This is a genomic window from Rhizobium sp. CNPSo 3670 (genome assembly GCF_057784555.1).
In genome coordinates this window covers 1-56,753 of the sequence record NZ_JBXSOL010000003.1, presented here as the reverse complement: position 1 = coordinate 56,753, position 56,753 = coordinate 1, and the positions used below count along the sequence as shown (strand labels likewise).

Below are 56,753 nucleotides of genomic sequence, written 5' to 3'. Positions count from 1 at the left end.
CCTGCATCTCATCGCCCGCTCGCGCCATGCTTCCACATCCGACCGCTTCATCGACGCCATCCGCCAGATGGAAGGCGGCTATTCGATGCTTGCCATGACCCGCACGAAACTGATTGCCGCGCGCGATCCCACCGGCATCCGCCCGCTTGTCATGGGTGAACTCGACGGCAAGCCGATCTTCTGTTCGGAAACTTGCGCGCTCGACATCATCGGCGCCAAGTTCATCCGCGATGTCGAAAACGGCGAGGTCATCATCTGCGAAATCCAGCCTGACGGCTCGATCAGCATCGATGCCCGCAAGCCGAGCAAGCCACAGCCGGAGCGTCTCTGCCTGTTCGAATATGTCTATTTCGCCCGTCCCGATTCGGTCGTCGGCGGCCGGAACGTCTATACGACGCGTAAGAACATGGGCATGAATCTCGCCAAGGAATCGCCTGTCGATGCCGATGTCGTCGTGCCGGTGCCGGATGGCGGCACGCCCGCAGCTCTCGGCTACGCGCAGGAAAGCGGCATCCCCTTCGAATACGGCATCATCCGCAACCACTATGTCGGCCGTACCTTCATTGAGCCAACGCAGCAGATCCGCGCCTTTGGAGTCAAGCTGAAGCATTCCGCCAACCGGGCGATGATCGAAGGCAAGCGCGTGGTGCTGGTCGACGATTCCATCGTGCGCGGCACGACGTCGCTGAAGATCGTGCAGATGATCCGCGAGGCCGGTGCGCGCGAAGTCCATATCCGCGTCGCAAGCCCGATGATCTTCTTCCCGGATTTCTATGGGATCGATACGCCCGACGCCGACAAGCTGCTCGCCAATCAATATGCCGATGTCGAAGCCATGGCCAAATATATCGGAGCGGATTCGCTTGCCTTCCTGTCGATCAACGGACTTTACCGCGCCGTCGGCGGCGAGGACCGCAATCCGGCCCGCCCGCAGTTCACCGACCACTACTTCACCGGTGACTATCCGACCCGCCTGCTCGACAAGAACGGCGAGTCCATGGGCAACAAGCTTTCGATGCTTGCCAGCAACGGCTGAGCCGCTGCCGCTTTGACTTTCACTTCCGAGGGGCCTTGCGCTCCTCACCTTTGCAAGCAAATCCGGAACCGGACAGATGAACATCAATCTTGAGGGCAGGATCGCACTCGTCACCGGTGCGTCGCGCGGCATCGGCTACTTCACAGCCCTGGAACTTGCCAAGGCCGGCGCCCATGTGATCGCCTGCGCACGCACGGTCGGCGGACTCGAGGATCTCGACGATGCGATCAAAGCCGTCGGCGGCAGTGCGACGCTCGTGCCCTTCGACCTTGCCGATATGAATGCGATCGACGCACTCGGCGGCTCGATCTTCGACCGCTGGGGCAAGCTCGATATCCTCGTTGCCAATGCCGGGGTGCTCGGCGTCATTTCGCCGATCGGCCATATCGAGGCGAAGGTGTTCGAGAAGGTGATGACGATCAACGTGACGGCGACATGGAGGCTGATCCGGTCGGTCGATCCGCTGCTCGCCCGCTCGGATGCCGGCCGCGCCGTAATCCTGTCTTCTGGCGCCGCCCACAAATGCCGTCCCTTCTGGGGCGCCTATTCCGCATCAAAAGCCGCTGTTGAGGCGCTGGCCCGAACCTGGGCCGGCGAGACGCAGTCGACGCCACTGCGTATCACCAGCGTCGATCCGGGCGCGACCCGCACGGCGATGCGGGCGCAGGCTGTGCCCGGCGAAGATCCGCAGACGCTCCCGCATCCCTCCGAGGTCGCCAAGGCGATCCTGCCGCTGCTAGGCCCCGGCGTGACAGAGACGGGCAAACTGTTCATCGTGCGCGAGAATAAGCTCGCCGATTATCGCCTGCCGGAATAAACAGACGCTTCAGTTCGCGGCAACAGCCGGGAACAGATGTGCGAAACCTGTTTCGGCGGGGCATAGGACATTGAGGTCCACTGGTCCTCGGATGCCGTTCACAGCGCCGTTGTCGGCAAATTGCCAGACCGACCAACGACTGCAGCCTACCTGCGTTGGCTCCTTGAACACGCTTCGAAGCCAAAGGTAATGCTCGGGGAAGCGAGCCTCGTTGCCCTTCAGATACTGATCGAAAAATTCCTGCGTGACGTAGAAGATCGGCTTTTCCGGAAAGATGCCTTTCAGCTCGGTGACGAAGGCGTTCACCTCCGTCACCATTTCCTCGAGCGTTGGAACCTTGTCGCAGTTGCCGACAAATTCCAGATCGATCGCAATCGGCAGGGTTCGCGGCGCCTTCGGCACCGTCGCCAGGACATTCTGCGCCTGGTCCTTGCCCGGGCGGCAGAAGGTGAAGAAATGGTAGGCGCCTCTCACCAGCCCTGCATCTCCGGCACGTTGCCAGTTCTCGGCGAACTTGGAATCCTTGTGATCGCCGCCTTCGGTCGCCTTCATGATTGCAAAGCGCACGTTCGGCTGGGCGGCCACCGTGTTCCAATCGATGTCGCCTTGGTGATGGCTGACATCGATGCCTTGGATCGGATAACGCGACAAGGTCGGATTGTTGAAGCGAAGCATGCCGAAATCGTATGCGAAATATGCGCCCGATGCGACCACCAGAATTGCAGCCGTACCGATCGTCCATCGAACAAAGCTTCCCACTCATTCCTCCCGTCTTTTCAGCAGCTTCCGAACCGGCTATACGCGATTTGCGCCACGAAAATGGCAGACGAGCCTCAGGGGATGCAGCGCGCCGGATAGGTCGCTCGAGTTGCCGCCGATCGTCCCCTCCCCCTCTTGACCAAACGCCATTCCCGCGCCATAAAACGCGGCATGAAAACGGTTATCTGCATTATCTGCGGAAAGATTATTCGCTAGCGCACGCGCTGGCCTGGCCGTTTTCGTCTCCCCAATTGTCAAGATGCGAAACGCCCCGGCCTGCCGGTCGCGATTTTTCTGATCGTGCATTTGGGAGAGTGAAATGGGCGGCACGCCGGAACTGAAGCTGTACAACACGCTGACGCGGGAAAAATCGGTCTTCAAGCCGATCGATGCCGAGAACGTCCGCATGTATGTGTGCGGCCCGACGGTCTATGATTTCGCCCATATCGGCAATGCCCGCCCGGTCATCGTCTTCGACGTGCTGTTCCGGCTGCTGCGCCATCTCTATGGCGAGGATCGAGTCACCTATGCCCGCAACATCACCGACGTCGACGACAAGATCAATGCGCGGGCGCTGAGAGATCATCCCGGCCTGCCGCTCAACGATGCGATCCGCGCGGTCACCGAAAAGACCGAGACGCAGTTTCACGCCGATGTCGCCGAACTCGGCTGCCTCGAGCCGAATGTCGAGCCGCGCGCCACCGATAATATCGCAGAGATGATCCTGATCATCGACAAGCTGATCGGCAATGGGCATGCCTATGTGGCGGCAGGCGAAGTTCTGTTCGACACCAAGTCCATGGCGGATTACGGCCAGCTTTCGAAGCGGCCGCTCGACGAGCAGCAGGCCGGCGCCCGCGTCGCCGTCGATGCGCACAAGAAGAATCCGGGCGATTTCGTGCTCTGGAAACTGTCGAGCCACAACGAGCCTGGTTGGGAGAGCCCCTGGGGCCGCGGCCGGCCCGGCTGGCATATCGAGTGCTCCGCGATGAGCAGGCGTTATCTCGGCGATGTCTTCGACATTCACGGTGGCGGACTGGATCTGATCTTCCCGCATCATGAAAACGAGATCGCCCAATCGCGTTGCGCCCACGGGACCGAGGTGATGGCGAATGTCTGGATGCACAACGGCTTCGTTCAGGTCGAAGGCCGCAAGATGTCGAAGTCGGAGGGCAATTTCGTCACCATCCACGATCTGCTCCACGCGGAAACCTTCGGCGGCCGCAAATGGCCGGGCGAGGTGCTGCGCCTTGCCATGCTGATGACGCACTACCGCGAGCCGATCGATTTCTCGATCAAGCGGTTGGAAGAGGCCGAACGCCTGCTCGCCAAATGGCCGACCTCGGAGGCCGGCGATGCCGCAGCCGATGACAGCGTGCTGAACGCGCTGGCCGATGACCTGAATACCGTCGCCGCGGTGCAGGCGCTGCATGCGCTGGCGCAATCCGGCAACGATACCGTCTTCGCCGCAAGTGCGGCGCTCCTCGGGGTGCTGCCGAAGAAAGTCGAAATCGACGAAGCCTTCGCAGCGGCGGTCGATGCGCTGGTCGCCATGCGTCTCGAAATGCTGAAAGCGAAGAACTTCGCCGAGGCCGACAAGGTTCGCGACGAATTGACCGCGAAAGGCATCCAGCTGAAGGACGGAAAGGATCCGGCGACGGGCGAGCGGGTGACGACGTGGGAGGTCAAGCGGTAGGATGAATTGGGTGGCAGAGGGGGGTGTAGCCCAGAGCGAGAGGCTAAATATGTCGCATACACCAGTTCCGCCGCAACGGCGGGCGAATGCCAAGCGTATGCGCAAGGCTATGACTGATGCCGAATTAAAGCTCTGGAACGAACTTCGCGCCCATCGCCTAATGGGTCTTGGCTTTCGCAGGCAGTTGCAGATTGCGGGCTACATCGTCGATTTCGCATGCCCCAGACATCGGCTTATCGTGGAGCTAGACGGCTCGCAGCATGCCATTGCCGAAAATGCCTTCTACGACGACATCAGGACTGAGCGCCTAAAGGCAGATGGCTGGACCGTCCTGCGCTTTTGGAACGACGATATTCTCCGGGATCTGGACAATGTATGCAGCCATATCATCCGCACCATCGGAAAGGACCTTGCCATGACCACCTACACGGGCGGGTGCCAATGCGGCGCGATCCGTTTCCGCGTCATCGGTGAACTCAAGGATTCATCGATCTGTCATTGCCGCATGTGCCAGAAAGCGTTCGGAGCCTATTATGCACCTCTGGTCTCGGTTCGCGGCGCCGATTTCGAATGGACGCGGGGGGAGCGCAAAAGGTTTCACTCGTCGAATTTCGTCGCGCGTGGTTTCTGCGGCGATTGCGGCACGCCACTGACCTATGAAGCCCCGGATGGGATGGCGATTGCGGCGGGCGCGTTCGATGATCCGTCGCAGCTGCCGCCAACCGTTCAGTGGGGTGTGGAAGGCAAGATCGGCTTCGTCGATCATCTGCACGAACTGCCGGGAGAACGGACCGAGGCGGATCTGACGGCGGGCTCCTTCCTGCACGAACTGATTTCCTATCAGCACCCCGACCACGACACGCCGGTCTGGCCGCCGGAGGATCGCACTTGATGGAAACGGCGAGACAGACCGGCGGATGCCAGTGCGGCGCGGTTCGTTATCGCGCGCTGGGCGAACTCGGTTATCCCCATATCTGCCACTGCCGCATGTGCCAGAAGGCGGCCGGCAACTATTTCCTGCCGCTTGCGGCGGCCAAGCGCGAGCATTTCGAACTGACGCGCGGCGATCCCAAGTGGTTCCGCTCCTCCGATCTCGTCCGGCGCGGCTTCTGCGGCGATTGCGGCACACCGCTGTTCTACGATATTCCCGAAGAGGATTTCATCAACATCGCGCTCGGCTCGCTTGATGATCCCGATGCGGTCAGGCCCGTTATGCAATCCAACACTGGCCGCAAGATGTCCTGGTTTCACGCACTCGACGGGTTGCCGGTCGAACCAGAGCCTGAAACCCCCGACCGCGAGGATGCGATTGCGGCAAGCAATCATCAGCACCCGGATCGCGACACGTCTCATTGGCCACTCGGAGAAACACATGACGGATAAGATCAGAACAGGCGGATGCCAATGCGGCGCCGTGCGCTTCCGCATATCGGGCCAGTTGGGACGGCCCTCGATCTGCCATTGCCGCATGTGCCAGAAACAGTTCGGCGGCTTCTTCTCCGCACTCGTCACAACACCGGAGGAAGGGATGGAATGGACGCGCGGCGAACCGAGCTACTTTCAATCCTCGGTCAATATCGACCGCGGCTTCTGCAGCAATTGCGGCACGCCGATGACCTATCGCCATCCAGGCGGGCTGGAGCTTGCGATCGGCACCTTCGACGACCGCAGCGATCTCGCGCCGCAGATCCAGGTGAATTATGACGCCCGGCTGCCATGGGTCGAGACGATCTTCGATGCGCCCGCGCACAAGGACCCGGATTTCTATGCCCGACAGGAGGCGATCATCTCCTTTCAGCATCCCGACCACGACACCCAGGCCTGGCCCGCAAAAGGCGTGAAAATATGACCGAGATCCTGCGCACGCTCTATCCCGAAATCGAAGCCTATGCCTCCGGCCATCTCGATGTCGGCGACGGCCATGTGATCTACTGGGAACGCTCGGGAACGCCCGGCGCCAAACCCGCCGTCTTCCTGCATGGCGGCCCGGGCGGCGGCTTCTCGCCCGCCCACCGCCGGCTTTTCGATCCCGCTCTCTACGATGTCATACTGTTCGACCAACGCGGCTGCGGCAAGTCGACGCCGCATGCCGAACTGAATGCCAACACCACCTGGCATCTCGTCGCCGATATCGAGCGCCTGCGCGAAATGGCCGGCGTCGAGAAATGGCAGGTGTTCGGCGGCTCCTGGGGCTCGACGCTGGCGCTCGCCTATGCCGAGACCCACCCCGAGCGCGTGTCCGAGCTCATCCTGCGCGGGATCTACACGCTGACCAAAGCGGAGCTCGATTGGTACTACCAGTTCGGCGTGTCGGAAATGTTCCCCGACAAGTGGGAGCGTTTCGTCGCTCCCATTCCCTCGGACGAGCGGCATGAGATGATGCATGCCTATCATCGCCGTCTGACTCACGAGGACAGGAACGTGCGCCTTCAGGCCGCGCAGGCCTGGAGCATCTGGGAAGGTGAAACGATCACGCTGCTGCCGGAGCCTTCCACCAGCGGCAAATTCGAAGAGCCGGAATTCGCCTATGCCTTCGCCCGCATTGAGAACCATTTCTTCGTCAATGCCGGCTGGATGGACGAAGGACAACTGATCCGCGATGCCGGCAGGCTCAGGGATATCCCGGGCGTGATCGTGCATGGGCGCTACGACATGCCCTGCCCTGCCAAATATGCCTGGCTGCTGCACAAGGCCTGGCCGAAGGCGGAGTTCCAGCTGATCGAAGGTGCGGGCCATGCCTATTCGGAGCCGGGAATTCTCGATCGGCTGATTCGGGCGACGGATCGGTTTGCAGGCAAGATATGATCTAGTGCCGTGCAGCCCCCTCACCCTAGCCCTCTCCCCGCGGGGAGAGGGGACAAGGCGCGCAAGGCAGCTATCCTTCTCCCCTGGGGGAGAGGGTGCCCGAAGGGCGGATGAGGGGGCTTCCGCACAACAGAAAACAACACCCGCCCGTCGGGAGGAAACGACATGAAAGAACGCATCTATCTCTTCGACACGACGCTCCGGGACGGGCAGCAGACGCCCGGGATCGACTTTTCCGTCGAGGACAAGATTGCGATCGCCGCCATGCTCGATGAGTTCGGCCTCGATTACGTCGAAGGCGGATATCCCGGCGCCAACCCGACGGACACCGCCTTCTTCAGCGAGAAGCGCACCCGTCAGGCAACCTTCGTCGCCTTCGGCATGACGAAGCGGGCAGGCGTTTCGGTCTCGAACGATCCCGGCATCGCCGGGCTGCTGCAGGCCAAAAGCGACGCCATCTGTTTCGTCGCCAAGAGCTGGGACTATCATGTCGCCGTGGCGCTCGGCTGCACCAACGAGGAAAACCTCGAATCCATCGCCGAAAGCGTCAAGGCGGCGGTCGGCGCAGGCAAGGAGGCGATCGTCGACTGCGAACATTTCTTCGACGGCTTCAAGGCCAATCCGGCCTACGCGATCGCCTGCGCGAAAACGGCCTATGAAAGCGGTGCCCGCTGGGTCGTGCTCTGCGACACCAATGGAGGGACGCAGCCGCCGGAGGTGCGCGCCATTGTCGAGGCGGTGATCGCGGCCGGCGTGCCCGGCCGCTGTCTCGGCATTCACGCTCACAACGATACCGGCCAGGCCGTTGCTAATTCGCTTGCTGCCGTTGAAGCCGGCGTCCGGCAGATCCAGGGCACCTTGAACGGCATCGGCGAGCGCTGCGGCAACGCGAATCTGGTGACGCTGATCCCGACCCTGGCGCTGAAGAGCGCCTACAACACCCGTTTCGAAACGGCGATCGACGAGGAGAGGCTGCTCAACCTCACCCGGCTCTCGCACGCCTTCGATGAGCTCCTCAACCGCTCGCCGGATCACCAGATGCCTTATGTCGGCGCCTCTGCCTTCGCCACCAAGGCCGGCATTCATGCTTCCGCTCTGCTGAAAGATCCTCGCACCTACGAACACGTGCCGCCGGAAAGCGTGGGCAATTTCCGCAAGGTCATGGTCTCGGACCAGGGCGGCAAGGCGAACTTCATCAATGCGCTGAAGCGGCGCGGCATTATCGTCGCCAAGGACGATCCGAAGCTCGATCTCCTGATCTCGATCGTCAAGGATCGTGAATCGATCGGCTATGCCTATGAGGGCGCGGATGCGAGCTTCGAACTTTTGGCGCACCGCACGCTCGGCACGATCCCGGAATTTTTCACCATCGAAGGCTTCCGCGTGATGATCGAGCGCCGCTTCGACAGTCTTGGCCGTGTGAAGATCGTCTCGGAGGCGGTGGTCAAGATCACCATCGATGGCCAGACGCTGATGTCGGTCGCCGACGCCGAGGGTCCGGTCAACGCGCTCGACCTGGCGCTACGCAAGGACTTCGGAAAGTACCAGCACGAGATCGACGATCTGGTGCTCGCGGATTTCAAGGTGCGCATCCTCAATGGCGGCACGGCGGCAATCACCCGCGTGCTGATCGAATCCACCGACAGCGACGGTGTGCGCTGGTGGACGGTCGGCGTCTCCGAGAACATCATCGACGCTTCGTTCCAGGCGCTGATGGATTCCGTCATCTACAAGCTGATGAAGAACCGGCAGCTGGCGGGGAAGATCGCGGCGGAATAAGTCTCTGCCGCCGGGCTTCGTCTACCGCTCGGGTTTTCGCTTCAAATCCTCTCAGCCTTCATTCAACGAAATGAATTGGCCTATTCACGGCGCTTAAGCTAGGCCGGATCAGAAGAAGAACAAAGATGGAAACACCCGATGTCGACCGATGCAACCGTTCCACTGGCCAAGAACGAAGATAGTCCGCGCGGTTTCGCTTTCGCACTGACCGCCTATCTGCTCTGGGGCTTCCTGCCCTTCTACATGAAGGCGGTGGCACATATTCCGCCGGCCGAAGTCATTGCCCACCGCATCGTCTGGTCGCTGCCGCTGGCCGGCATCGTGTTGGTCGTGCTCGGACGCACGGCGGACATCCGCGCAGCGTTGCGCTCGCCGCGCATGCTGGCGATGGGGACGCTGACGGCGTCGCTGATCACCGTCAACTGGGGCACCTATGTCTGGGCGATCGGCGCCGGCCATGCGCTTGATGCAGCACTTGGCTATTTCATCAATCCGCTGTTCAGCATTTTTCTCGGCGCGGTGCTGCTCAAGGAGAAGCTGCAGCCGCTGCAGATCGCGGCGATCGCGCTTGCGGCACTTGCCGTCGCCATTCTCGCATTCGACAACGGCGGCATTCCATGGGTGGCGCTGACGCTGGCAGTCAGCTGGGGGTTCTATGCCCTGCTGCGCAAGACGCTGCCGCTCGGGCCTAATCAGGGCTTCTTCCTCGAGGTTCTGATCCTCAGCGGACCGGCCCTCGTCTACTTCCTCTATCTCGAATACGGCAGCGGCCTGGGCCATTTCTACCGCACCGGTCTTGCCGATACGACGCTGCTGCTCGGCTGCGGTGTCGTCACCGCCGTGCCGCTGATGATCTATGCCAACGGCGCCAAGCTCCTGAAGCTCTCGACGATCGGCATCATGCAGTATATCGCGCCGACGATGATCTTCCTGATCGCCGTCTTCGCCTTTCGCGAGCCGCTCGGCACGGCGCGGATGATCGCCTTCCCGCTGATCTGGGCGGGGCTGTTCCTCTATAGCTGGTCGATGCTGAAGGGAAGCCGCGGGCGCTAAACGCGCCCGCCGCCTACATCTTCGAAATTACCTCGTCCTCGCCGTCGCGATCGGCGGCAAGCTGGGCTGCCTGGGCCATGATCGCCGGAATGATGCCGGCGACATCGTCGACAACGAGCGGCTGCACCCGGTGGGCGGTGTGCAGGAAGCCTTCGTCGGTCATATGACGCATCAGCTCCATCATCGGATCCCAAAAGCCGTTGATATTGGCAAAAACCATCGGCTTTTCATGACGGCCGAGCTGCGCCCAGGTCATGATCTCGACGATCTCCTCCAGCGTGCCGATGCCGCCGGGCAGCGCGACGAAGGCATCGGAACGCTCGAACATCGTATGTTTGCGCGCGTGCATGTCAGGGGTTACAATAAGTTCGTTGAGCTGACCGAGCGAATGGCGAGTCGCTTCCATATCGATCAGGAATTCCGGGATGATGCCCGTGACCTGACCGCCGCCTGAAAGCACTCCGCTCGCAACCGCGCCCATGATGCCTTTGGTACCTCCGCCATAGACGAGGCGCAGGCCGTATTCGGCGATCTCTCTTCCGAGAGCCCGCCCGGCCGCCATGTGGGAAGGATCGCGTCCCGGCCTTGAGCCGCAGTAAACGCAGATGGATCGAATCGATACAGATTGTTCGGTCATAGGGCAAAACAACTATTCCATTTCAATGCAGTCAAGAAAATTGACTGAAAAGCAGCCTGCCGAGCTTGCGAAATTGCGTTGAATGCTTGTGAAAAGCATCGGAAATCGCTAGCAATTTCGGTTACTACGGCAAATTGCCGCCTTGGGAGACATAATGATGAAGAACCGTGCCGGCTTGCTGGCCCTTGCAGTGCTCGTAATCGCAATCCTACTGATGGTATTCTTCGTCATGCCGCGCATCGGCAGCGATGCATCCAAAGTCGGCGACGCCATCAACCAGGCGGGCACGGAGCTCAAGAACACGGTTAACGAAGCGGCAAAGACATCACGCTCTGCCGTGGCCGACTCGACTGGGGTCGCCGATCAGGTCAGACGCCTCTCGGCCGATGCCGGCGTGGCGCTCGGCGAGCTGAAGGCGCTGTTTGCCGACGGCAAAGGCCCGGCCATTGATGTCTTCACCGCCGCCAAGACCAAGGCCGTCAATGCGCTCACCGCACTTGTCGGCTTCACCGTTCCCGAGGGCATCGATCCCGCAACACAAGCCATTGCCGCCAAGGCCAAGGAAGGCGGCGCCAAGGCGCTCGCCATCGTGCAGTCGCTGCCGGAAAATATGGCGGATGCGCCTGCCGCGATTTCCAGGGCCGAAGCTGCGCTGACCGGTGCGCCCGAACCAGCCTCTGCCGCGACCCCGGCGGCCGCAAATACCGGCCCGAAACTTCCGGCCTTCGACGTCCTGCGTGTCGAGCCTGATGGATCGACCGTCATCGCCGGCTCCGCCGAGCCGAACGGCAAGCTCGAAGTGCTCGACGGCGAAAAGGTGGTGACGACGGCCAACGTCGGTCCGAGCGGCGATTTCGCGGCCGTCCTCGACGATCCGCTTCCGGCCGGCGACCACCAGCTCGTGCTCAAGGTAACGGACAAGGATGGCAAGACCGCGCTTTCCGAAGAAGTCGCCACCGTTTCCGTGCCGAAGGACGGCAATGCCGCCAATCTGCTCGCCATGGTCTCCAAGCCCGGCGCGGCGAGCCGCATCATCACTGCGCCGACAGGGGACACCGAAGTCGCCGACGCCTCCAATCCGTTGGCGCCGGCTGCGGACAAGCCGGCAACTGGCGGGACCGCTGCAGCCGACGCGCCTGCCGCAACAGTAGCGCCAACCGGTGAGCTGGCGCTGCAGACGCCTGGTCTGCCCGACGCCTCCGCCACCGGCACAGATGCGACACCGGCCGTTCCAGGTGCTGGCGAAACCCACGAGGCCACCGCGCCCGATGTGATGGTCAACGCCGTCGAGATCGAGGGCAACAAGATCTTCATTGCCGGCACGGCGCGCGCCAACGCCAAGGTCCTCGGCTATGCCGACGACAGCCTTGTCGGCCAGGACACGGCCGGTCCTGACGGCCATTTCGTCATCGATGGCGTCGCGGCGCTTTCGGTCGGCGATCATAAGATTCGCGTCGACGTCGTCGATCCCGCGGGCAAGGTGATCGTGCGGGCCGCAGTGAACTTCAATCGCCCGGCGGGCGACCAGGTGCGGGTTGCCGCTCAAGCCGGCCCCGCCGATGCAAATGGTGCTGCCTCGATGGTGCCGCTCCACGAGGGTGAACTCGGCAAGCTCAAGGCCGAAGCCGGCAAGGCGTTCGGGCTCTTGAAGGGGCTGTTTGCCGATGGCCAGCTGCCCGGCGCCGAACAGCTGGCGGCGGCGCGCTCAGCAACGGAATTCGCGCTGCGCTCTGTCGCAGACTTCCGCCCGGCGGCGGATGCGTCCGACAGCTTCAAGCAAGCCTCAGGCGCCTCCTCGCAGACCGCCGCCAAGGCGCTGAAACTGCTGCAGGATCTGCCGAAGGACGCAAAATCGGTCGGCGCCGGGCTGGACGGGCTGGGTGCAATCATCGGTGAATTGACCGACACGCCCGCACCGGCCGCGCCCGCCGCAAACGATGTTGTGAGCAATCAGCCGAAGACGATCGAGCAGGCACCGCTGACGGCAAACAATGCGGCGGTCATCATCCGCCGCGGCGATACGTTGTGGCAGATCTCCCGCCGGACCTATGGGCTCGGCGTGCGTTATACGACGATCTACATCGCCAACGAGGACAAGATCATCGACCCGGATCGTATCCGTCCCGGGCAGATTTTCGGCCTGCCGAAGGACGCGCTGCCGAACGCCGAGGAGCTGCACCGCAAGCGGCTCTCCAAGCAGCACCTCTGAAAGGCCGCTCCTTAAGCGCAACGCGAGTTGATGAAGCCGGGCAGGAGAAACGCCCGGCCTCACTTTTCCCGGCCGCCGCACGTGTTGTATTCCTCGGCCCGACGCCCTATCTGCCGGTGGCGGTTTGGGATTCAGGTAAGCGCTTCAGGTGCGCCCCTGCCCCCGCCTTGCCGGACATCGAAGAAAATCATCCGGACTGGAGACACGGCATGGCAAACGGCAAGACAGTCTCGGAATCCCACCTGCTGCGGACGCTTTTCAACCTCTGGCCCTATATGTGGCCGGCCGGGCGAACCGACCTCAAGATGCGGGTCGTCTGGGCGTCGGTCTATCTGCTGATTTCCAAGTTCGTCCTGCTGCTCGTCCCCTATTTCTTCAAATGGTCCACCGATGCGCTGAACGGCAGGATGGACCTTGCCGGCACGGTACCGCCGCTGCTTGCCGGCGCCGTAGCCCTTGTCATTGCCTATAACGTCACCCGGTTGATCCAGCTCGGCCTCAACCAGTTGCGCGACGCGCTCTTTGCCAGCGTCGGGCAACATGCGGTGCGCCAGCTCGCCTACAAGACCTTCGTGCACATGCACGAGCTGTCGCTGCGCTTCCATCTGGAGCGAAAGACCGGCGGCCTGTCACGCATCATCGAGCGCGGCACCAAGGGCATCGAGACGATCGTGCGCTTCACGATCCTCAATTCCGTTCCAACCGTGATCGAATTCCTGCTGACGGCGGTTATCTTCTGGTGGGGCTACGGCTTTTCCTATCTTGCGGTCACCGCCTTCACCGTCTGGGCCTATATCTGGTTCACGATCCGTGCATCTGACTGGCGCATCGCCATCCGCCGCTCGATGAACGACAGCGACACCGACGCCAACACCAAGGCGATCGACTCTCTCCTCAATTTCGAAACCGTCAAATATTTTGGCAATGAGGAAATGGAGGCCAAACGCTTCGACAAGTCGATGGAGCGCTACGAGAAAGCGGCGACCGATGTCTGGACCTCGCTCGGCTGGCTGAACTTCGGCCAGGGCGTCATTTTCGGCATCGGCACGACCATCATGCTGGTGCTGTCGGCGCTGGCGGTGCAACGCGGCGATCAGACGGTCGGCGATTTCGTCTTCGTCAATTCGATGCTGCTGCAGCTTTCCGTGCCGCTCAATTTCATCGGTTTCGTCTACCGGGAAATCCGGCAGGGTCTGACCGATATCGAGCAGATGTTCGATTTGCTCGAGGTGAAGGCCGAGGTCAAGGACGCCCCCGACGCTGCCGAGCTTCGAATCCGCCAGGGCGCGATCTCCTTCAAGGATGTGCACTTCGCTTACGATCCGGCCCGTCCGATCCTGAAAGGCATTTCTTTCGATGTGCCGGCCGGCAAGACAGTCGCCGTCGTCGGGCCGTCGGGCGCCGGCAAATCGACGCTGTCGCGCCTGCTCTATCGTTTCTACGATATCCAGAGCGGCGCGATCACCATCGACGGCGAGGATATCCGCACGGTGACGCAGAAAAGCCTGCGATCGGCGATCGGCATGGTGCCGCAGGATACCGTGCTGTTCAACGACACGGTCGCCTACAATATCCGCTACGGCCGCACATCGGCGAGCGATGGCGAGGTGTTTGCAGCGGCCGAGGTGGCGCAGATCGCCCATTTCATCGAGGCGCTGCCCGAAGGCTTCGAGACCAAGGTCGGCGAGCGCGGGCTCAAGCTTTCCGGCGGCGAGAAACAGCGTGTGGCGATCGCCCGCACCATCCTCAAGGCGCCGCCGATCCTGATCCTCGACGAGGCAACTTCGGCGCTCGACACCACCACGGAACGAGAAATCCAGACAGCCCTCGACGTGGTTTCGAAGAATAGGACGACCTTGGTCATCGCCCATCGGCTTTCGACCGTCATCGGCGCCGACGAGATCATCGTGCTCAAAAGCGGTGAGATCGCCGAGCGCGGCACGCACGCCGCCCTCCTCGAAAGGAACGGCCTCTATGCCTCGATGTGGAACCGCCAGCGCGAGGCGACACAGGCGGAGGAGCATCTGAAGCAGGTGCGCGAAAGCGACGAAATGGGCGTCATCGCGCGGCTTGCCCCGGCAAGCTGAAGCGAACACCGATAGCGGCGCCGGCTTTTATTGTTCAGAACTGCGGCGGCGGAACCGAGGCCAGGGCCGGAGCATTGCTCAGGAGCTGGTTTTTCGCTAACCAGCAAAAAATGACAACGCAAGGAGACCGGCAGCCATGAGCCTGTTCAACACGGTTCGCAATACGATCGTGCCTGTGCACAAGGAGGGTTACCCCTTCGTCGCCGCCTTCTTCGTCGCATCTCTGGTGCTGGGCTGGATCTTCAAGCCGCTCTTCTGGATCGGCATGATCTTTACGCTCTGGTGCGCCTATTTCTTCCGTGATCCCGAGCGGGTGACCCCGCAGGACGACGATCTCGTGATCTCTCCCGCCGACGGCAAGGTCTCGGCGATCCAGATGGTTACCCCGCCTGCAGAGCTCGACCTCGGCTCCGAGCCGATGCTGCGCATCTCGGTCTTCATGAACGTCTTCAACTGCCATGTGAACCGGGCGCCGATGCGCGGGCGTATCGTCAGCATCAACTACCGCTCCGGCAGCTTCGTCAATGCCGAGCTCGACAAGGCGAGCGAGGACAACGAGCGCAACGGGCTGGTGATCGAAACCCGGCACGGCCAGATCGGCGTCGTGCAGATCGCCGGCCTCGTGGCGCGGCGTATCCTTTGCTGGGCAAACACCAACGAGCCGCTGGACGCCGGCGAACGTTTCGGGCTGATCCGTTTCGGCTCGCGGCTCGACGTGTTCCTGCCCGCCGGTGCGGCGCCACGCGTCTCGCTCGGCCAGACGGCGATTGCCGGGGAAACCGTGATTGCCGAATTCGCCGCGGCCAAGGGTCCGGTGATCAGCCGCCGAAGCTAAAGCGCTGCCGCGCCTTTGCCGGAATTGCTCAAGGAACGATTGGAACGCGACATGGAAACACCCTTTCCGCCTTTCGAGCCAAACGGGCCGGATGATTCCGCCCGCGGTCCGCGCCTGCGAGAGATTCCGCTTCGCCTCGTCTTTCCGAACCTCATCACCATTCTGGCGATCTGCGCCGGGTTGACGGGCATCCGGCTCGCTTTCGAGAACCGTTACGAGCTCGCCGTCGCGATGGTGCTCCTCGCCGCCTTCCTCGACGGCATCGACGGGCGCGTGGCGCGGCTGATGAAGGCGACCTCGAAATTCGGCGCGCAGATGGATTCGCTTGCCGATATCGTCAATTTCGGCGTCGCGCCCGCGCTCGTCGTTTACGTTTTTGCTCTTGATCAGGCTCGTTCGCTCGGCTGGATTGCCGCCTTGATCTATGCGATTGCCGCCGGGCTTCGCCTTGCCCGCTTCAATGTCATGGCCGAGCGCGAAAACAAGGCGAGCTGGCAATCGGAATATTTCGTCGGAGTGCCCGCGCCGGCCGGCGCCATGCTGGTGCTGCTGCCAGTCTATCTTGGCTTCCTCGGTTTGGCGACGGACCGCACCTTCGCCTATCTCTCGTCGATCTATACCGTCGCCATCGCCTTCCTGCTGATCAGCCGGCTGCCGGTCTGGTCGGGCAAATCGGAAGGCAACCGCTTGCGGCGCGATCTGGTGCTGCCGATGATGCTCGGCGTCGTGCTCTATGTGGCTCTGCTGATGAGCTACACTTGGGAGGTGATGGTCTTTACCGTTGCCGCCTATCTCATATCGCTCCCCTTCGGCGCACGCAGATGGCGGCGGAAATATGGGACCCTGACGATCGAGGAACCCGGCGTCGGCGACGACGATATTGGCCGGCACATCTGACCTCCGCGCGCTTCCGAATTCTCCCGCATCACCGAAATGCTTCTCTCCCATGTTGTGGCCCCGGATATACGCTGCGCGTTGCCCGGGGAAAACCGCTTTGCGGTTTTTTGGAACCGCTCCCTTCAGTAAGTATTAACCAACGTAGGCTTCAGTTAAGCCTCGCGAATTATGGTGGCCGTTCACAAATCCTGATAGGCGACGCCGCCGTTTTGTCGCTATTTCTGACCAAATAGCAAAATACAAAATACTCAGGGAAGCAACACGCAAGGAGAGTATCGTGACTTCGAAGAAGAGCAGTGCCGGCGAACAACAGGCGGCCAAGCCAGACCTCGCCGCCAACTATCGCCCGGTCGGCTTGAAGGCCGTTGCCGCGGCATCATTGATGACAAAGAACAAGCCGGACGGCGTCAAGAAATCCGCTTGAGGTGCCGAGCTTCGAACGGCACATCCGCGCTTCACGTTTTGCGGCATGCCGTCATCCCAAGACTGCGGCATGCTTGGTGATGTGCCCCCTGCATTGCGGGTAAGCCGAGCAGGCCGCGATGCCGGAAGCGCTACGCCGTTTTAGAAAAAACTCAGCTGGCCGTGATCCGGCCTTTGTTTCGCAGGCGCCTCAGGCGGTCTTTCGACGACAACCTGCTCCTGCAGGTCCGCCCCATATTGGCAACCTTGTTGACCTTGTCGGAAACCGGGATAGCCTCGAAGAAATCGCCCTGAGCAGGCTGCATCAGGTCGACCACCTCGCGCGGTTCCTGCGCCTTGCAATCGAGCCAGCGCGAGAAGTCCTCCGGTTTGATGACGACTGGCATGCGATCGTGGATCGCGGAGATGCCCGCATTGGCTGACGTTGTCAGGATCGCACCGGTATCGACCTCCGAGCCATCGGCCGAGGACCATGTCTCCATCAGCCCGGCAAAGGCGACGACCCCGCCCCGGCGCGGCCTGATCCAATAGGCCTGCGGCTTGCCGCCGCTCTCCTTGGAGGGGCGATGCCATTCGTAAAAACCTGAGGCCGGAATAAGCACGCGGCGATGACGCATCGCCGCTCGAAACGAGGCCTTGCCGATCGCGGTCTCGGCGCGCGCGTTGATCAGCAGCGGGAAATCCCTCGGGTCCTTGACCCAACCCGGCGTGAAGCCCCATCGCACGAGGACGGCGCGACGATCGGGCAGATTGCTGCCCCGCTCCCGGCCCTCGCCTGCCATGACCACGAGGATCGGCTGCGTCGGGGCGATGTTGTAACGCGCCGGGAAGTCCTCGAGATCGAGACCGGAGAAGAAGTCGCGCAGGTCGGCGCTGGAACTTGTCAGGGCGAAACGTCCACACATCGTCCTGTCTTTGCAGCCGGCCCGAGTCCGGTCAAGGCGCGTTGCATGCTTTTGCGTGACGGTTTCAGGCGCGCGGCGCAAAGAGGATGACGCTCGCCCCGACAAGGCAGATTAGTCCGCCACCGATATCATAACGATCGGGCACCCGGCCTTCGATCAGCCACAGCCAGGAGAGCGAAGCAAGAATGTAGATGCCGCCATAGGCTGCGAAGGTTCGACCGGCGGCATCGCTCGGCACCAGCGTCAGAAGCCAGGCGAAAAGCGCAAGCGAGATCATGCCCGGCGCCAGCCACCAGATCGGCTTCTCAAGCTTGAGCCATGCCCAGAAGGCGAAGCAGCCGGCGATCTCGAAAACGGCGGCAAACGCGTAAATGATATAGGTCACGCAAAGACCTTTCGAATATTTTTTGCCTCCTTGTTGCACAGATGTCGTTATTTCGCGAACCGCTGCGCAATTTTTGGGGCTTGTCTTGGGAGCTATCCCACAGGAAAATCGGGTCGTCCCGCAGCCGCGATCCGCAATCATCAGCCCGTCAGATCGAATAGGCCGTCACAGCAAGAGCAGCCATGACCTCCACCGCTAAAGCCGCCTCCTCCGCCATTCTCGAACGCGACGGGCGATTCCTTCTGGTATTGCGACGCAACCCGCCCTCTGCCGACATGTATGCCTTTCCCGGCGGCGGCGCCGAGCCGGGCGAAACGCCGGAGCAGACCGCGCTGCGCGAGTTCCGCGAGGAAACCGGCATCTCGGCGCACAATCCGCGGCTGTTCTCTACCTATGACCTCAAGACGCATGGGCCGGATGGCAGCATCAGGAGCCATTTCTTCCTGTCAGTCTTTTGCGTCGACGCCGACCGGGAAATGGTGGCGGAAGCCGCCGACGATGCGGCGGCGCTCGGCTGGTATACGGTAGAGGAGATCCGGCGACTGCCTGTGCCGCAAAGCGTGCTCGAATGCGCGGAACGGCTGGCGGGCGGTGAATAGAAGTGGAAACTTTCAGACGCGCCTTGTTGCCGTCACGCTCAACGTATCAAGTGGAAGCATGATTCCCGTTCGACGCGTTGTCCTGTCCCTGCTCGTGCTTGCCGGGCCCACCATGGCTCAGGGTAAGAATACGGCGCCTGCGCAGGAGGAGATTGCGCCGCCGGTCGCGGGCGTGCCCGTACCCTATGACGACAAGCTGGCGCGGCTCGCCGAAGTGCTGGGTTCGGTGCATTATCTGAGAACGCTCTGCAAGGCGGCGGGCGGCGATGAGTGGCGGGAAGGCATGAAGCAGCTGCTCGATTCGGAAACGGGTAACGAGCCGCAGCGCAAGGAAAGGTTGACCGCGGCCTTCAATCGCGGGTATCGCGCCTTCGCCTCCGTCTATACGGATTGCACCCCGGCGGCCATCGTGGCAGAAGAGCGCTACCGTAACGAAGGTGCAACACTCGCCACAGAAATTACCTCGCGCTTTGGAAATTGACATTTAATTAACCTGTTTTCGCATGCGGACGTGTCGTTTTGGGAAAAGGCTGTTAGTGTTATTAACGGTGCAGTAAGACATGAGAAGTTCTGAGGAAAAGACAATGGAAGCAAGCCTCAACGACATCGACGACATGATCGTCCACGAAAAGATGCAGGCGGCTCTGGAGTACCAGAACGAGGCTTGGGCCGACGGCATGGCCGACGGGATCGAGCCGGAGATCATAGCTGATGCCGCCATCGCGCATGCCCTGCGCGAGACCATCCGATTGCACGGGGAAAACAGCGCCGAAGCTCTGCTCGATTCGCTGCGCGACCGTATGCTTGCCGGCGAATTCTCCGCCAACCGCACCCTGCAATAATTATTCAGAGAGTTCGATGCCCATCGGTAAAGAGAAAGTTTCGCGAATTCGGCTCGCGCCGGTGTTGCTTGCGTTCAGCCTTGCCGCCGGCAACGCCCTCCTCGCGCCCTCGGCCTATGCGCTTTCCGAACTCCATAAGATCCCCGGCCAAGCCCCCAGCGAGGCGCCGCCCGCACAGGGAAGTGCTGAGGGGGAGAACCAGCCCCAGGGCACCACCCCCGGCGTTCCCATGGCCGAGCCGCTGGTCAACAGCCAGAACAGTGAGGGCGTCGACAAGACGCCGGGCGCCCAGGACGCATCCAAGCCGGTCGAGGTAATTTACGACATCAACAAGGCGCCCGAGCCGGTTCGCAAAATGCGCCAACAGATTGTCGAGGCCGCCGCCTCCGGCGATCTCGAACGGTTGCGACCGCTGATGGGCACTGGCAAAGACCAGACGCAGGTGACGGTGGGTGAAGCAACCGACGACCCGATCGGCACCCTGAAAGATCTCTCCGGCGATCCCGACGGAGATGAAATTCTAGCCATCATGCTCGATATCGTCTCAACCGGTTTCGTTCATGTCGGCCAAGGCACAGCCGACGATATGTATGTCTGGCCCTATTTCGCCGAGAAGGATCTGAAGTCGCTGACACCGCCGGAGCGAGTCGAGCTGTTGCGCATCGTGACCGCCGGCGACCTTTCCGACATGCAGGAATTCGGTGGCTATAATTTCTACCGCCTTGGCATTACGCCTGACGGCAAGTGGAAGTTCTTCACAGCGGGCGACTGAAGCCGCCTCGCACGCGCCTTCCGCATGTCGCATGACCTTGCGATCCACTCCACGAAGTCATACCTCTGAGCGACGACCAACGCGACAGGTTCCGCCATGCCAGCCGTATTCCTGAAAGACCGCTCACTGTTCTCCGTCGGCGGCGCGGACGCCCAATCTTTCCTGCAGAACCTGATCACCACCGATATTGTTTCGCTTGCGCCCGATGAGGCGCGGCCTGGAGCACTGCTGACGCCGCAGGGGAAGATCCTCTTCGACTTCATGGTCTGGCGGGACTGCAACGGCTACCTGGTTGAAACGGATGCGGCCCAGCTCGAAGGGCTGGCGAAGCGGCTGACGATGTACAGGCTGCGGGCCGCCATTACGTTTACGCCTCAGCCTGAGAATGGCATTACCGTTTGCTGGGGCGAGGATGCCGATCGCATCGGAGGTGCCCGAGACAGCCGCTTCGCCAAGGCGGGTGTCCCGCTGCGCCGCCGGGCAGGAAAGCATGGCGATGATGCGCCGTCACTCTATGAGAGCTTGCGCATCCGCCACGGTATCGTCACCTCTGGATCCGACTTTGCCCTGCAGGACGCCTTCCCGCATGACGTGCTGATGGATCTGAACGGCGGCCTCTCCTTCAAGAAAGGCTGCTATGTCGGCCAGGAGGTCGTCTCGCGCATGCAGCACCGCGGCACTGCGCGCCGGCGCGTTGTCACCGTGTCCGCCGCTACGGCCTTGCCTCTAGCGGGCACGGAGATCACCGCCGCCGGCAAGCCGGTGGGGACACTCGGTTCGGTCGAGGGCGGCAGCGGGCTTGCGATCGTGCGAATCGACCGCGCCGGTGCTGCAATGGCGGAAGGCACGCCGCTGCTGGCCGGCCAAACGCCGGTTTCTCTCGCCCTGCCGCAATGGTCCGGCCTTGTCTTTCCCACCAGCGCAGACGAGGCCAGCGCGTGACGGCCAAAGCTCCGCGTGCCTGGCAACGCATGCTGTCCGGGCGCAGGCTCGACCTGCTCGACCCCTCGCCGCTCGATGTCGAACTCGCCGATATCGCCCATGGTCTCGCACGCGTAGCACGCTGGAACGGCCAGACGTCGGGCGATCATGCCTTTTCGGTGGCGCAGCACAGCCTCGTCGTCGAAGATATTTTCCGCCGTTTCAACAATGCGCGGCCGGAGGAATGTCTGATGGCGCTGCTCCATGACGCGCCTGAATATGTGATCGGCGACATGATCTCGCCGTTCAAATCCGTGGTCGGTGGCGGCTATAAGGCGGTGGAAATGCGGCTGGAGGCCGCCGTGCACCTGCGCTTCGGCCTGCCGCCTCACCCATCGCGCGATCTCAAGGACAGGATCAAGAAGGCGGACACGATCGCGGCCTATTTCGAGGCTACGGTACTTGCCGGCTTCACGCCCGCCGAGGCGCAGAAATTCTTCGGCCAGCCTCGCGGCATCAGCAAGGAGATGTTGCTGATCGAACCTTTGCCGGCGCTGGAAGCCCAGCGGCTGTTCTGCGAGCGCTTTGCGGCGATCGAGGCCGAGCGGGGGATGGTATCGTGAGCTTGATCGTCGTCGCGCCGCTCTCGCGCATCGCCGAAATGGCGGTGCGCCACAAGGCGCGTGACATGATCAGCCTGATCGCCAAAGAACAGGCCTTTCATCGGCCGGGTGTGATCGCGCCCGATCGTCACCTGACGCTTTCGATGAACGACATCACCTTCAAGGGCACGGGCGGTCTCGTGGCGCCTGACGAAACGCATGTACAGGCGATCATCGAGTTTGCCGCATCGTGGCGGCAGGAGACCCCGCTGCTCATCCATTGCTGGATGGGCGTGTCGCGATCACCGGCCGCGGCACTCATCGCCGCTCTGTCGATCGCGCCGGATCAGGACGAGGAAGAGCTTGTCCGTCGGCTGCGCGCCGCTTCACCTTTCGCAACTCCGAACACCCGGCTGATCGAGATCGGTGACACCTTGCTTAGCCGCGGCGGCCGGCTGGTTGCGGCGGTAAGGGCGATCGGGCGTGGCGCCGATGCGGACGGCAATGCGCCCTTCCTGCTGGCGATCCGGAACCCTGCCTGCGGTTGACGCTGCTGGCGTCTGCTCCATCTTGGCCTCGACCTCGCAATCTCCATAGGGCCAGATCATGGAACAACAAGCAGCCGATGTCCTTCTCGCCACCCGCACGGCACTCAGCCAGGCAAGCGCACTTGCAGTCCAATATTCCTTCTCCATTCTCGGGGCGTTGATCCTGCTCGTCATCGGCTGGACGCTGGCCGGCTTTGTCAGCCGCTGGGCCTATGAGGGCCTGTCACGCATCCATGGCATCGACGAGACACTGGCGCGATTCTTCACCAATGTGGTGCGTTATGCGCTTCTGATTCTGGTGTTCATCACCGTGCTCGGCCAATTCGGCGTCCAGACCGCCTCGATCATCGCCGCCCTCGGCGCAGCCGGCCTGGCGATCGGGCTGGCGCTGCAAGGGACGCTGCAGAATATCGCGGCCGGCATCATGCTCCTGATCCTCAGGCCGTTCCGGGTCGGCGAATATATCGAAACCAGCAGCGTGGCCGGCACGGTGCGCGAGGTCGGATTGTTTGCGACAGAACTCAGAACCGGCGACGGGCTCTATCGGCTGGCGCCGAATTCAACGCTGTGGAACACGCCGATAACCAACTTCAGCCGTGAGCCTACGCGGCAGAACGACTTGAAAATCAACATTTCTCGTGAAGACGACCTCGATCAGGCGATGGAGACGTTGATGGGCATAGCCAAAGGAAACCCAAGGGTGCTGCCGTCACCGGCACCCAGCGTTTTCATCGACGCGCTCGGTGAGAGCACGATTTCGCTAACGCTACGTTACTGGGCAAAGACCGGTGACTGGTGGCAGGTCAGCCGCGATATGGTGAAGCGGGTAAAACTTGCCTTGGACGAAAGGGGCGATCCAGCCGCTGTGCGGGACGGTGGAAATTCCGCGCTGGGAAAAAGGTCCAACGGCACGGCGGCGGAAGAGCCAACACGGCAGTGAACCATTGCAGCGCGGGGCGATCGTCGGCCTATTCGACCACTCCGCAAGCAAGTCTTTCACCGGCGCCGCCGGAAGGCTGACTGCGATAATCATCGGAATTGGCGTGCACCATCAATGCGCGGCCGCGAATGCCATCTTTCTTGCCATCGAGCGTGACCATGCCATCGAAGATCTGAGCTCTGAGCACGCCATCCTGTCCAACATACTGGTTGGGCATGTCGCCGGCATGCGGCCCCTTAGCGGCGAGAATGCCGTGTTCGGCAGAGCCCGGGTTGAAATGACCGCCTGCCGATTCGTAATGGCTCGCCGCGTCGCAGCGGCCGGTTTCGTGAACATGAAAGGCCACCCATTTATTCGCCGGCAGCCCCGATATCTCCACTTCGATCAGAACGCCGCCATTGGCGGCGGCCGTCAGTTGGGCCCGACCATTTTCCTTGCCGTCCTCGCCGACGAAATTGGCGACCGCCGTCTGCTTGTCCTGGGCACTTGCCGGCAAGGCAAGGGCCAGCAGGCTCAGGGCGGCGATGATGCGCATGGTTTTCATGGTGATCTCCTTCCGTCCGGATATCCTTCTGAACGTCTCAGCCCGGAAGGTGTTCCTCTGCGGAGCATCCAACGAGAAAAGCCGACCAACGGGCCGGCTTCAGATCACGTGAACGATGCTATCGTCAGGCGACGGCGTCGAAATCGAACTGGCCGTAGGTGTTGCGGTAGAGATCGTCGGATTGGCTGCCAGTCGCAGACGCGCTCTGCTGCAGCGGATAGGGCACGGCGATGCTGCTTGTCGTGCCGCTGTCGTGGGTATCCATCATCAGCGCAATCAGGCTGCCGGAAAATTTGGGCTGAGTCTCGCTGCCCATGTCTTCCTCCAGGAGTTCCTTGATGATGCCTGGCTTCTCATCGGCGGCACGTTCGCCGCGGCTCAATACGCCGTCGCCGTTTAGATCTAGCCGTGAAAGTGTCGCAAGATACGCATATGACGTGTCTGAAACGGATGTGGTGCGGGTCATACAAACCTCCATTCACCGCCTTTTGCCGGTGGTGTTTGTACGCAATACGAAGGGGAAATCACTGTTGACTCGGTGGTTAAACTGATTTGCGCAGTGCGTCAATAAGTTGTTAACTACTCGTTAACAATGGTTGACAGAAATTAACGGAGCGCGCTCGAACCGGGTTTCCGCCGCTGCCCGCCCCGGTATTCCAGTAATTTCCAATATGGAGAGCAACCTGTCTGACGACGTGCACCTCTGCTGCACTGCAACCGAATATTAATCCGCCCGCTCCAAAATAGTCATCAGGCATTACCCGTACGTCACTCATAAAAATTGATTTCAATGGTTTCTCTTAGAAAGGTTTTCATGTCCGATATTTTGAGGCACGTCCATCAGACGCGGACGGCTCTTGCCGTCAGCCAAGATGCTTTCCCATGAAGGCTGAAGCGCTCTTCTGGCGGCAATGCACAGAGGCTGTCATGGCCGACGGATCAATTGACGCGCAGCGTCTGATGGAGCTGGTGATCGCAACCTACCGCGGCCATGAAAGCGACTATGATGCAATCGAGAGAAGTGCGGAAACCCTTCAAAAGGAAAACCAGACGCTGAGAGGGAATCTATCGGCGCTCAGTCAAGCGTTCGACGGACAGAAAAAACTCTTCGAGATCGTCCTGAACAACCTGCCGCTCGGCCTCAGCGTTTTCGACGCCGGCCAGCGGCTGACGCTTTACAATATCCGCTTCCCTCAGCTCTTCGGCCTGACGCCGGAAGATATCGCCGCGGGCGCGACGATTGCCGAACTCATCGGCAAAATGCGCGGCAACGAAAGCACCGCCTCCAAAAGCGTCCGGCAGACAGCACGACCTTCCATCGCCAAGGCAGAAAGCAGCAGCATCCGCCGACGCGAATGGCAGATGCATGATGGCCGCATCATTCAAAGCGTGGTGACCATCCTCTCCGACGGCAGCAGCATCGCCATTCATGCCGATATCACCGAGGATCGAAAGGCCGCCCAGCGCATCACCTATCTCGCCCATCACGATCCCCTGACGGGTCTTCCCAATCGGATGTATTTCCGCGAGCAGGTCGATGCGACGCTCGCCGAGCGCAAGCCGCACGAGCAGATCGCCCTCGTCTATCTCAATCTCGACCGCTTCAAATCGATCAACAACACGATCGGCGTATCGGTCGGCGACAAGATCCTGCAGCAGGTTGCGGAGCGCATCCGAGCTTCGGCTGGATCGGAAAACACGCTGGCGCGCCTCGGTTCGGACGAATTCGCCATCCTGCAGACGGGTAAGCAGCAGCCTAAAAACGTGACGGCGCTGGCCGACCAAATCCGCCGCGCGCTTTCCGAGCCGTTCCTGAACGGCGAGAAGCAGGTGACGCTCAGCGTCTCCATGGGTATTGCAATCGCTCCTGAGAACGGCGGGGAAACCGATATCCTGCTGAAAAATGCCGGCGTGGCGCTGTCGCATGCCAAGGCGGACGGACGCAAGCGCGAGCGCTTCTTCACCGGCGAAATGGAAGCGCAGATGCAGTTGCGCCATGCGCTGGAGGCAGATCTTCGAGCCGCCGTCGAGAACGGGGAATTCGAGCTGCATTACCAGCCGCTTTACGATCTTGCCGAGCGGCGGATCTGCGGTTTCGAAGCGTTGATCCGCTGGAACCATCCGTTCCGAGGCCGAGTGCCGCCGATGGATTTCATTCCGCTTGCCGAGGAGGTCGGCCTCGTCGTCGATATCGGCCGCTGGGTTTTACGCCAGGCCTGCAGGGATGCGGCCCAATGGCCGGAAAACATCAAGGTCGCAGTCAATGTTTCGGCGATCCAGTTCCGCAGCGGCAACCTGACGCAGGACGTCAGCGAAGCGCTTGCCGCCGCCGGGCTGTCGCCATCGCGGCTCGAACTGGAAATCACCGAGAGCGTGCTGATGGAAAACCTCAGCGAGGTGCTGCCGATCCTGCATGCCCTGAAGGACCGCGACATCCGCATCTCGATGGACGATTTCGGCACCGGATATTCCTCGCTGAGCTATCTCTCCAGCTTTCCCTTCGACAAGATCAAGATCGACAAATCCTTCGTCAACGACATCGTCGACAGCAAGGAAGCGCATGCGATCATGCGCGCGATCATCCTGCTCGGCGATGCGCTCGGCATGCGCGTCACCGTCGAAGGCGTCGAGACGGCGGCCCAGCTGACGCTGCTCGAAAGCGAGGAATGCGACGAGATCCAGGGCTATCACATCAGTCCGCCGCGCCCGGTCCGTGACGTGCCCCATCTTCTCTCCCCGCCGCCGAAGAGCAGCGGCGCGACAGCTTTTCAGACGCTCGAGCGCTGACCTCCCTCGATTGCGACTCGCACGTTGAGCCGCTACAAACCGGCTTCGAGATCTCCGTTTTTCGTAGCGGCGTCTTCCTGTGAAGCTCCCTTTGCTTTCGGCCGGCGCTCTTCGACGTCTTTCTTCCGACAAGAGGTGGCACAATGTTCGAGGCCGAAGCCTTCTCCCCTCATGAAACGCTCGCAGCGGCGCTGATCGCACACGCCGCCGAAGGCGACGACGGCTCACACGATCTTGCCCATATCTTGCGCGTCTTCAGGAACGCCATGCGCATCCATGCGGGAGAAGGCGGAGATGGGCGCATCCTTGCCGCCTCCGTGCTGCTGCACGACTGCGTCGCCGTCGAGAAGAACTCACCCTTGCGGGCAAAAGCATCGGCCTTGGCGGCGGAAAAGGCTTCAGTGATCCTTTCCGAACTCGGCTGGAGCGAAGCGGATATCGAAGCCGCGGCCCACGCCATCACCGCTCATAGTTTTTCCGCCGGGGTGGCGCCGCAGACGCTCGAGGCGATGATCCTGCAGGATGCCGACCGGCTGGACGCGATCGGCATGGTCGGCGTCGCACGCTGCTTCTATATCGGCGGACGAATGGGATCGGGACTCTACGATCCCTTCGACCCCGCGGCAACGAACCGGCCCTTCGACGACAAGCGTTATGCCATTGACCACTTCCAGACGAAGCTGTTCAAACTGGCGGAGGGATTCCAGACCGAGACCGGCCGCCGGATTGCGGCCGCCCGCGACAAGAGCCTGCGCGATTTTCTCGCGGCGTTCATGGATGAAATCTAGAGAACTATATCCAGGGAGAACGGCATGCGCATCAGCGACCTCTTCATATACCCGCTCAAGAGCGCTCGCGCCATTGCGCTGCCCGCCGCCGATATTGGCGCCGAGGGGCTTGCCGGCGACCGGCGGGCGATGATTACCGATTTGAACGGTCACTTCATCACCCAGCGCGAACTGCCGGACCTCGCGCGCATCGATATCCGTCCGGAACCCGGCGCCTTTCGGCTGCTGATGCAGGGAAAGTCTGAGCTAGCGGTGCCTCCGCCTCGGCCTGAAGTCCGCATGGATGTGACCGTATGGAAATCGACCGTCAGCGCCGCGGTCGCCGATCCCGACAGCAACAGGCAGCTTTCCGAATGGCTCGGCCGCGAGGTGCGGCTGGTCTTCTTCGACGGGCAGGCACGGCGGACGGCGAACGCCGAATGGGCCGGCGAAGGCTCGCCCGTCACCTTTACCGACGGATACCAGATCCTGGTGACGACGACGGGCTCACTGAAGGCGCTGAATGCCGATCTCGCCGCGCATGGCGAAGGCAGCGTCGGAATGGAACGTTTCCGTCCGAACATCGTCATAGACATCGATGAGGCATGGCCGGAGGATCGCTGGGCGGCGATCGAAATATCAGGCGTTCGTTTCGATCTCGTCAAACCTTGCTCCCGCTGCATCATGACGACGCAGGACCAGTTGACCGGTTCACGCGAGGGGCCGAACCCGATGCCGGCCATGGGTCGCATCCGCATGTCTGCCGACCGGCGTGTGCCAGGGCCGCTCTTTGGCTGGAACGTCACGCCTCGCGGCAGCGGACGGATCGCCATCGGCGACGAGGTGAAGATCATCGAGGCGCGGCCGGAGGGCTGGGCGATGAAGGTTCGCGCACGAGAGTAGGTTGAATTGCGGAAGGGCTGAGGGCGCTTTGTCCCTTATACATCGCAACATTCTCCCTCATTGCTGTGACAGGCACAGGAATGAGGGAGCGTGGGGAGAGTTTCACCGTCTCTCACCCATGCCGAGTGCGGCATCGATAGCCGCCATGACGTCAGCCGACAGCGGTCCCTTTTCCAGTGCGCCGGCATTTTCCTCCACCTGGCTGATGGTGCGGAAGCCCGGAATGGGGAAAGTGCGCGGCGACCTCGCCAGGAGCCAGGCGAGAGCCCCCTGTGTCAGCGTGCGGCCGCCTGACGTCAGGAGATCGCGGACGGCATCGAGCCTTGCGGAAAATTCCGGAGCCATGCGCCCGTCCTTGAAATAGACCATCCAGGGGAGTGCCGCGCCGCGGACATCCTTGGCGCCTACCGCCTTGTCGGCGGTGAACTTGCCGGTGAGCAGCCCCATGGCCAGCGGACCGCGATTGATGGAAATCAGACCCTTCCCTTCGATCACAGCGATCATCTCCGGCACCGGATCGAAGACGTTCATCGTATGCTGGACCGAGACAAAGCCGGCGCGGTCGGCATGGCGGGCGGCGCGATCGGGAAAATCGGTGCTCCAGCCGAATGCGTCGATCTTGCCTTCGGCTCGCAGCGCCTCCAGCGTATCGAAGACAGCATCCGACTGTTCCAGCGGAAAATCATTGATGTGAAACTGCAGCAGATCAAGGCGATCGCGCTTGAGTCGGCGCAGCGATGTCTCGACCGAGCTGCGAATGAACGCCTCATCGGCGAAGGCCCCAATTGCCTGCTTCGTCTCCGGATCGGTCGCGAAGCCGAATTTGGTGGCGACGATGATGCCGTCACGATTGCCGACCGCCCGGCCGAGCACCTCTTCCGAGTGGCCGGCGCCGTAGTTCGAGGCGGTATCGAAGAAGCGGATGCCGAGCGCGATGGCGCGATCGATCGCTTCGACGGATTCATTGTCGTCGACTTCGCCCCAACCAAGCGGCGTGTCACCAGCGAAGAAAGGGCCGCCGATTGCCCAGCACCCCATGCCGAGGCGCGGGATTTCGCGACCGTTCCAGAGCGTGATCGTCGTCGGTGATGCGGTCTTGGTCAGCATGGAATCCTCCTTGATTGGCAATCAAGAGATAGGAGCCACCGATCAGCGGGTAAACCGCCAAATCCGGAGGATATTTTGCAGCAGTAAAAAATCAGGTCAGGCGGGGACGCCGTTCGGATCGGAAAGCGTCCGCGAGGCTGGATCAAGCGCCCTGAGCGCGGCCCGCACGAAACCGTCACGGGCTGCCGCAGCCTCGATGCCGCGCGGCTCGTAAACATGGCGATGCAGGAAGAACCCGGTCAGACGGAACGCGGCAGCAAGGCTGTCGAAGTCCGCCGCGTGATTGCCTTCGACACCGAGGAAGGGCGGCAGGACCAGCATCTTGTCGGCCCACGGCGCCCCGGCGCTACGGCTCACGGCGCGGCCGGACTTCGGCGAGACATAGACGAGATCAGAGCGGGCGCCGGTCGCCGCGCATTCGGCAAGATCGAGCCCGAAGCCGAGATCGTTCAGCACCGCCAGCTCGAAACGCACGAAAAGCTCACCGGCATCGGCGGGGTTGTGCAGATGATCGAGGATCACCTCCAGCGCGTCGAAGAGATGCGGATGCGGGTCTCGCTCCGGCAGCAGCCGCAGCAGAGCGCCCATCGCCTGGACCCCGTAGACGGCGGTCGCCGTTTCAATCAGACGGGCGGCGCGCAGCGTCACAGGCTCGACGCGGAATTCGCCGAGATGTTCGTCGAGCCGGGCGCGCCAGACGACCTCGACGGCATTGCCCGGCTGCAGCACCGGCTGCATGGCGCGCGAACGGCCGGAACGCACCAGGCCGAGGTGACGGCCGCGACCACGCGTCATAACCTCGGCGATGACGCTCGTCTCGCCGTGGCGTTTGACACCCAGAATGATTGCCTGGTCCTGCCACTGCATAAGAAGTTCCTGCGGCCGATTACCTTATCGTAGCGCATAAATCGGGAAACCGGAATCGATTTCCCGAAGGATTGCCCGCAGTTTCAAAGCGATAGCATCAGGCGCTCTCAAGCAGATCCCGTGTCCATGACGGACTACGTTAGGCCGCAGCCGGCAGAAGCCTCTGCAGGAATTCGCGCATCGCCTTTTCGTCGAACGGCTTCACCAGCAGCGGTATGTGCTGAAGGTCGCACGGGAAGTCACGTATATCGGAATAGCCACTGACAAAACCGAAGGGGATGCCGGCATCGAGAAGATGGCGGGCAAATCCGAAACTCATGCCCTCGCCGAGGTTGACATCGAGAAGAGCGAAATCATACGTCTCCGCAGCGATGGCGGCTCTTGCCTGATCGAGACTGCCGACAATATCGATGCTCTCGACACCGGCCATGCGCAGGATATCCTCCGCCTCCATCGCGATGATCAGACTGTCCTCGAGAACCAAAACACGGAGTGCGTTCATGCTTCCGCGCCACTCGTCGGGCGCTTTTCGCAGCGCCTTGGCCCTTTCGCCAACATCATTGCCCTCCGGTGCCCCGCATGGCACGCTATCGGTGAATTGCGCCACCAGTTCTGAATAAACCATTTTTCTGCCCGGTCGATAAGAATCAAAATCGGAGGAAAGATGACGACCGACCTTATTTTCCGAAAAGCTTAACTGCATTTAAAAAAGACATAGGCCATCGGGCTAAATGAAGGGACGCTTGCCCTCCCCAAGTCCTTCCCAACCGGCGATCGCCATTAACTCCTCACCGTTTTGAACTTCGCAGCCGCGTTCCTGCCAGCGGATCAAACCGCGTTCTCCAAGCTTTCTCAGCGTCTTGTTGGTGTGAACGATGGAAAGACCGAGAGTGTCGGCGATGTGCTGTTGAGTGATGGGGATGAATTTGCGGCCGTTGAAGAGATCGAGCTTCCTGCCGCGCTCATACAAGAAAGCGATCAGATAGGCCGCTCTTTCCAATGCAGTGCGACGGCCGATGGAGAGGAGATGCTCATCCAATATTCGTTCTTCGCGCGCGGCAATCCACGTGATGTCGAAGGCGAGCGAAGGATGTTTGTTGTAGAGCGTCATCAGCCGGTCGCGCTCGAAGACGCAAAGGGAAACGGGCGACAGCGCTTCGATGGAATGCTGCATTTCGCCGGCGATCGTTCCCTGAAGACCGATCAGGTCGCCCGGCATGATGTAATTCAGAATCTGGCGGCGCCCGTCCTCCAGCATCTTGTAGCGGAAGCCCCAACCGGACAGCACGGTGAAAAGATGAGCGCTGTGGGCGCCTTCGACAAGAATGGTGGAGCCGGCATCGACGGCAAGCTCGCCGCGTTTGAAACGTGAAACAAATTCCAGCTCGTCTCGGCTGAACTCCCTGAAATGCGGCAGAGGCCGCAATGGACATAATTCGCAAGGGGTCTTGAATGAATGGATGCGTCTCGACGTCGCCATGCCTGCCCCGCGGTCGCGCAAACGACGGCCCGTCTGGCCGCCGTTGACCGAGGAATGCGCAAAGCTCGGATTCGTTCCGCAACGAGACGGATTTTTTCCTAAGAAACAAGGGGCTGGAGGCTGCTCGATAAAATCGTTGCCGTCCTTATTTAGGGAATTCGAGGCCCATTTCGCGGAACCGCTCGGGGTCATCACCCCAGTTCTCGCGGACCTTGACGAAGAGGAAGAGATGGACCGGCTGCTCTAATATTTCCGACAATTCCTTGCGGGAGGCGGTCGAGATCGCCTTGATGGTTTCGCCACCTTTGCCGAGGGCGATCTTCTTCTGGCTATCACGCTCGACATAGATCACCTGCTCGATCCGAACCGAGCCATCCTTACGCTCTTCCCACTTTTCCGTTTCGACATGCGAGGAATAGGGAAGCTCCTGGTGCAGACGCAGGAACAGCTTTTCGCGGGTAATCTCCGCGGCGAGCTGACGCATGGGGAGATCGGAGATCTGGTCTTCCGGATAGTACCACGGCCCCTCCGGCAAGGTGGTGGCCAGATAGTCCATGACATCGTCGCAACCAGAACCGGTTTCGGCCGAGATCATGAAAGTGCGATCGAAAGCAATCTTCTCATTGGCGGCGGCGGCCAGCGCCAGCAGATCCTCGCGGTTGACGCGGTCGATCTTGTTCAGCACCAGGATCTTCGGCTGCTGGACTTCCTTCAGGCCCTCGAGGATGGCTTCGGCGTCGCCGCGCAAACCGCGCTCGCTGTCGATCAGCAGCATGATCAGATCGGCATCCTTGGCGCCGCCCCAGGCAGAAGTCACCATGGCTCGGTCGAGCCGACGGCGCGGCTTGAAGATGCCGGGCGTATCCATGAAGACGATCTGGGCATTGTCATGAATGGCAATGCCGCGGACGATCGCGCGCGTCGTCTGCACCTTGTGACTGACGATCGACACCTTGGCGCCGACGAGGCGGTTCACCAGCGTCGACTTGCCGGCATTAGTCGGCCCGATCAGCGCAACGAAACCCGAATGTGTCGGACCATTGGCTTCTACGGCAGCTTCGGCCGCGATATCTTCTTCTTGTGTCATTGTCCCGTCAGTTTCCGGCAGACGATTGCTGCCAAATGCCTTCACGCTCGAGCATCTTGGTCGCCGCAACCTGTTCGGCGGCACGCTTCGACCGCTCTACGCCGGTTTCCGGCTTTATGCCAGCAACTTCTACCGTCACCTTGAAGCGCGGATCATGATCCGGTCCGCTGCGTTCATCAACCCGATAGATCGGTGTGACGCCGAATTTCGCGTGTGACCATTCCTGCAGCTCGGTCTTGGCATCGCGCTTGGCGCCGTCGGCCCTGACCGCCCTGCCCTGCCAATAGCGCAGGATGAACCGGCGGGCGACTTCGAGACCGCCATCGAGATAGATCGCGGCGATCAGGCTCTCGACGACATCGGCGCGCACATTCATCATGCGCTTGCCGGTCAATTTCTTCACATCGGCGCCGGTGCGGATATAAAGGTGGAGATTGAGTTCGTCGGCGACTGCTGCACAGGTTTCGGCGCTGACGAGCTGGTTGAGGCGAACCGAGAGCTCGCCTTCCCCGGCCGTGCCGAAGGTGCGGAACAGAAGCTCGGCGATGCAGAGCCCGAGGACCCTGTCGCCGAGAAACTCCAGCCGTTCGTAGTTGCCGCCCTTTTCGGTACGGGCGCTGGCATGGGTCAGTGCCCGGTCCAGGCGTGCCTTTTCGGCGAAGTCATGGCCGATCAGGCTTTCGAGCTTTGCGCGATCCGCCGCAGAAAGCGTCTGCGCCTTACTCATTCAACGACCTTGAAAAGGCGGTCCCAGCGCATGTTGGTCGGCCACTTCCAGATTTCGCGGAAAGACGTGTCGTTGCCGAGCGAGAAGAAGATGACGCTGGCGCGACCGACAAGATTTTCAGCCGGCACGAAGCCGACGTCGAAGCGGCTGTCGAGCGAGTTGTCGCGGTTGTCGCCCATCATGAAATAATGGCCTTCCGGCACGATGAACTCGCGGGTGTTGTCGCCGCGCGAGACCGGCGACTGGTCGAGCGTGTCGTAAGTCTTGCCGTTATCAAGGGTTTCGCGGAATACTGGTACGTCCTCGCCCGGATCGAGCTTGTAGTCCGAGGTGAAACTGCCATCCGCCGCCTTCGGAACCGGCTTGCCGTTGACGTAGAGGACGCCGTCGGTGACCTGGATATGGTCGCCAGGCAGGCCGATGCAGCGCTTGATATAATCGACATCGGGATTCGGCGGGAAGCGGAAGACGACGATATCGCCGCGCTTCGGATCGGAGCCGAAGATGCGGCCGCTGAAGAGATCAGGCGAGAAGGGCAGCGAATACTTCGAATAGCCGTAAGCGAACTTATTGACGAAGATATAATCGCCGACGAGCAGCGTCGGCATCATTGAACCGGACGGAATGGTAAAGGGCTGGAACAGCACGGTTCTGATCACCATCGCCAAAATCAGCGCCTGAATGATGACCTTGATGTTTTCCCAGAGGGCGTTCGGCTTGGTATCGACTTTTTCGGACACGCAGTCTTATTCCTTCAAGACGCCGTAAAGGCGCAATTCTTTCTGCCGTTCTCTCTAGCGGCTTCGGCCGGTTGCGGCAATGGCGACAACATGAAAAGCGACGAGAGGTCGCGTTGAAACGCTTCCGTGGTCGCGTTGAAACGCTTCCGTGGTCGCGATCAAACACTCCCGGGGTCGCGTTGAAACGCTTCTGCGGTCGCTACCAAACGCTCCCGGGGTCCCGTTGAAACGCTCCCCGGGGTCGCCATCATGGCCTTTCGGGCAACGCCTCGATGATAACGAAGGCCTGCGCCAAGGGATAATCATCGGTTATTGTCAAATGAATGGCGGGTCTATGGCCCCCGGGCAGCATCGCTTCCAGGAGCGCGGCGGCGGTACCGGTCAGTTGCATGGTCGGCTTGCCGCTCGGCAGGTTGACGACGCCCATGTCCTTCCAGAAGACGCCCTGGGCTATGCCGGTGCCGAGCGCCTTCGAGCAGGCCTCCTTGGCGGCGAAACGCTTGGCATAGGATGCGGCGCGGTTTGCCCGGCGGTCGGAACGGGCGCGCTCGATCTCGGTGAAGCAGCGATGAGTGAAGCGCTCGCCGAAGCGCTCGATCGATTTCTCGACACGACGAATGTCGATCAGATCGCTGCCAATGCCGATGATCATGCCGGAACCTTCCGTCGCTCAAGAATTCTGTACCGGTTCATACGCTCGGCATGTCGCTGGCCGCACCCGCCAGGCGCAGACGTGCCCGCTCCAGCAGTCGCGTGCGGCGGCGGGCCTGAAAACCTTTGACGGTGTAGAACGTCAGCGCATCGAGCGCAACGGCGGTTACGATTCCCGGTGGGATGGCGCCGATCAACATCGGCTCCAGCACGGGCTTCCACAATTCGGTGAAGTTCAGCTTGTGAAAGAGCGCGGCGAGATCCACCGCCTGACCGGCCAGATGATCCTCACGGCTGAGCAGCAGATGGCCGATTTCCCAGGTGATACCCCAGATGAAAGGATAGGTCAGCGGATTGCCGAAGGCCGCGCAGCCGAGAGCCGCGGCCACCATATTGCCGGAGAGGAAATAGGTGATGACGAAAGCCATGACGAAATGCACGCCAATGAACGGCGTCCACGAGACAAAGACGCCGGCGGCAACACCGGCCGCAACCGCATGCGGCGAAGCGCTCAGGCGCAGAATGCGCATTGTCAGGTAACGGATCGGGCGAAGGAAACCTTTTCGGGGCCATAGAAGCTCCCGCATCTTTTCCTTGAAACCCGCAGGCTTGCGACGGCGAAACAACATGGCCGCTATTTAGTGCAGTGCACCGGACCATGACAAGAGCGGCAAATGGTACCGCCCGAAACCGCCCCCTTATCTTTCTTGCAAAGGAGCATCTTCATGCCGAGGGGCGCTCATTACCGTAACGTCCCTCACTCGACAAAGTATAAAGGCGGTGTCAGCGATTGCGGAACAGACCGCGATCGACCTGACGCTGACGAAACTCGAGATCGATACGATCCAGCGAGCCGTTCAGATAGGCCATTTCACGTTCCTGCGTGGTCGGCGCGCGAAAGGCGCGAGCGATTTTCCTGATAGGATCAAACATTACCTTGTCTCATCTTCTGTTTACGTTTTCGATGACGAGAAGATAGTCCCGGCAAAGGTTAATTACCACCGCCGCAACATGGACACAGCTATGCGCTCAACGCATTCCTTGCCTTATTGCTGCGCCGTCGCGAGTACAGACCGATCATAAAATGTGCATTTTGGTCGATCAGCTCCATGGCAGGCCTAACAAAAGCCTACTCATAGAGCCGCCGGACCGTAGCGATGCAATCCAGGTCCTTCATCTGGGCGAGCAATTGGTTGAGCTGCCGCAGGTCCCACACCTCGACTTCGAGCATCATCTCGGTGAAATCGGCAGCCACGCGCACCGTGTTCAGCATGCGAATATTGACGTCGAGCCCGGCCACGGTCTGGGCGACCTTGGCAAGCGTGCCGGGCTCATTCAATGCATTCACCATGATACGCGCCATGAAACGCGACTTGTTGGCCTCGTCGAGATCCCAGCGCACGTCGATCCAGCGATCGGGTTGATCGTCGAAACGCTGCAGGCTCGGCGACTGGATCGGATAGATGGTAATGCCCTTGCTCTGATCCATGATGCCGACGATGCGGTCGCCGGGCACGGCGCCGGTCGAGGCGAACTTGACGTCGACATTGCCGGACAGGCCGCGGATCGGGCCGACATCGACATCGGCATCGAGTTCCGAATGGCCGCCTTCGGCCCCTGTTTTAGCCTTTCCGGGAATCTTGAAGATCATGCCCGCAGCGCTGCGGACGTTGAACCAGCCGTCATCGCCGGAAGGCTTGACGGTGACGCGCTCGTCCTGGTGATCAGGATAGACGGCGCGCAGCACGTCGAGCGAGGACATCTCGCCGCGACCGACGGCGGCGATTGCATCCTCGACATCTTTCTGGCCCAGACGGTGCAGTGCCGGCTTCATCGCCTCGCGCGAGAAAATCTTGCCGGCCCGGTTGAAGGTGCGCTCGAGAATGCGGTGGCCGAGGCCTGCATATTGCTTGCGGATCGCCATGCGGGTGGCGCGGCGGATGGCAGCCCGCGCCTTGCCGGTGACGACGATTTCTTCCCACGCCGCCGGCGGAACCTGCACGCCGGAGCGGATAATCTCGACTTCGTCGCCATTCGCCAGCCGCGTCACCAGCGGCATGATGCGGCCGTTGATCTTGGCGCCCACCGTCGTGTCGCCGATATTGGTGTGCACCGCATAGGCGAAATCGATCGGGGTGGCACCACGCGGCAGGGCAATCAGCTTGCCCTTCGGCGTGAAGCAGAAGACCTGATCCTGAAAGAGTTCGAGCTTGGTGTGCTCAAGGAATTCCTCCGGGCTGTCACCTTCGGCGAGCGCCTCGATCGTATGGCGCAGCCAGGAATAGGCATTGGATTCGCGCGAAAGAATGTCGCCATCGGCATTGGTGGCGCCATCCTTGTAGAGCGTGTGGGCGGCGATGCCGAACTCGGCGATTTCGTGCATGCGCTTCGTGCGGATCTGCAACTCGATGCGCTGGCTGGAGGGGCCGACGATGGTGGTGTGGAGCGAACGGTAATCGTTCTGCTTCGGCGTCGAGATATAATCCTTGAACCGGCCGGGCACGACGCGCCAGCGCGTATGGACGATGCCGAGCGCCCGGTAACAGGATGGAATGTCCTCGACGATCAGACGGAAGCCGTAGACATCGGAAAGCTGTTCGAAGGAGAGCGACTTCGACTGCATTTTGCGAAAGACCGAATAGGGCTTCTTCTGCCGGCCCTTGACATAGGCGCTCGTCAGGCCGCTTGCGACCAGCAGGTCGCGCAATTCGGCCTCGATCTTCTTGACGATGCCTTCGTTGCGCTTGGAGAGCTCTTCCAGCCTTTTCGTGACGGTTTCGTAGGCCTCCGGGTTCATGTGCCGGAAGGAAAGCTCCTCGAGTTCCTCGCGCATATCCTGCATGCCCATGCGGCCGGCGAGCGGCGCATAGATTTCCATCGTCTCCTCGGAGATGCGGGCACGCTTGTCGGCCGACATGTGATCGAGGGTACGCATATTGTGCAGGCGGTCGGCGAGCTTGACGAGCAGCACCCGCACGTCATCTGATATGGCGAGCAGCAGCTTGCGCAGGTTCTCCGCCTGCTTGGCCTTCTTGGTGACGAGATCGAGCTTCTTGATCTTCGTCAGCCCCTCGACCAGGCGGCCGATGTCCTCACCGAAGAGTTCGTCGATTTCGGCGCGCGTCGCCGTCGTATCCTCGATCGTGTCGTGCAGAAGGGCGACCGCGATCGTCGATTCATCGAGATGCATATCGGTCAGGATGGCAGCGACCTCGAGCGGATGGGAAATATACGGGTCGCCGCTCGCGCGTTTCTGCTGGCCATGTTTCTGCATGGCGTAAACATAGGCCTTGTTCAGCAGTGCTTCATTGGCATCGGGCTTGTATTGCTGAACCCGCTCCACGAGCTCGTACTGCCGCATCATTCCAAAGCCACTCCGACAAAAATAAAAGCGCGCCAATCAACGATTGGCGCACACATGGGCAATAATATGCCTAAGCAATAAAGGCGCAAGATTGACGATTGGTAATCGTCGCTCTTTTCCGGTTCAGATCCGGTCGAGACGCTTAATAATCGTCGCTCTTTTCCGGCGGCACGAGGCCCTCGATACCGGCAAGCAGCTCTTCTTCCGACATCTGGTCGAAAGTGATCGTCTCCGGCAGGTCATCCTGCTCCTCGCTATCGGCGGCAGCAGCGCCGCCGGCGGCGATCATGCTGGCCGGATCGGGCTCGGGCTCGTCGACTTCGACATGCTTCTGCAGCGAATGGATCAGATCTTCCTTGAGATCATCGGGGGAAAGCGTCTCGTCGGCGATTTCGCGCAGCGCCACGACAGGATTCTTGTCGTTGTCGCGATCGATGGTGATCGAGGCACCCTGGGAAATCAGCCGGGCGCGGTGGCTGGCGAGCAGAACCAGCTCGAAGCGGTTCTCCACCTTGTCGATGCAATCTTCAACTGTGACACGGGCCATTGCCTGTCCTTTACGGTCGTCATTTCGGGATTAGCACGCCCGATACAATTAAAACCGGGCAAATACAAGTTTTTCGTTCCGGCTCCCCTCGTCTTTATCCGGTGCCGAGCTAAATTTCCATGGAAATGTGACAATTCTACCGAAGGTTGCTTGGAATATGCGGAATCGTGCCCTAAATCTCTCTTATATGAATAGATGGTAAAGTAAGCATCAGATCAAGGATCACAATAAGCCCTTGTATTTATTGCAATTTGATGCCCTGCGAATTTCGATTTCTCTCATTGGAATTGGTAAGCGATGTTTGACCCACGCGAAAAAATTGCACTCTTCATTGACGGCGCCAACCTCTACGCTGCATCCAAGAGCCTCGGTTTCGACATAGATTACCGCAAGCTCTTGAAGGCATTCCAGAAACGCGGCTATCTCCTGCGCGCCTACTATTATACGGCGTTGATCGAGGACCAGGAATATTCATCGATCCGTCCTCTGATCGACTGGCTCGACTATAACGGCTACAAAGTCGTCACCAAGCCCGCCAAGGAATTCACCGACTCCATGGGCCGGCGGAAGATCAAGGGCAACATGGACATCGAGCTGGCGATCGACGCCATGGAGCAATCGGAAACCGTCGACCATCTCGTCATCTTCTCCGGCGACGGCGACTTCACGAATCTCGTCGAAGCGCTGCAACGCAGAGGTCGCAAAGTCTCGGTAATCTCGACCATGGCGACGCAGCCGCCGATGATCGCCGACGACCTGCGCCGGCAGGCCGACCATTTCATTGATCTCTTGTCGCTGAAGGCTGAGATCGGTCGCGATCCCGCGGAACGGGCGCCGCGCCCGGTCGAAGTCGCCCCAGCTAGCGATTTCGGGGACTAATCGAAGCGTCGCGAGCCGATCGGCTGCGGCGTGATGGGTTAGCCGTTATCCTTCAATAAGCGGCTCTTCTGCCGGTTCCAGTCGCGCTCCTTCTCGGATTCGCGCTTATCGTGCAATTTTTTGCCCTTGGCGAGCGCCAGCTCCATCTTCGCCCGACCCCGATCATTGAAATAGATCTTCAGCGGGACCAGCGTCATGCCTTCGCGGTTGACGGCGGAGCGCAGGCGATGGATTTCACGGCCCGACAGCAGCAGCTTGCGGCGCCGGCGCGGCTCGTGATTGAAACGGTTCGCCTGCAGATATTCCGGCAGGTAGGAATTGATTAGCCAGATCTCGCCGTCCTCATCCGATGCGTAGGATTCGGCGATATTGGCCTTGCCTTCGCGCAACGACTTGACCTCCGTGCCCTTCAGCACCAGACCAGCCTCATAAGTATCGATGATCTCGTAGTTGAAACGGGCCTTGCGGTTTTCGGCCACGACCTTGTTCACCACGCGCTGGCTGCCTTTGGGGGCCATGACGATATTCCCTTCGGGGCGCGAAAAACCGCGCCCTCATTGCTTACCCTTATGTAAGGGAACGAGCCGGCCTTGTGAAGGCGGCCAGTCTCCTCAGTTCAGCAATCCTGCATGACGCATGGCGGCATCGATCGCTGCTTCGGTTGCCGGCTCCAGCGTCGAAAGCAGCGGCGAGCGGACGTTACGGCTCATGCGGCCGAGCTTGGAGAGACCGTATTTGGCGCCGCAGAGACCCGGCTCAAGGAAAATTGCCTTGTGCAGCGGCATCAGGCGGTCCTGATATTCGAGCGCGCGGGCGTATTCACCGGCCAACGTCGCGGCCTGAAAATCGGCGCAGAGGCGCGGGGCGACATTGGCCGTCACCGAGATGCAGCCGACGCCGCCATGGGCGTTGAAACCGAGGGCTGTCGCGTCCTCGCCGGACAATTGCCTGAAATCCTTGCCGCAGGTGATGCGCTGCTCGGAAACACGCTCGATCTTGCCCGTCGCGTCCTTGACGCCGACGATATTGCTATGTGCCTTGACAAGAGCACCCATCGTTTCGGGCGTCATATCGATCACCGAACGGCCCGGAATATTGTAGATATAGATCGGCAGGGCAACGGCCTCGGCAATCGCAGAAAAATGCGCAATCAGCCCCTTCTGCGTCGGCTTATTGTAATAGGGCGTGACGACGAGCACGGCGTCGGCGCCGACCTTCTCGGCGTGCTGGGCGAGTTCGACCGCCTCACGCGTATTGTTCGAACCGGCGCCGGCCATGACCGGAACGCGTTTTGCCGCCACTTCGATGCAGAGTTCCACGACCTGCTTGTGCTCGGCATGCGACAGCGTCGGCGATTCGCCGGTCGTTCCCACCGGAACGAGACCGCTGCTGCCTTCCTTGATCTGCCAGTCGACATGGGCAGCGAAGCTCGCTTCGTCGATCAGTCCGGCATCGGTGAAGGGGGTGACGAGGGCGGGAATGGACCCATTGAACATGCAAAGCTCCTCACGACCAAATCCTTGCTTCGGCCGCATTCCATGAATATTTTGCGCACCATAAAGCGCTGAAATCATCGCGACAAGCGCGGAGAGTTCGGTTTAGGGCAAATTCCGATAGCAGATGTGAATGAATTTTACCTGGTACGGTAAGGTTTCGTTAAGAAGCCTCCAGCCAAATGAACAGGGCGTGTTTTCCGTTGCGAGATCCCGGATGAAGAAAGCTGTCCTGATTCTGACCGCCTTCGGCTTCGTTGCCGCCGCGTGGGGCAGCGTTGCGTCCCCGCTTCCCGGCGAAAGCATTCCGACGCCTGAAGTCAAGCCGATCGGCTTCGTCCCAGAGACCTCCATACCGGAAGCGCTGACAACCGGCGCCATCCCGCGCAATCAGGCCGTCGCGCCGGTCGCCAATGATCTGAAAGCCGGACTCGACGCGCTTTCTGCCAGGAACCCGCAACTGGCTCTGTCAATCCGCGACAGCATGCGCGAGGATACGCTCGATCGCCATATCCTCACCTGGGCGATCGCCGTCTCCGGCTTGAAGGGTGTTCCCTCCTATCAAATCGCCAGTGCTGCGCAGGAGCTCAAGGGATGGCCTGGCCTTTCCAGGCTGCGCGCCTATTCCGAACGGGCGCTCTACGACGAAAACCCCGCCCCGTCAGCCGTGCTCGCCGCCTTCGGCGATACCGCGCCGGAGACGATGCAGGGCGCCATCATTCTCGGGCGGGCGCTGATTGCGACAGGCAAGCAGGCGCAGGCAGCAAAATATATCCGCAAGGTCTGGCGCACCGAGGCGCTCGACAAGGCGAGCGAAGACAAGATCCTCCTCGAGTTTTCCGCCCTGCTGACGCCAGCCGACCACAAGGCGCGGATGGACTATCTGATGTATCGTGGCCGGGTGGCGCAGGCCAAGCGCTTCGGCGACATGGGCGAGGCGCAGTCCCTCTACAAGGCCTGGGCCGCCGTCGACGCCAAAGCTGCCAATGCCGACGCGCTGCTCAATAGCGTCGAGGCGAAATGGCGTGGCGATGCCGGCCTGCTGTTCGCGCGCATCGAATATCTGCGCAGGCAGGACAAATATGCCGAAGCGGCGGCGCTTCTGGAAAAGATGCCGCGCGAGCCGGGCGAACTCGTCAATTCCGGAGAATGGTGGAACGAGCAGCGGATCGTCAGCCGCGGCCTCGTCGACCAGGGACAATTCAGACCGGCCTATCGCATCGTCGCAAGCTCCGCGGCAACCAGCCCGACTGATATGGTCGAGGCCGAATTCCATGCCGGATGGTATGCGCTGCGCGGGCTGCAGGACCCGACAACGGCGGAAAAGCATTTCCGCAAGATTCTGGCGACTTCGAACGGTCCCATCTCGGTGTCGCGCGCCTGGTACTGGCTCGGGCGAGCAGCCGAGGCCGGCGGCCCTGGCAGTTCCGGCGAATTCTACGGCAAGGCCGCGAATTTTCCCGGCACCTTCTATGGACAGCTCGCTGCCGAAAGGCTTGGACGCAAGACGCTCAACGTCAGCTATCCCACGCCGAGCGCAGCCGACCGCCAGCGTTTCCAGGCGCGCGAGGCCGTGCAGGCAATCGCCCGGCTTGAGGCAGCCGGCCACGGTTGGCGGGCCGACATCCTCTATCTCGCACTCGCCGATCAGCTGCAAAGTCCCGGTGAACTGGCGATCCTTGCGGCGCAGGCCGAGCAATCAGGCAATCATCATCTGTCACTGCAGGTCGGCAAAATCGCCTATGGCCGAGGCATCGATGTCGCCGCGCTCGCCTTTCCCGTCGGCGTAATCCCGCCGAATGCCAATATCTCCGGCTCCGGCAAGGCGCTCGCCTATGCCATTGCCCGGCAGGAAAGCGCTTTCAATCCGGCTGCCGTTTCGGCAGCGAATGCACGCGGCCTGCTGCAGCTTCTGCCCGGCACAGCTCAGGCGGTGGCCAAACGCCACAACATCACCTTTTCGAAGGACAAGCTGACGGCCGATGCGGGCTACAATGCGACCCTCGGTGCGCATTATCTCGGCGAGCAGATCGAAGCCTTCGGTGGCTCCTATATCCTCACCTTCGTCGCCTATAATGCCGGGCCGAAGCGCGTGCCGGAATGGATCGGACGCTACGGCGACCCACGCGGCAGGCCGATCGACGAAATCATCGACTGGATCGAACGCATCCCCTTCCCCGAGACGCGCAATTACGTACAGCGGGTGATGGAGAATTATGAAGTCTACAAGGCCCGCCTCGGCCAGCCGACGGATATCGAGCGCGACCTGATCGGCGGACGCGGCGCCTCCTGAAGTCGTTTGGCGCGGCTTGAAAAGCAGGCTGGTCTTTGTTTTTCCGCATGTCTTTATCGCAAAACCGCTGCACACTTTTGCGAGACATGCTCTACACCTTCCAGATCAGACAGGTCTCGAGGAATGCGATGCCGGACGTGGATGCAGGCGGTTTCCAGGAACGATTTTACCATTCTTCCGATGGGCTGACGCTTTATGCCCGCGACTACCGGCCCGACGGGGCCGCAGCCGCCGAAAGGCTGCCGGTGGTCTGCCTGCCCGGCCTGAGCCGCAATGCCCGGGACTTTCATCCGCTTGCGCTGCTTCTCAGCCGCGACAGAACTGGCCCGCGTAGAGTGATCGCCCTCGATTCGCGCGGGCGCGGAAATTCCGCATGGGATGAGAACAAGGCCAATTACAATCTCGCTGTCGAGACCGGCGACATCATTGCCGCCTGCACGGCATTCGGCATCGAGCGGGCGGTTTTCATCGGCACGTCGCGCGGCGGCCTGATCCTGCACTTGATCGCGGCGGCACGGCCGGATCTTCTCGAAGCCGTGGTCCTGAACGATATCGGACCGGCGATCGAGGCAGGAGGGCTGGCGCTCATTCGCGACTACCTCAACGGCAGGAAGCCGGCCGACTGGAAAGAGGCGGCCGATATATTGCAGGTGAATCATGGCGCCTCGTTTCCTGCGCTTACGGGCGAGGACTGGCGCGAAATGGCGCTTGCGCTATATCGCGACGTCGGCGGAAGGCCGGTCGCCGACTTCGATCCGGCGATCGCCGAGGCACTGAGATCGATCGATTTCAGCCAGCCGCTGCCCGATCTCTGGGCACAATTCGAAAGCCTGAGCCGCTTTCCGCTGATGTTGATCCGCGGTGAAAATTCACCGCTGCTGTCGCAGGAAACAGTGAACGAAATGGCTCGACTGCATCCCGGATTGGTCCTTCATACCGCCGGAGGGCAAGGACATGCGCCCCTCCTCCATCTCGGCAATATCTCTGCAGCAATTCGCGCTTTTCTGGCCACTTGCCGGTAGGCTGATTATCTGCAAACGGATGCGGCTTCCGCTGATACACAGACGCTTTTGGGGGCGGCTGCCTAGAGGCCTGGCGCCACCTCCATCCCCGGCGTGTGTAGGACGCCCCTCGCCCACACTTCGTCTGCGGCCCCCTCAGTTCGGTTCCCGGATGGCATCATCCAGGCCGCGCAGCAGCGGATAGAGGAAATAGGAGATCACCGTTCTGTTGCCCACCTTGATCTCTGTGGAGACGGTCATGCCCGGCAGCAGCCTGACCGGCACGTCCGAGACGTTCAGCCTCGTATCGGCGAGCAGGATGCGAGCCTTGAAGAACGGCGCGGCCGGCTGGCCCGGGGTGGCGGTCTGTTCCTGCTGCTGGCCGGTCATGAACGTGTCCTGGCTGATGGTGCGAACCTCGCCCGACGCGGTGCCGTATTTCTGGAATGGATAGGCGTCCAGCTTGATGCGGGCCTCCTTACCCACCGCGATGCGGCCGATGTCGCGGGTGTTGATCGAGACTTCGGCTTCGAGCGGCACGTTGATCGGCACCAGTGTGACGATCGGTTCGGCTTCGCGTACCACGGAGCCGATGGAGCGCTGGGCGAGGTCGAGCACGACGGCGTCGGCAGGTGCTGTCAGCGACACCATGTTGCGACGCAGCTCCATCTTCTTCAGCTCTTCATCCGCCATGTCGCGCTGGCCGCGCAGCTCGACCAGTTGTTCCATCGCGGCGCGGCGGAAATCCTCGATAAAGGCCTGCCGGTCGGCTTTCAGCTTGGCAAAGGTATGCGCGGCTTCGTCGGCCTTGCCGCGCACGGCCGTCAGATCGGACTCGACGTCGAGGCGGGCGTCGCGCGAGCCGAGCATGGTGATCAGCGAGCCGCTCTGCGTGTTAAAGAGCCGCTCGCGCGCGCCTTCGATCTGCGAGAGCGTGTCGCGTCGGTCGATGAGCACGGCTTCCTGGTTCTTGGCCGCGGCAAGCGCTGCCGACTGGCCGGCGATCTGCTGCTCGAAATTCTGCAGCTGCGCCGTGTAGAAGGCCCGCCGCTGGCCGAAGAGCTGCAACTGCAGCATCTCGTCGGGCGTCGATCCGGCCATCATTGTGTAGTCATCGCCGGCAAGTTCCGCCTCGATGCGCTTCACTTGGGCGTCGAGTGCCGAGAACTTCGCCTGCTGCTGGTCGACATCGGCCTGGCTGAAAGTGGCGTCGAGCGTTGCGAGCGTTTGTCCGGCACGCACCACCTCGCCGGCCTTCACATCGATCGTGCGGATGATCGAGGTTTCCAGCGGCTGGACGACGATGGTCGGTTGCGTGGTGACGAGTTTGCCGGGCGCGATCACCACCTCGTCGATCTCAGAGACGGACGCCCAGATGATGGTCGCAGCGATCAGCGCCGTCACGCAATAGAGCGTCATGCGCGCAATGCGCGGCGGAGCACGTTCCTCGAGCTCGACGGCATCGGACTGAAATTCCGCGATAACAGGCGGGAGCGGCGGGCGGGCGACGAGCAGCCCGGTCCTTCCGTCTGGCCCCTTATTCGAGGAGCCATGGTCCGAGGCGCGCTTGTCTGATGAAATTGGCAGGTTCTCGCTGGATTTTGTGACACGCGCGTTCATGCGACCTGCCTCATTTGCTGGGCCCACAGGTGGCGATAAGTCATGCAGCGCGACACCAGCTGGTCGTGCCGGCCGATATCGGCGACCTTGCCCCGATCGATGACGAGAATGGCATCGGCATCCACAAGCGTCGAAAGCCGGTGCGACACGATGACGACGGTGCGCCCGGCGGCGATCCGGCTCAGATTTTCGCGGATGATCGCCTCGCTGTCTGGGTCAAGCGCGCTCGTCGCCTCGTCGAAGATCAGGAGCTTCGGATCGGTGATCAGCGCGCGCGCAATGGCAAGCCGCTGTCTTTGGCCGCCGGAGAGGTTGGCGGCGTTTTCTTCCAGCATCGTGTCGAAGCCGCGCGGCAGGCGCTCGATGAATTCCTCCGCGCCGGCGACGCGGGCGACCTCCATGATTTCCTCGATGCTGGCATCGGGTTTGGCGGCAGCGATATTGTCGCGCACCGTGCCGCGGAAGAGGAAATTATCCTGCAGCACGACGCCGATGCTGGTTCTCAGATGCACGAGATCGATTTCGCGGCTGTCGTAGCCATCCATGCGCACCAGCCCCTCCTGGCTCTGATAGAGGCCCTGGATGAGTCGGGTGATCGTCGTCTTGCCCGAGCCGCTCTTGCCGACGACGCCGAAGACGCAGCCCGCCGGAATGGCGAAGGACACATTGTCGAGCGCAGGCGCCGCATCGGGAGCATAGCGGAAGGTGACCCTGTCGAATTCGATGCGGCCATGCAGATGCGGCCGCACACCTCGGCCGCGTCCGGCCTGTTCCGGCCGCTGGTTCATGATCTCGCCGAGCATGCGCACGGAAAGCGCCACTTCCTGATATTCATGCACCATGGTGACGATCTGCACCAGCGGCCCCGAGACGCGGCCGGCCAGCATGTTGAAGGCGACCAGCGCGCCGATCGTCATGGAACCGCTGAAGACATCGAGCGCGCCGAGCCCGATGATCGCCACGCTCATCAGCTTTTCCAGAAGCCCGGTCAGCGACTGGGCGATGGTGGAGATTTTTTCGACCCGGAAACGCACCGAGATCGACTGCGCCGAATAATCGTCCCAGACCTTGCGCTGTCGCGGCTCCAGCGCCAGTGACTTGACGGTACGCATGCCATGCACGGTTTCGACAAGCAGGGCCTGCCGGTCGCCTTCGGCCTGATAGAGGGCCTGTAGGCGACGCTGGAACGGCCCGACGAGCAGCATCACCACGAGCCCGACGAGCGCTGCGAAGCCGAGCACCACGAGCGTCAGCTTGACGCTGTAGAGAAGCAGGATCGGCACGAAGACCAAGAGCGATACGCCGTCGAGCAGCGTCAAGAACAACCTGCCGGTCAGGAATTCGCGGATGCGCCCCGTCTGCTGCATATGTTTGACGAGAACGCCGGCCGATGCCTGCTCGAAAAGCGCGATCGGCAGGTTGAGCAGATGGCCGAAGGTGCGCGTCGCCACCCGGATGTCGATCCTGTTGGTGGCGTAGAGCAACAGATAGCGGCGCAGGAAGCTGAAGGTCGCGTCGAAGACGAGCGCCACCGCGATGCCGACCGTCAGAACCGTCAGCGTCGCATAGCTCTGGTGCACGAGCACCTTGTCGATGACGAGCTGGAAGAACATCGGCGTCGTCAGACCCAGCCCGTAGAGCACGAAGGCTGCGAGCGCCACATCGCGGAAGAAGCTGCGCTGCCGGATGATTTCTGGGACAAACCAGCGGAAGCCGAAGGGCCGGTCCTCATCCGACATGCGGTAGTTGCGCTTCAGCAGAACCACCGATCCGAGCCAGGCCTTGGCGAATTGCTCCTCGCTCAGCAGCATGACTTCGGGGCGCTTGGCGAGCGGGTCGAGAACCCGGATCCGCTCATCCTCGCCCTCCCCGAGAGCGCCAGCGATGACCACCCAGTTGCCGTTCGAAAGTTCGGCAAGCACCGGGAAAGCGTCGCCGAGTTGGAACAGGCTTCGCCAGTCGAGGGCCAGATGCCTGGCCCTCATTCCGGCATCCTTGGCCATTCTGAGCATTTGCCGCACCGCCACCGGATCGTTGCCGACGCAATAATCGTGCTGCAATCGCTCAGGAGAAAGGTCGACGCCGTGGTGACGCGCGACGAGCGCAAGACAATGCAGGTTGGTATGCAGAAAACCACTCATGGCCCACCCGAAACACTACGAGACCGAGGCTGTCCCTGTTGTCAGTTGAAATTCGGCGAGGCGTTTGAAGCGCCCTGCACCGACTGGATATCGGTGGCGGCTGCAGCCGACATGTCACCGATGCGACGGACCGCGCCCGCCTCGACCAAGCCGCCAAGCGCCTTCTGCATGAGATCAACCGCATTGGCGAAGGCGTCGACAGGCATGATGATGCGCTGGCGGAAAACCGGCTTGGGATTGTTGTTGGCGTCCCGATCCGTGGCCGAGAGCGACATCAGGTCGATGCGCACGATCGTTCCTGTGACGGTGATTTCGCCGATACCGTCTGCATAAAGTTCGCTGCTCATTGTTCTCTCCTCTGGTTGATAATCAAAACCTGTTCACCTTTGAGTCGGCGCATCGGATTATCCGAAAACCGCTTCACATTTTTCCGTTCGATGCGTGCGTATCGTGCCGCCATGGCGGAAACGGATCGCGAAGACCGACGGCGGTCTGAGGATCGAAACCCGTCTCCTCGCCGGTCAAGCAATCGTCGAGCGCTGCGCGAATGACGCCCTCATCGAAGCCGGAGCCGATGAAGACCAGCTCCTGGCGGCGGTCGCCCCAGACATCGTCCCAATGCCGGTCGAGTAACTGGCGGAATTGCGGATGGCGCGGCCAGTGCGCCCGCGGCACCGAGGCCCACCAGAACCCTCTGGTATCGATGCGGCATTGCGTACCGGCAATCGACAGCAGACCGATCTCGTCCGGCCGGGTCGCCAGCCAGAAATGGCCTTTCGCCCTGATGACGCCGGGCAATGGCTGCTTGAGCATGCGGCACAGCCGCGCCGGATCGAAGGGCCGGCGGCTGCGATAGACGAAGCTTGTTATGCCGTATTCCTCGGTCTCCGGCACATGATCGCCCCAGCCGTAAAGCTCCTTGTGCCAGAGTGGATGGCGGGCGGCCTTCGCCTCGCTGAAAAGGCCGGTATCCAGGATCGCGCCGAGCGGCACCTGGCCGAACACCGTCTCGATGACGCGGGCATCCGGATTGAGTGCCGCGACGACCCGGCGAACTTCGGCGAGGTCGGCGCTGGGCACGTCGCCCGCCTTGTTGATGATGACGACATCAGAAAATTCGATCTGCTCGACGAGCAGTTCCACGAGCTTGCGCTTATCGTCCCCGTCACGCCTTTCGCCGCGATCGGCCAGGAACTCGTCGCTGCGGTAATCGGCAAGCAGATTGACCGCGTCGACGACGCAGACCATGGTATCGAGCCTTGCCACGTCGCAAAGGGCAGCTCCACTCTCGTCGCGGAAGGAGAATGTCGCTGCTACCGGCAGAGGCTCGGCGATCCCCGTGCCCTCGATCAGCAGATAGTCGAAACGGCCGGCGGCCGCCAGCCGCCGCACCTCGCTGAGGAGATCTTCGCGGAGCGTGCAGCAGATGCATCCATTGGTGAGCTCTACCAGCGTCTCATCGGTGCGCAGAAGGTCTGCACCTCCCTCGCGCACGAGATCCGCATCAATGTTAACCTCGCTCATATCGTTGACAATGACCGCAACCCGACGGCCCTCCCGATTACTCAGGACATGATTGAGGACAGTCGTCTTCCCTGCGCCGAGAAACCCGGCGAGAACCGTAACCGGCAATCTGTTGTCTGCACGCATCATCGATACTCTCACTCTTTACTCGATGGTCGGCTTGCATCCTTGTGGGCTTTACGCCGCGAGCTGCGGTTTGAACGCCACGTCCACATAGTAGTTTGTGCTGTTGTAACTGCTGGTCGGGAACAACCCGCTCGATCCATAGGCATAGAGGCCATTGTCGCCGCTGAACGCCCTGAGGTCGCCGCTGGTCTTCTCAGTGCTGAAATAATTGCCCGTCGCCGAGTAATTGCCGTTTGTGCTGCAGGAAACGACGTAGGTCGTATCCGCTGCGACCGCGACCTGCTGGGTGAGCGTGGCAGTCTGCCAGCCGCTTGCCGTTTCGTTGCTGAAGGTGACGGTTGCAAGCAGCGTGCCCGAGGCGGTCCAGAGATAACCGTCATGCGGGCCGGTATTGTCGGCGCCCTTATAGAAGCGGATCCCTGTGACCCAGCCGGCCGTGTCCGCCTGAAATTTCATGCCGAGATTGACCGGGTGATTGTCGTTCACCGAGACGACTGCAGGCGTTTCATTGGCGCTGAAGAGGTTCTGCTCGCTCCCCTGGGCGTTGACGGCAAGCCCAACCTGGGCGGATGCCGTGCCGCCCTGACCGTCGGCGATGGAATAGCTGAAGCTCGCCGGCCCGGTATATCCTGCCGTCGGCGTGAAGGTGACGGTCTGCGTCTGGTTGTCGTAGGACACCGAACCGTTGACCGCTCCGCTGACGCCGGTGATGACAAGCGGGTTGCCATCCGCATCGCTGTCATTTGCGAGCAGATTTGCAGCGGCGATCGACAGAGCCGTATTGGTATAAGCCGTATAGCCGTTGTCATTGGCGGCGACCGGCACCGTGTTGCCCGTCGATTGATTGAAGACGACGTCAACCCAGTAATTCGTTGACTGATAGCTTGACGTCGGGAAGATCGAGCTTGATCCGACCGAGTAGACGCCATTGCTGCCTGCAAGCGCCGTCAGCGAGCCATTGGTATGTGCCGTGTTGAAATAATTCGACGTCGCCACATAGGTGCCGGTCGTGTGGTAGGAGGCGACATAGGTCGCACCCGCGGTGATCTGCAGCGGCGTGGCGAAGTTCGCGGTCTGCCAGCCGGAGAGCGACTCGTTGGTGAAGGTGACCGTTGCGACGAGCGTGCCGTCGGCTCTCCAAATGGAGCCGGTATGCACGCTGGTATCGCCGGCAGCCTTGTAATAGCGGATGCCCGAGATCGTGCCGGTCGAGGAAGCGACGAACTTCATGCCGAGTTCCAACGCCGTATTATCGTTGAAGCTGCCGCCGGTCGGTCCCTCACTTGCCATAAACAGTGTCTCGCCAGCCGAACCCGTCTGGACGGTCAGGCTGACATTGCCTTGATCCGTGCCGCCGCGCCCGTCCGACAGCGTATAGCTGAAGCTCGCCGGTCCTGAATAATCGTTGGCCGGCGTGAAGGTGATGGCGCCGGCCTGCTTGTTGAGAGCGACCGTGCCTTTGACGGCATTGCCGACGGCCGTGATGGTCATCGCATCGCCATTGGGATCGGTATCGTTTGCCAGGAGCGAGGCAATGGAGATAACAAGCGTTGCGTTGTGGCCGGTGATCAGCCCGCTGTCGTCGGTCGCGACCGGCTGGCTGTTGGGGCCGGCATCGAAGACCACGTCCACCCAGTAATTGCTGCCGCCGGGGTTCTGGCCGGGGAATGTGCTGGGCGTAGTGCCGTAGGCGAAGACGCCGCCGCCATCGACGGCCTTCAGCTGGCCGCTGGCATAGGGCTCGTTGAAATAGTTCTGCGTGAGCGAGTAGTAGCCATTGCTGTGATAGGAGGCCACATAGGTCGTGCCGGCCTCGATCTGGATCGGGCTGGAGAACATCACCGTCTGCCACCCTGAGAGCGATTCCCCTGTCGCTACGCCGGTCGCCAGCAGCGTTCCGGTGCTGCTCCAGAGGCTGACGACGTGTTCGCCGATGTTATAGAAGCCCTTGTAGAAGCGGATGCCCTCCACCGAGCCTGCCGTCGTCGCTTGGAAGCGCAGGCCGAGCTCGACTGAATCGCGATCGACCGCTACTTCGGTCGCGGGCTTTTCCGCCAGCGTCCACAGGCCCTGCGTGCCCGGCAGCGTGACGGTGACCTGCTTGCCGGCCGATGGCGCCTCCAGATTGACGCTGTCGTCGACGGCGCGTGACAGGATCGTATAGGTGCCGCTCGCCTGGACGACCCAGTTATAGCTCCAGTTCTCGCGGCCCGTGGCCTTGAACCAGTGCCGACCGCCATCGGTGGAGACCTCGACGCCGGCAATGATGCCGCCGCCGAAATCCTGCGCCGTTCCTGATATCGTCACATGCTGCCCTTCGAGGAAGCTTGCGCCGACGATGGGCGAGGTAATCGACGAGGTGGGCTTCAGCGTGTCGGTCGATTGGGTCGCGAGGATCAGGCTCGCATCGAGCGTCGTCGGCTGGATGCCCATGTCCGCGAACATGTTGACCATCGCCTGCTGCACGTTGCGATCGGTTGACGTTGCCGGCCCCTGATGCTGATCGTTCAGCCCCCAGGACCAGAAGACAGTGCCGGCGCCGAAGACGAGTGCGCCGCTTGCCGCCCGGTACATGGTCAGGCTGTGGGTCGCCACCGCGTCGCCGATCGTCGAGCCGTAATCGCGCAGATAAGTGTTGACCGCGACCGAGGAGAGCGACAGGTTGATCAGTCCAGCCGGACGGAATCCATTCTCGACATCCGAGTCCCATTCATAGCCGAGCAGGTTCTGCACCAGATTGTAGGTCTCGCCCGGCTGCAGCTCTGCCACATCGGTATTGCGCCAGAAACGAAGGTTCGAATAGTCGTAGGGGATGGAGATCGTATCCTGGCGGTAGCCGTCCACCTGAAACATCGTCCCCGTCAGCGAATTTTCCGGCTCCTGCCCCGGATCGGCGTAACGCGGATCGCGCCAGGTTCCGGTGCCTATATTGCTCGGGTCCGTGCTCGTGCCGTAGGTCTCCTTGTAGCAGACCATGGTGCGGTAGGCTTGGCCGCTGCCATCGATGCTGCTTTCCCAGCGAACCTTCCAATAGACTTCGTTGCCGCTCCAGAAGGCGAGGTTCACGCCGGCATCGCGCGCGGCCTCCACATTGGTGCGCTGCTCGGCCGACCAGTATTCGTCATGGCCGACCGACAGGAAGGCATCATGGTTCAGCAGCAGGCTACCGCTACGCGTCGCATCGACACCGGAAATATAGGAGACGTCGTAACCGTTCTGCTCCAGCCACTGGATGGCTGAATGCTCGACGCCAAAAATGAAGTCGTGCGAGCCGCCGACCGGGCTCGTATTGGTGATGATCGGCCTGTTGTAGCTGATCGCCGAGGCGCGACCGATTGCGGTCAGGCCGCAGCTGCAGTTCGGCGGCAAGTAGCCGATCATGTCAGCGGGATCGACGGGGACATCGCCGTAATAGAGGCTGGCGCCGCCCCAGGCATTATAGGCCTGCCACGTCGTGTCCGAGGTCTGGAAAACGATATTGCTGTGCGAGGAGTCGTCGCGCACGACGAAGGGGATGATGCTGGCATCCTCGGTGCCGTCCTCACGCACCAGCTTGGCGAAATAGACCCCGGAGACGGCATCGGTCGGAATCTGCCAGCTCGCCGAGACCGACCAGTTGCCGCAGTCGATGAGACCGAGCGACATGTCGACGATCGGATGCGGCTGGATCTGCGCCGTGGTCAGCTGCTGCTCGATCGAGTCGACCTTGCGCGCACCGGCCCCGCCGTAATAACCCATCCGGTAGATATCGATGCGGTAATGCGTGGAATCGGTGGCGATCTTGAAATCGACCGTCTGGCCGATATTCGTGCTGATTTCGGTGGCGTAGCCCTGGATGGTGCCCTTGCCATCGCCCTCCAGGCCCCACTCGCTGATCGGGTTGCCCTGTTTCAGGTTTTCCAGTGCGATCTTGTTGAGCGTGACCGCAGCCGGAGCCGCCGCCGGTGCGGCCAGCGCTGAGACCGCGGTCGTATCGGCGGAAGCGTCCTGGCTCGACTCCACCGTCAGGGATGCTATCGAGGCCTGAAGGCGCAACGAAGCCGTGTCGAGAGTGCTTGAAGAAGTGACCGGCGCCGTCGCCGTGGCGCTTCCGGTGCCGGCATCGCTGGCAATACCCGTCAGCACGGGGGCGGCAGGCAGTGTAGCAGCCTCTTCGTAGGGATCTGGGGCAAGTACGGTGTCTTGCGATGCCGAGGAGGTCGTGTCGAAGATCGTCGCAGCCGACGCCGTCTTCGTGGACGTGTCCTGCGCGCCGCCATCGGCGGCAGGCGCCGACATCGGCGTCGACGATGCAGGCGACGCCTGCATGTCGCCTGATGATATCAAGGAAGATGTAACCGTGCCGGTGAGGGAGGATTGAACGGTTGCGCTGCCTTGATTGGCAAAGTCGGAAGAACCCTGAGTGCTCGAAGACACGACGGTCGGAGTTCCAAGCAGCGCGGCCCAGGCCGAGGTTGCGTGACTGATGCACGGCGTGCCGCCGGTAGCAGTCAAGTATTTGCGATTCCTCACATGAAATCTCAGCAAGAGCGGCGTCCCCATTCCCGTCGACCAGCATTGAATAGCTTCATCCTGCCAGCTTTCGGAGCGGAACGTACGACAGCAATCTTGGGTATGGTGGTGGTACTCCATACGCCGATATGATGATCCTCACCGCATATCCGGTTCTGGAGCCGTCTGGTGCTTCCGCTAAGCGGCGGACGCTGTGTAAGAGGAAGCTGGTCGGTCTTGTGTTGCCGGTCCGGCTGGTCGAGCCGGCAAACTCCGGCGCTACCAGGCCGGAAAGGGATCTTCGAGAGCCGACCAGTCCCGCGGATCCGAGCTGGCCAGGCAGTCGTCCAACGCGCTGCGGACGCCTGTCTCGTCCATGTCAACACCAATGAACACGAGTTCCTGCCGACGATCGCCCCAAGCGCTGTCCCATCGGCGCTCGATATGCTGGCGAAACTGGTGGTGGCTCGGCCAGTCCTGCCGGGGAACGGCCGCCCACCAGAGCCCCATGGGTTCACAGCGTCGTTGCGCTCCGGCCGCCGACATCAGACCCACGTGACGCGGGCGCGTGGCCAGCCAGAAATGACCTTTGGCGCGGATGACCCCTGGCCAGGGCTCGTCCAGGAATGCCCGAAACCGTGTCGGGTCGAAGGGACGCCTCGTGCGATAGACAAAGCTCGATACCCCATATTCCTCCGTCTCCGGAACATGAGCACCCGGGCTGTACAGTTCCTTGTGCCATAACGGGTGAGCGGCGGCCTTTGCTTCGTCGAAGAGGCCCGTACTGAGAATGGTTGCAAGAGAAACCTTGCCGAAGTCCGTCTCCACCTGGTGCGCATCCGGGTTGAGCGCAGCCACCGTCTTGCGAACTTCTGCGCGGATTTCCTCGGTCGCGTCCGAGATCTTGTTGATCACGACGACGTCGGCAAACTCGATCTGGTCCACCAAGAGGTCGATGAGCGTCCGCCGGTCCTCGCCGTCCCGCTGCATGCCGCGATCGCGAAGCAGATCAGCGCTGCTGTAATCAGCCAAGAGGCTGGCGGCGTCGACGACAGTCACCATCGTGTCAAGTTTGGCAAAATCGGAGAGCGAAACACCATTCTCGTCGCGGAAGGAAAAGGTGGCAGCGATGGGGCGCGGCTCGGCAATGCCGGTTCCCTCTATCAGCAGATAGTCGTATCGCCCCTCTTCGGCCAGTCGCCGCACTTCCGTCAGGAGATCATCGCGCAGGGTACAGCAAATGCAGCCATTGCTGAGTTCAACCAATGCCTCCGTCGTATGCGACAGGTTGCAGCCGCCGTCTCGAATGAGACTGGCGTCTATATTCACTTCACTCATATCGTTGACGATGACGGCGACCCTGAGGCCCTGACGATTGGTCAGCAAGTGGCTGAGAAGCGTCGTCTTGCCGGCCCCGAGAAAGCCGGCGAGCACTGTCACCGGGAGCCGGCCCTTGTTCATCGCAGTCGCTTGAATGGGAGCGGAGGCCGCGTCCCTCTCTGCGATCCGCATTTGCGTCGTGTCAGCCTCATTCGAAACCGATCCTACCCTTATCCTTTGCATCACGCGACCAGTTGCGGCCGGAAGACGACGTCGGCGTAGTAATTGGTTGAATTGTAGCTGTTGGTCGGGAAAAGACCTGCGGTGGCGGAACCGCCATAGGCATAGACGCCATTGCCGCTGGCCGGCGCCGTCAACGGACCGTTGCTGACAGCGGCCGTAAAGAAATTGCTGGTCGCCACGTAAGCGCCTGTCGTGTGATAGGAGGCGACATAGGTGGTATTGGCGGCGATGGTGACTGGGTTTGTGAAGTTCACCGACTGCCAGCCGCTCGCGGTGGTGGTGGTGAAGGTGGCGGTGGCAAGCTTCGTGCCTGTCGCGGTCCAAAGGTCGACGACATTCTGGCCGTTGTCATTGGCGCTGCGATAGAACCTGATGCCGGTGACATCTCCGGCAACGTTCGACGTGAACTTGACGCCAAGTTCGAGCTGCTGACCATCGTTGAAGGTGCGGCTCGGCGTGCTGGAGGCAGAGAACAGGCTGTAGCTCGTCGGTGCCGTCGACACG

The 56,753-nt window shown here is 61.4% G+C and carries 54 protein-coding genes and 2 pseudogenes (1 of these 56 running past the window's edge); 29 read left to right on the top strand and 27 right to left on the bottom strand.

What is annotated here, in order from left to right:
* Together purF and AC13QO_RS03475 are read left to right on the top strand one after the other, a co-directional pair.
* Positions 1–1,036, top strand: the 3' portion of a protein-coding gene (gene purF / locus AC13QO_RS03480) for an amidophosphoribosyltransferase (RefSeq protein WP_064801591.1). The gene continues 455 nt to the left of window position 1, outside the view; 1,036 of the gene's 1,491 nt are visible here — the last part of the coding sequence; its start codon lies off the left edge, out of view; its stop codon occupies positions 1,034–1,036.
* Between the two features lie 76 nt (positions 1,037–1,112).
* Positions 1,113–1,853, top strand: coding sequence for an SDR family NAD(P)-dependent oxidoreductase (locus AC13QO_RS03475; protein ID WP_488539927.1), 741 nt, complete (start codon positions 1,113–1,115; stop codon positions 1,851–1,853).
* Between the two features lie 9 nt (positions 1,854–1,862).
* On the opposite strand, the gene AC13QO_RS03470 is transcribed toward AC13QO_RS03475, so the two are convergent.
* Entirely contained in the window at positions 1,863–2,612 is a 750-nt protein-coding gene (locus AC13QO_RS03470) for a glycoside hydrolase family 25 protein (RefSeq protein WP_488539926.1), read from the bottom strand.
* 319 nt (positions 2,613–2,931) lie between these two features.
* On the opposite strand from AC13QO_RS03470, the gene cysS reads away from it, so the two are divergent.
* The 8 genes and pseudogenes from cysS to rarD all read left to right on the top strand — a co-directional run bounded on the left by cysS (position 2,932) and on the right by rarD (position 9,945).
* Positions 2,932–4,308 (top strand): cysteine--tRNA ligase, encoded by a 1,377-nt coding sequence (cysS, locus tag AC13QO_RS03465; RefSeq protein ID WP_488539925.1) that lies wholly within the window; start codon positions 2,932–2,934, stop codon positions 4,306–4,308.
* A 1-nt stretch (position 4,309) separates the two neighbouring features.
* Positions 4,310–4,693 (top strand): annotated as a pseudogene (locus AC13QO_RS03460) (endonuclease domain-containing protein); the annotation flags it as partial.
* A gap of 30 nt (positions 4,694–4,723) precedes the next feature.
* Complete coding sequence (locus AC13QO_RS03455) at positions 4,724–5,200, top strand: GFA family protein (RefSeq protein ID WP_488540007.1); 477 nt, start codon at positions 4,724–4,726, stop codon at positions 5,198–5,200.
* Positions 5,200–5,691: a GFA family protein gene (locus AC13QO_RS03450; protein WP_285192744.1), complete on the top strand. Its 492-nt coding sequence runs from the start codon at positions 5,200–5,202 to the stop codon at positions 5,689–5,691. Before AC13QO_RS03455 ends, AC13QO_RS03450 begins: the two co-directional genes overlap by 1 nt.
* Entirely contained in the window at positions 5,681–6,157 is a 477-nt protein-coding gene (locus AC13QO_RS03445) for a GFA family protein (protein ID WP_285192743.1), read from the top strand. The genes AC13QO_RS03450 and AC13QO_RS03445 overlap by 11 nt, the downstream gene beginning before the upstream one ends.
* Entirely contained in the window at positions 6,154–7,113 is a 960-nt protein-coding gene (gene pip / locus AC13QO_RS03440) for a prolyl aminopeptidase (RefSeq protein WP_285192742.1), read from the top strand. Before AC13QO_RS03445 ends, pip begins: the two co-directional genes overlap by 4 nt.
* Before the next feature lie 165 nt (positions 7,114–7,278).
* Positions 7,279–8,892 carry a citramalate synthase gene (gene cimA / locus AC13QO_RS03435; protein ID WP_183699614.1) on the top strand — a complete coding sequence of 538 codons (1,614 nt, stop codon included), beginning with the start codon at positions 7,279–7,281 and terminating at the stop codon, positions 8,890–8,892.
* Positions 8,893–9,030: 138 nt separating this feature from the next.
* Positions 9,031–9,945, top strand: a complete 915-nt coding sequence (gene rarD, locus AC13QO_RS03430) for an EamA family transporter RarD (RefSeq protein WP_488539924.1) — start codon at positions 9,031–9,033, stop codon at positions 9,943–9,945.
* A 13-nt stretch (positions 9,946–9,958) separates the two neighbouring features.
* Here rarD and AC13QO_RS03425 read toward each other — a convergent pair whose 3' ends face one another.
* Positions 9,959–10,582: an LOG family protein gene (locus AC13QO_RS03425; protein ID WP_097598502.1), complete on the bottom strand. Its 624-nt coding sequence runs from the start codon at positions 10,580–10,582 to the stop codon at positions 9,959–9,961.
* Positions 10,583–10,736: 154 nt separating this feature from the next.
* Between AC13QO_RS03425 and AC13QO_RS03420 the strand changes: the two genes are divergently transcribed.
* From AC13QO_RS03420 to AC13QO_RS03400, 5 genes are all read left to right on the top strand, one after another.
* Complete coding sequence (locus AC13QO_RS03420; RefSeq protein WP_488539923.1) at positions 10,737–12,791, top strand: LysM peptidoglycan-binding domain-containing protein; 2,055 nt, start codon at positions 10,737–10,739, stop codon at positions 12,789–12,791.
* 209 nt (positions 12,792–13,000) lie between these two features.
* Positions 13,001–14,878, top strand: coding sequence for an ABCB family ABC transporter ATP-binding protein/permease (locus AC13QO_RS03415; protein ID WP_488539922.1), 1,878 nt, complete (start codon positions 13,001–13,003; stop codon positions 14,876–14,878).
* Between the two features lie 136 nt (positions 14,879–15,014).
* On the top strand, positions 15,015–15,713 hold the full coding sequence (locus AC13QO_RS03410) for a phosphatidylserine decarboxylase (RefSeq protein WP_285192736.1): 699 nt from the start codon (positions 15,015–15,017) through the stop codon (positions 15,711–15,713).
* A 51-nt stretch (positions 15,714–15,764) separates the two neighbouring features.
* Positions 15,765–16,610: a CDP-diacylglycerol--serine O-phosphatidyltransferase gene (gene pssA, locus AC13QO_RS03405; protein ID WP_085777610.1), complete on the top strand. Its 846-nt coding sequence runs from the start codon at positions 15,765–15,767 to the stop codon at positions 16,608–16,610.
* A 277-nt stretch (positions 16,611–16,887) separates the two neighbouring features.
* Complete coding sequence (locus AC13QO_RS03400) at positions 16,888–17,034, top strand: hypothetical protein (protein WP_176536258.1); 147 nt, start codon at positions 16,888–16,890, stop codon at positions 17,032–17,034.
* Between the two features lie 140 nt (positions 17,035–17,174).
* Here the strand turns inward: AC13QO_RS03400 and AC13QO_RS03395 are convergent.
* Positions 17,175–17,938, bottom strand: a pseudogene (locus AC13QO_RS03395) (SOS response-associated peptidase).
* 64 nt (positions 17,939–18,002) lie between these two features.
* Positions 18,003–18,323, bottom strand: a complete 321-nt coding sequence (locus tag AC13QO_RS03390; RefSeq protein ID WP_285192734.1) for a YnfA family protein — start codon at positions 18,321–18,323, stop codon at positions 18,003–18,005.
* Between the two features lie 182 nt (positions 18,324–18,505).
* On the opposite strand from AC13QO_RS03390, the gene AC13QO_RS03385 reads away from it, so the two are divergent.
* The 8 genes from AC13QO_RS03385 to AC13QO_RS03350 all read left to right on the top strand — a co-directional run bounded on the left by AC13QO_RS03385 (position 18,506) and on the right by AC13QO_RS03350 (position 23,547).
* Complete coding sequence (locus AC13QO_RS03385) at positions 18,506–18,922, top strand: NUDIX hydrolase (RefSeq protein ID WP_488539921.1); 417 nt, start codon at positions 18,506–18,508, stop codon at positions 18,920–18,922.
* 58 nt (positions 18,923–18,980) lie between these two features.
* Entirely contained in the window at positions 18,981–19,403 is a 423-nt protein-coding gene (locus AC13QO_RS03380) for a TIGR02301 family protein (RefSeq protein ID WP_488539920.1), read from the top strand.
* Between the two features lie 103 nt (positions 19,404–19,506).
* Positions 19,507–19,764 carry a hypothetical protein gene (locus AC13QO_RS03375; RefSeq protein ID WP_020920882.1) on the top strand — a complete coding sequence of 86 codons (258 nt, stop codon included), beginning with the start codon at positions 19,507–19,509 and terminating at the stop codon, positions 19,762–19,764.
* 16 nt (positions 19,765–19,780) lie between these two features.
* Positions 19,781–20,536 carry a hypothetical protein gene (locus AC13QO_RS03370; RefSeq protein ID WP_488539919.1) on the top strand — a complete coding sequence of 252 codons (756 nt, stop codon included), beginning with the start codon at positions 19,781–19,783 and terminating at the stop codon, positions 20,534–20,536.
* A 96-nt stretch (positions 20,537–20,632) separates the two neighbouring features.
* On the top strand, positions 20,633–21,478 hold the full coding sequence (ygfZ, locus tag AC13QO_RS03365) for a CAF17-like 4Fe-4S cluster assembly/insertion protein YgfZ (protein ID WP_488539918.1): 846 nt from the start codon (positions 20,633–20,635) through the stop codon (positions 21,476–21,478).
* Between the two features lie 29 nt (positions 21,479–21,507).
* Positions 21,508–22,080: an HD domain-containing protein gene (locus AC13QO_RS03360; protein WP_085780026.1), complete on the top strand. Its 573-nt coding sequence runs from the start codon at positions 21,508–21,510 to the stop codon at positions 22,078–22,080.
* A complete protein-coding gene (locus AC13QO_RS03355) occupies positions 22,077–22,607 on the top strand; it encodes a tyrosine phosphatase family protein (RefSeq protein ID WP_488539917.1) in 531 nt (176 codons plus the stop codon). The genes AC13QO_RS03360 and AC13QO_RS03355 overlap by 4 nt, the downstream gene beginning before the upstream one ends.
* 58 nt (positions 22,608–22,665) lie before the next feature.
* Positions 22,666–23,547, top strand: a complete 882-nt coding sequence (locus AC13QO_RS03350) for a mechanosensitive ion channel family protein (protein ID WP_488539916.1) — start codon at positions 22,666–22,668, stop codon at positions 23,545–23,547.
* A 28-nt stretch (positions 23,548–23,575) separates the two neighbouring features.
* On the opposite strand, the gene AC13QO_RS03345 is transcribed toward AC13QO_RS03350, so the two are convergent.
* Both AC13QO_RS03345 and AC13QO_RS03340 read right to left on the bottom strand, forming a co-directional pair.
* Positions 23,576–24,091, bottom strand: a complete 516-nt coding sequence (locus AC13QO_RS03345) for a superoxide dismutase family protein (RefSeq protein ID WP_285192729.1) — start codon at positions 24,089–24,091, stop codon at positions 23,576–23,578.
* Positions 24,092–24,215: 124 nt separating this feature from the next.
* Positions 24,216–24,557 carry a hypothetical protein gene (locus AC13QO_RS03340; protein ID WP_085777601.1) on the bottom strand — a complete coding sequence of 114 codons (342 nt, stop codon included), beginning with the start codon at positions 24,555–24,557 and terminating at the stop codon, positions 24,216–24,218.
* Between the two features lie 416 nt (positions 24,558–24,973).
* On the opposite strand from AC13QO_RS03340, the gene AC13QO_RS03335 reads away from it, so the two are divergent.
* From AC13QO_RS03335 to AC13QO_RS03325, 3 genes are all read left to right on the top strand, one after another.
* On the top strand, positions 24,974–26,878 hold the full coding sequence (locus tag AC13QO_RS03335) for a putative bifunctional diguanylate cyclase/phosphodiesterase (RefSeq protein ID WP_488539915.1): 1,905 nt from the start codon (positions 24,974–24,976) through the stop codon (positions 26,876–26,878).
* A 143-nt stretch (positions 26,879–27,021) separates the two neighbouring features.
* Positions 27,022–27,666, top strand: coding sequence for an HD domain-containing protein (locus AC13QO_RS03330; RefSeq protein WP_488539914.1), 645 nt, complete (start codon positions 27,022–27,024; stop codon positions 27,664–27,666).
* A gap of 24 nt (positions 27,667–27,690) precedes the next feature.
* Positions 27,691–28,548 carry an MOSC domain-containing protein gene (locus AC13QO_RS03325; RefSeq protein ID WP_488539913.1) on the top strand — a complete coding sequence of 286 codons (858 nt, stop codon included), beginning with the start codon at positions 27,691–27,693 and terminating at the stop codon, positions 28,546–28,548.
* A gap of 102 nt (positions 28,549–28,650) precedes the next feature.
* Here AC13QO_RS03325 and AC13QO_RS03320 read toward each other — a convergent pair whose 3' ends face one another.
* From AC13QO_RS03320 to rpoZ, 12 genes are all read right to left on the bottom strand, one after another.
* Complete coding sequence (locus AC13QO_RS03320) at positions 28,651–29,655, bottom strand: aldo/keto reductase (RefSeq protein ID WP_085777597.1); 1,005 nt, start codon at positions 29,653–29,655, stop codon at positions 28,651–28,653.
* 96 nt (positions 29,656–29,751) lie between these two features.
* Positions 29,752–30,522, bottom strand: coding sequence for a DNA repair protein RecO (recO, locus tag AC13QO_RS03315; RefSeq protein ID WP_285192724.1), 771 nt, complete (start codon positions 30,520–30,522; stop codon positions 29,752–29,754).
* 139 nt (positions 30,523–30,661) lie between these two features.
* Entirely contained in the window at positions 30,662–31,147 is a 486-nt protein-coding gene (locus tag AC13QO_RS03310) for a response regulator (protein WP_488539912.1), read from the bottom strand.
* 102 nt (positions 31,148–31,249) lie between these two features.
* A complete protein-coding gene (locus AC13QO_RS03305) occupies positions 31,250–32,002 on the bottom strand; it encodes a Crp/Fnr family transcriptional regulator (RefSeq protein WP_085777594.1) in 753 nt (250 codons plus the stop codon).
* A 145-nt stretch (positions 32,003–32,147) separates the two neighbouring features.
* On the bottom strand, positions 32,148–33,089 hold the full coding sequence (era, locus tag AC13QO_RS03300; protein ID WP_085777593.1) for a GTPase Era: 942 nt from the start codon (positions 33,087–33,089) through the stop codon (positions 32,148–32,150).
* Positions 33,090–33,096: 7 nt separating this feature from the next.
* On the bottom strand, positions 33,097–33,816 hold the full coding sequence (gene rnc / locus AC13QO_RS03295) for a ribonuclease III (RefSeq protein ID WP_085777592.1): 720 nt from the start codon (positions 33,814–33,816) through the stop codon (positions 33,097–33,099).
* Positions 33,813–34,556, bottom strand: a complete 744-nt coding sequence (gene lepB, locus AC13QO_RS03290) for a signal peptidase I (RefSeq protein WP_488539911.1) — start codon at positions 34,554–34,556, stop codon at positions 33,813–33,815. Before lepB ends, rnc begins: the two co-directional genes overlap by 4 nt.
* Before the next feature lie 247 nt (positions 34,557–34,803).
* The gene (acpS, locus tag AC13QO_RS03285; protein WP_488539910.1) at positions 34,804–35,208 is read right to left on the bottom strand and encodes a holo-ACP synthase; all 405 of its coding nucleotides are present in this window, start codon (positions 35,206–35,208) and stop codon (positions 34,804–34,806) included.
* A 37-nt stretch (positions 35,209–35,245) separates the two neighbouring features.
* Positions 35,246–35,836, bottom strand: coding sequence for a DUF2062 domain-containing protein (locus tag AC13QO_RS03280; RefSeq protein WP_488539909.1), 591 nt, complete (start codon positions 35,834–35,836; stop codon positions 35,246–35,248).
* A gap of 154 nt (positions 35,837–35,990) precedes the next feature.
* The gene (locus tag AC13QO_RS03275; protein WP_064706756.1) at positions 35,991–36,140 is read right to left on the bottom strand and encodes a DUF3563 family protein; all 150 of its coding nucleotides are present in this window, start codon (positions 36,138–36,140) and stop codon (positions 35,991–35,993) included.
* Between the two features lie 196 nt (positions 36,141–36,336).
* On the bottom strand, positions 36,337–38,571 hold the full coding sequence (locus AC13QO_RS03270; RefSeq protein WP_085777589.1) for a RelA/SpoT family protein: 2,235 nt from the start codon (positions 38,569–38,571) through the stop codon (positions 36,337–36,339).
* Between the two features lie 142 nt (positions 38,572–38,713).
* Positions 38,714–39,118, bottom strand: a complete 405-nt coding sequence (gene rpoZ / locus AC13QO_RS03265) for a DNA-directed RNA polymerase subunit omega (RefSeq protein ID WP_011424719.1) — start codon at positions 39,116–39,118, stop codon at positions 38,714–38,716.
* A 297-nt stretch (positions 39,119–39,415) separates the two neighbouring features.
* On the opposite strand from rpoZ, the gene AC13QO_RS03260 reads away from it, so the two are divergent.
* The gene (locus tag AC13QO_RS03260) at positions 39,416–39,997 is read left to right on the top strand and encodes a LabA-like NYN domain-containing protein (RefSeq protein ID WP_085777588.1); all 582 of its coding nucleotides are present in this window, start codon (positions 39,416–39,418) and stop codon (positions 39,995–39,997) included.
* 38 nt (positions 39,998–40,035) lie between these two features.
* Here the strand turns inward: AC13QO_RS03260 and smpB are convergent, their stop codons facing one another.
* Positions 40,036–40,515, bottom strand: a complete 480-nt coding sequence (smpB, locus tag AC13QO_RS03255; protein WP_004675044.1) for an SsrA-binding protein SmpB — start codon at positions 40,513–40,515, stop codon at positions 40,036–40,038.
* A gap of 93 nt (positions 40,516–40,608) precedes the next feature.
* Positions 40,609–41,493, bottom strand: a complete 885-nt coding sequence (dapA, locus tag AC13QO_RS03250; RefSeq protein WP_085777587.1) for a 4-hydroxy-tetrahydrodipicolinate synthase — start codon at positions 41,491–41,493, stop codon at positions 40,609–40,611.
* Between the two features lie 214 nt (positions 41,494–41,707).
* Here dapA and AC13QO_RS03245 point away from each other — a divergent pair, with 214 nt between their 5' ends.
* Together AC13QO_RS03245 and AC13QO_RS03240 are read left to right on the top strand one after the other, a co-directional pair.
* Positions 41,708–43,783, top strand: coding sequence for a lytic transglycosylase domain-containing protein (locus AC13QO_RS03245; protein WP_488539908.1), 2,076 nt, complete (start codon positions 41,708–41,710; stop codon positions 43,781–43,783).
* Positions 43,784–43,911: 128 nt separating this feature from the next.
* The gene (locus AC13QO_RS03240) at positions 43,912–44,805 is read left to right on the top strand and encodes an alpha/beta fold hydrolase (RefSeq protein ID WP_488539907.1); all 894 of its coding nucleotides are present in this window, start codon (positions 43,912–43,914) and stop codon (positions 44,803–44,805) included.
* 135 nt (positions 44,806–44,940) lie between these two features.
* Here AC13QO_RS03240 and AC13QO_RS03235 read toward each other — a convergent pair whose 3' ends face one another.
* From AC13QO_RS03235 to AC13QO_RS03205, 7 genes are all read right to left on the bottom strand, one after another.
* A complete protein-coding gene (locus AC13QO_RS03235; RefSeq protein WP_285192716.1) occupies positions 44,941–46,404 on the bottom strand; it encodes an HlyD family type I secretion periplasmic adaptor subunit in 1,464 nt (487 codons plus the stop codon).
* The gene (locus AC13QO_RS03230; RefSeq protein WP_488539906.1) at positions 46,401–48,545 is read right to left on the bottom strand and encodes a peptidase domain-containing ABC transporter; all 2,145 of its coding nucleotides are present in this window, start codon (positions 48,543–48,545) and stop codon (positions 46,401–46,403) included. The genes AC13QO_RS03235 and AC13QO_RS03230 overlap by 4 nt, the downstream gene beginning before the upstream one ends.
* Before the next feature lie 41 nt (positions 48,546–48,586).
* Complete coding sequence (locus tag AC13QO_RS03225) at positions 48,587–48,892, bottom strand: hypothetical protein (protein ID WP_183699664.1); 306 nt, start codon at positions 48,890–48,892, stop codon at positions 48,587–48,589.
* A gap of 73 nt (positions 48,893–48,965) precedes the next feature.
* Positions 48,966–50,198 carry a GTP-binding protein gene (locus tag AC13QO_RS03220; RefSeq protein ID WP_488539905.1) on the bottom strand — a complete coding sequence of 411 codons (1,233 nt, stop codon included), beginning with the start codon at positions 50,196–50,198 and terminating at the stop codon, positions 48,966–48,968.
* Between the two features lie 48 nt (positions 50,199–50,246).
* Positions 50,247–54,737 carry a DUF4082 domain-containing protein gene (locus tag AC13QO_RS03215; protein WP_488539904.1) on the bottom strand — a complete coding sequence of 1,497 codons (4,491 nt, stop codon included), beginning with the start codon at positions 54,735–54,737 and terminating at the stop codon, positions 50,247–50,249.
* A gap of 228 nt (positions 54,738–54,965) precedes the next feature.
* The gene (locus AC13QO_RS03210; RefSeq protein WP_488539903.1) at positions 54,966–56,147 is read right to left on the bottom strand and encodes a GTP-binding protein; all 1,182 of its coding nucleotides are present in this window, start codon (positions 56,145–56,147) and stop codon (positions 54,966–54,968) included.
* A 101-nt stretch (positions 56,148–56,248) separates the two neighbouring features.
* Positions 56,249–56,753 (bottom strand): DUF4082 domain-containing protein (locus AC13QO_RS03205; RefSeq protein WP_488539902.1); only part of this gene is annotated, 505 nt, incomplete at its 5' end.

Excerpts from the sequence above, each read along its gene's own strand:
- AC13QO_RS03475 (WP_488539927.1), top strand. The coding sequence starts at position 1,113 with ATGAACATCAATCTTGAGGGCAGGATCGCACTCGTCACCGGTGCGTCG.
- cysS (WP_488539925.1), top strand. The coding sequence starts at position 2,932 with ATGGGCGGCACGCCGGAACTGAAGCTGTACAACACGCTGACGCGGGAA.
- AC13QO_RS03455 (WP_488540007.1), top strand. The coding sequence starts at position 4,724 with ATGACCACCTACACGGGCGGGTGCCAATGCGGCGCGATCCGTTTCCGC.
- AC13QO_RS03450 (WP_285192744.1), top strand. The coding sequence starts at position 5,200 with ATGGAAACGGCGAGACAGACCGGCGGATGCCAGTGCGGCGCGGTTCGT.
- AC13QO_RS03445 (WP_285192743.1), top strand. The coding sequence starts at position 5,681 with ATGACGGATAAGATCAGAACAGGCGGATGCCAATGCGGCGCCGTGCGC.
- pip (WP_285192742.1), top strand. The coding sequence starts at position 6,154 with ATGACCGAGATCCTGCGCACGCTCTATCCCGAAATCGAAGCCTATGCC.
- cimA (WP_183699614.1), top strand. The coding sequence starts at position 7,279 with ATGAAAGAACGCATCTATCTCTTCGACACGACGCTCCGGGACGGGCAG.
- rarD (WP_488539924.1), top strand. The coding sequence starts at position 9,031 with ATGTCGACCGATGCAACCGTTCCACTGGCCAAGAACGAAGATAGTCCG.
- AC13QO_RS03425 (WP_097598502.1), bottom strand. The coding sequence starts at position 10,582 with ATGACCGAACAATCTGTATCGATTCGATCCATCTGCGTTTACTGCGGC.
- AC13QO_RS03420 (WP_488539923.1), top strand. The coding sequence starts at position 10,737 with ATGATGAAGAACCGTGCCGGCTTGCTGGCCCTTGCAGTGCTCGTAATC.
- AC13QO_RS03415 (WP_488539922.1), top strand. The coding sequence starts at position 13,001 with ATGGCAAACGGCAAGACAGTCTCGGAATCCCACCTGCTGCGGACGCTT.
- AC13QO_RS03410 (WP_285192736.1), top strand. The coding sequence starts at position 15,015 with ATGAGCCTGTTCAACACGGTTCGCAATACGATCGTGCCTGTGCACAAG.
- pssA (WP_085777610.1), top strand. The coding sequence starts at position 15,765 with ATGGAAACACCCTTTCCGCCTTTCGAGCCAAACGGGCCGGATGATTCC.
- AC13QO_RS03385 (WP_488539921.1), top strand. The coding sequence starts at position 18,506 with ATGACCTCCACCGCTAAAGCCGCCTCCTCCGCCATTCTCGAACGCGAC.
- AC13QO_RS03380 (WP_488539920.1), top strand. The coding sequence starts at position 18,981 with ATGATTCCCGTTCGACGCGTTGTCCTGTCCCTGCTCGTGCTTGCCGGG.
- AC13QO_RS03375 (WP_020920882.1), top strand. The coding sequence starts at position 19,507 with ATGGAAGCAAGCCTCAACGACATCGACGACATGATCGTCCACGAAAAG.
- AC13QO_RS03370 (WP_488539919.1), top strand. The coding sequence starts at position 19,781 with ATGCCCATCGGTAAAGAGAAAGTTTCGCGAATTCGGCTCGCGCCGGTG.
- ygfZ (WP_488539918.1), top strand. The coding sequence starts at position 20,633 with ATGCCAGCCGTATTCCTGAAAGACCGCTCACTGTTCTCCGTCGGCGGC.
- AC13QO_RS03360 (WP_085780026.1), top strand. The coding sequence starts at position 21,508 with ATGCTGTCCGGGCGCAGGCTCGACCTGCTCGACCCCTCGCCGCTCGAT.
- AC13QO_RS03350 (WP_488539916.1), top strand. The coding sequence starts at position 22,666 with ATGGAACAACAAGCAGCCGATGTCCTTCTCGCCACCCGCACGGCACTC.
- AC13QO_RS03345 (WP_285192729.1), bottom strand. The coding sequence starts at position 24,091 with ATGAAAACCATGCGCATCATCGCCGCCCTGAGCCTGCTGGCCCTTGCC.
- AC13QO_RS03340 (WP_085777601.1), bottom strand. The coding sequence starts at position 24,557 with ATGACCCGCACCACATCCGTTTCAGACACGTCATATGCGTATCTTGCG.
- AC13QO_RS03335 (WP_488539915.1), top strand. The coding sequence starts at position 24,974 with ATGAAGGCTGAAGCGCTCTTCTGGCGGCAATGCACAGAGGCTGTCATG.
- AC13QO_RS03330 (WP_488539914.1), top strand. The coding sequence starts at position 27,022 with ATGTTCGAGGCCGAAGCCTTCTCCCCTCATGAAACGCTCGCAGCGGCG.
- AC13QO_RS03325 (WP_488539913.1), top strand. The coding sequence starts at position 27,691 with ATGCGCATCAGCGACCTCTTCATATACCCGCTCAAGAGCGCTCGCGCC.
- AC13QO_RS03320 (WP_085777597.1), bottom strand. The coding sequence starts at position 29,655 with ATGCTGACCAAGACCGCATCACCGACGACGATCACGCTCTGGAACGGT.
- recO (WP_285192724.1), bottom strand. The coding sequence starts at position 30,522 with ATGCAGTGGCAGGACCAGGCAATCATTCTGGGTGTCAAACGCCACGGC.
- AC13QO_RS03310 (WP_488539912.1), bottom strand. The coding sequence starts at position 31,147 with ATGGTTTATTCAGAACTGGTGGCGCAATTCACCGATAGCGTGCCATGC.
- AC13QO_RS03305 (WP_085777594.1), bottom strand. The coding sequence starts at position 32,002 with ATGGCGACGTCGAGACGCATCCATTCATTCAAGACCCCTTGCGAATTA.
- era (WP_085777593.1), bottom strand. The coding sequence starts at position 33,089 with ATGACACAAGAAGAAGATATCGCGGCCGAAGCTGCCGTAGAAGCCAAT.
- rnc (WP_085777592.1), bottom strand. The coding sequence starts at position 33,816 with ATGAGTAAGGCGCAGACGCTTTCTGCGGCGGATCGCGCAAAGCTCGAA.
- acpS (WP_488539910.1), bottom strand. The coding sequence starts at position 35,208 with ATGATCATCGGCATTGGCAGCGATCTGATCGACATTCGTCGTGTCGAG.
- AC13QO_RS03280 (WP_488539909.1), bottom strand. The coding sequence starts at position 35,836 with ATGTTGTTTCGCCGTCGCAAGCCTGCGGGTTTCAAGGAAAAGATGCGG.
- AC13QO_RS03275 (WP_064706756.1), bottom strand. The coding sequence starts at position 36,140 with ATGTTTGATCCTATCAGGAAAATCGCTCGCGCCTTTCGCGCGCCGACC.
- AC13QO_RS03270 (WP_085777589.1), bottom strand. The coding sequence starts at position 38,571 with ATGATGCGGCAGTACGAGCTCGTGGAGCGGGTTCAGCAATACAAGCCC.
- rpoZ (WP_011424719.1), bottom strand. The coding sequence starts at position 39,118 with ATGGCCCGTGTCACAGTTGAAGATTGCATCGACAAGGTGGAGAACCGC.
- AC13QO_RS03260 (WP_085777588.1), top strand. The coding sequence starts at position 39,416 with ATGTTTGACCCACGCGAAAAAATTGCACTCTTCATTGACGGCGCCAAC.
- smpB (WP_004675044.1), bottom strand. The coding sequence starts at position 40,515 with ATGGCCCCCAAAGGCAGCCAGCGCGTGGTGAACAAGGTCGTGGCCGAA.
- dapA (WP_085777587.1), bottom strand. The coding sequence starts at position 41,493 with ATGTTCAATGGGTCCATTCCCGCCCTCGTCACCCCCTTCACCGATGCC.
- AC13QO_RS03245 (WP_488539908.1), top strand. The coding sequence starts at position 41,708 with ATGAAGAAAGCTGTCCTGATTCTGACCGCCTTCGGCTTCGTTGCCGCC.
- AC13QO_RS03240 (WP_488539907.1), top strand. The coding sequence starts at position 43,912 with ATGCCGGACGTGGATGCAGGCGGTTTCCAGGAACGATTTTACCATTCT.
- AC13QO_RS03235 (WP_285192716.1), bottom strand. The coding sequence starts at position 46,404 with ATGAACGCGCGTGTCACAAAATCCAGCGAGAACCTGCCAATTTCATCA.
- AC13QO_RS03230 (WP_488539906.1), bottom strand. The coding sequence starts at position 48,545 with ATGAGTGGTTTTCTGCATACCAACCTGCATTGTCTTGCGCTCGTCGCG.
- AC13QO_RS03225 (WP_183699664.1), bottom strand. The coding sequence starts at position 48,892 with ATGAGCAGCGAACTTTATGCAGACGGTATCGGCGAAATCACCGTCACA.
- AC13QO_RS03220 (WP_488539905.1), bottom strand. The coding sequence starts at position 50,198 with ATGATGCGTGCAGACAACAGATTGCCGGTTACGGTTCTCGCCGGGTTT.
- AC13QO_RS03215 (WP_488539904.1), bottom strand. The coding sequence starts at position 54,737 with ATGGGGACGCCGCTCTTGCTGAGATTTCATGTGAGGAATCGCAAATAC.
- AC13QO_RS03210 (WP_488539903.1), bottom strand. The coding sequence starts at position 56,147 with ATGAACAAGGGCCGGCTCCCGGTGACAGTGCTCGCCGGCTTTCTCGGG.